Annotated in this window: 39 protein-coding genes and 3 pseudogenes; 22 read left to right on the top strand and 20 right to left on the bottom strand. The window is 71.5% G+C overall.

Features of this window, described 5'->3' with window-relative positions; all coding sequences use genetic code 11:
- The 3 genes from IE330_RS17110 to IE330_RS17100 form a co-directional block, all read right to left on the bottom strand.
- Positions 1-839: RICIN domain-containing protein (locus tag IE330_RS17110; protein ID WP_190136891.1), on the bottom strand; the 839-nt coding region annotated here is incomplete at its 3' end.
- 503 nt (positions 840-1,342) lie between these two features.
- The gene (locus IE330_RS17105) at positions 1,343-2,455 is read right to left on the bottom strand and encodes an FAD-dependent oxidoreductase (RefSeq protein ID WP_190136890.1); all 1,113 of its coding nucleotides are present in this window, start codon (positions 2,453-2,455) and stop codon (positions 1,343-1,345) included.
- Positions 2,456-2,975: 520 nt separating this feature from the next.
- On the bottom strand, positions 2,976-3,134 hold the full coding sequence (locus IE330_RS17100; protein WP_190136889.1) for a hypothetical protein: 159 nt from the start codon (positions 3,132-3,134) through the stop codon (positions 2,976-2,978).
- Here IE330_RS17100 and IE330_RS17095 point away from each other — a divergent pair.
- From IE330_RS17095 to pflA, 4 genes are all read left to right on the top strand, one after another.
- Entirely contained in the window at positions 3,127-4,050 is a 924-nt protein-coding gene (locus IE330_RS17095) for an amino acid kinase family protein (RefSeq protein ID WP_190136888.1), read from the top strand. The genes IE330_RS17100 and IE330_RS17095 overlap by 8 nt on opposite strands.
- Before the next feature lie 594 nt (positions 4,051-4,644).
- Positions 4,645-5,268 (top strand): DoxX family membrane protein, encoded by a 624-nt coding sequence (locus IE330_RS17090; RefSeq protein WP_190136887.1) that lies wholly within the window; start codon positions 4,645-4,647, stop codon positions 5,266-5,268.
- Positions 5,269-5,479: 211 nt separating this feature from the next.
- Entirely contained in the window at positions 5,480-7,741 is a 2,262-nt protein-coding gene (pflB, locus tag IE330_RS17085; RefSeq protein WP_190136886.1) for a formate C-acetyltransferase, read from the top strand.
- A complete protein-coding gene (pflA, locus tag IE330_RS17080; protein WP_190136885.1) occupies positions 7,738-8,484 on the top strand; it encodes a pyruvate formate-lyase-activating protein in 747 nt (248 codons plus the stop codon). The genes pflB and pflA overlap by 4 nt, the downstream gene beginning before the upstream one ends.
- Positions 8,485-8,601: 117 nt before the next feature.
- On the opposite strand, the gene IE330_RS17075 is transcribed toward pflA, so the two are convergent.
- From IE330_RS17075 to ppdK, 6 genes are all read right to left on the bottom strand, one after another.
- Entirely contained in the window at positions 8,602-9,039 is a 438-nt protein-coding gene (locus IE330_RS17075) for an acyl-CoA thioesterase (RefSeq protein WP_190136884.1), read from the bottom strand.
- Between the two features lie 130 nt (positions 9,040-9,169).
- Positions 9,170-10,303, bottom strand: coding sequence for a macrolide family glycosyltransferase (locus IE330_RS17070; protein ID WP_190136883.1), 1,134 nt, complete (start codon positions 10,301-10,303; stop codon positions 9,170-9,172).
- A 211-nt stretch (positions 10,304-10,514) separates the two neighbouring features.
- On the bottom strand, positions 10,515-11,951 hold the full coding sequence (locus IE330_RS17065) for a CocE/NonD family hydrolase (RefSeq protein WP_190136882.1): 1,437 nt from the start codon (positions 11,949-11,951) through the stop codon (positions 10,515-10,517).
- A gap of 304 nt (positions 11,952-12,255) precedes the next feature.
- Positions 12,256-14,967, bottom strand: a complete 2,712-nt coding sequence (gene adhE / locus IE330_RS17060) for a bifunctional acetaldehyde-CoA/alcohol dehydrogenase (RefSeq protein WP_190136881.1) — start codon at positions 14,965-14,967, stop codon at positions 12,256-12,258.
- Positions 14,968-15,406: 439 nt separating this feature from the next.
- The gene (locus tag IE330_RS17055) at positions 15,407-16,093 is read right to left on the bottom strand and encodes a CBS domain-containing protein (protein WP_190136880.1); all 687 of its coding nucleotides are present in this window, start codon (positions 16,091-16,093) and stop codon (positions 15,407-15,409) included.
- Between the two features lie 453 nt (positions 16,094-16,546).
- On the bottom strand, positions 16,547-19,231 hold the full coding sequence (gene ppdK / locus IE330_RS17050; RefSeq protein ID WP_190136879.1) for a pyruvate, phosphate dikinase: 2,685 nt from the start codon (positions 19,229-19,231) through the stop codon (positions 16,547-16,549).
- A 585-nt stretch (positions 19,232-19,816) separates the two neighbouring features.
- On the opposite strand from ppdK, the gene IE330_RS17045 reads away from it, so the two are divergent.
- Together IE330_RS17045 and gap are read left to right on the top strand one after the other, a co-directional pair.
- On the top strand, positions 19,817-20,509 hold the full coding sequence (locus IE330_RS17045; RefSeq protein ID WP_190136878.1) for a response regulator: 693 nt from the start codon (positions 19,817-19,819) through the stop codon (positions 20,507-20,509).
- 148 nt (positions 20,510-20,657) lie between these two features.
- On the top strand, positions 20,658-21,680 hold the full coding sequence (gap, locus tag IE330_RS17040; protein ID WP_190136877.1) for a type I glyceraldehyde-3-phosphate dehydrogenase: 1,023 nt from the start codon (positions 20,658-20,660) through the stop codon (positions 21,678-21,680).
- A gap of 133 nt (positions 21,681-21,813) precedes the next feature.
- Here the strand turns inward: gap and IE330_RS17035 are convergent, their stop codons facing one another.
- The 3 genes from IE330_RS17035 to IE330_RS17025 all read right to left on the bottom strand — a co-directional run bounded on the left by IE330_RS17035 (position 21,814) and on the right by IE330_RS17025 (position 23,986).
- Complete coding sequence (locus tag IE330_RS17035; protein ID WP_190136876.1) at positions 21,814-22,167, bottom strand: DoxX family protein; 354 nt, start codon at positions 22,165-22,167, stop codon at positions 21,814-21,816.
- A 388-nt stretch (positions 22,168-22,555) separates the two neighbouring features.
- On the bottom strand, positions 22,556-23,041 hold the full coding sequence (locus IE330_RS17030) for a carboxymuconolactone decarboxylase family protein (RefSeq protein ID WP_190136875.1): 486 nt from the start codon (positions 23,039-23,041) through the stop codon (positions 22,556-22,558).
- Positions 23,042-23,176: 135 nt separating this feature from the next.
- Positions 23,177-23,986 (bottom strand): universal stress protein, encoded by an 810-nt coding sequence (locus IE330_RS17025; RefSeq protein WP_190136874.1) that lies wholly within the window; start codon positions 23,984-23,986, stop codon positions 23,177-23,179.
- 125 nt (positions 23,987-24,111) lie between these two features.
- Between IE330_RS17025 and IE330_RS17020 the strand changes: the two genes are divergently transcribed.
- The 10 genes and pseudogenes from IE330_RS17020 (at position 24,112) to IE330_RS16980 (ending at position 33,314) form a co-directional block, all read left to right on the top strand.
- Positions 24,112-24,267 carry a hypothetical protein gene (locus IE330_RS17020; protein WP_190136873.1) on the top strand — a complete coding sequence of 52 codons (156 nt, stop codon included), beginning with the start codon at positions 24,112-24,114 and terminating at the stop codon, positions 24,265-24,267.
- A pseudogene (locus IE330_RS17015) lies at positions 24,239-24,679 on the top strand (acylphosphatase); the annotation flags it as partial. The gene IE330_RS17020 and the pseudogene IE330_RS17015, both read left to right, overlap by 29 nt.
- Before the next feature lie 106 nt (positions 24,680-24,785).
- Complete coding sequence (locus IE330_RS39890; RefSeq protein WP_308439019.1) at positions 24,786-24,896, top strand: hypothetical protein; 111 nt, start codon at positions 24,786-24,788, stop codon at positions 24,894-24,896.
- Between the two features lie 126 nt (positions 24,897-25,022).
- Positions 25,023-27,803: a bifunctional acetate--CoA ligase family protein/GNAT family N-acetyltransferase gene (locus IE330_RS17010; protein ID WP_190136872.1), complete on the top strand. Its 2,781-nt coding sequence runs from the start codon at positions 25,023-25,025 to the stop codon at positions 27,801-27,803.
- Positions 27,804-27,835: 32 nt separating this feature from the next.
- Complete coding sequence (locus tag IE330_RS17005; protein WP_190136871.1) at positions 27,836-28,570, top strand: CBS domain-containing protein; 735 nt, start codon at positions 27,836-27,838, stop codon at positions 28,568-28,570.
- Positions 28,571-28,583: 13 nt separating this feature from the next.
- On the top strand, positions 28,584-29,096 hold the full coding sequence (locus IE330_RS17000; protein ID WP_190136870.1) for a flavodoxin domain-containing protein: 513 nt from the start codon (positions 28,584-28,586) through the stop codon (positions 29,094-29,096).
- 429 nt (positions 29,097-29,525) lie between these two features.
- Positions 29,526-30,070, top strand: a pseudogene (locus IE330_RS16995) (Ni/Fe hydrogenase subunit alpha); the annotation flags it as partial.
- Between the two features lie 110 nt (positions 30,071-30,180).
- The gene (locus tag IE330_RS16990) at positions 30,181-32,061 is read left to right on the top strand and encodes a hypothetical protein (protein ID WP_190136869.1); all 1,881 of its coding nucleotides are present in this window, start codon (positions 30,181-30,183) and stop codon (positions 32,059-32,061) included.
- Entirely contained in the window at positions 32,058-33,002 is a 945-nt protein-coding gene (locus tag IE330_RS16985) for a TroA family protein (RefSeq protein ID WP_190136868.1), read from the top strand. The genes IE330_RS16990 and IE330_RS16985 overlap by 4 nt, the downstream gene beginning before the upstream one ends.
- Before the next feature lie 114 nt (positions 33,003-33,116).
- Positions 33,117-33,314, top strand: coding sequence for a hypothetical protein (locus IE330_RS16980; RefSeq protein WP_190136867.1), 198 nt, complete (start codon positions 33,117-33,119; stop codon positions 33,312-33,314).
- Positions 33,315-33,433: 119 nt separating this feature from the next.
- Here the strand turns inward: IE330_RS16980 and IE330_RS16975 are convergent, their stop codons facing one another.
- Positions 33,434-33,808, bottom strand: coding sequence for a hypothetical protein (locus IE330_RS16975; protein ID WP_190136866.1), 375 nt, complete (start codon positions 33,806-33,808; stop codon positions 33,434-33,436).
- A 444-nt stretch (positions 33,809-34,252) separates the two neighbouring features.
- On the opposite strand from IE330_RS16975, the gene IE330_RS16970 reads away from it, so the two are divergent.
- The 6 genes and pseudogenes from IE330_RS16970 to IE330_RS16945 all read left to right on the top strand — a co-directional run.
- Positions 34,253-34,390: a hypothetical protein gene (locus tag IE330_RS16970; protein ID WP_190136865.1), complete on the top strand. Its 138-nt coding sequence runs from the start codon at positions 34,253-34,255 to the stop codon at positions 34,388-34,390.
- Positions 34,391-34,765: 375 nt separating this feature from the next.
- Complete coding sequence (locus IE330_RS16965) at positions 34,766-35,872, top strand: hemopexin repeat-containing protein (protein WP_190136864.1); 1,107 nt, start codon at positions 34,766-34,768, stop codon at positions 35,870-35,872.
- Positions 35,873-36,327: 455 nt separating this feature from the next.
- Positions 36,328-36,558, top strand: coding sequence for a hypothetical protein (locus tag IE330_RS16960; RefSeq protein ID WP_190136863.1), 231 nt, complete (start codon positions 36,328-36,330; stop codon positions 36,556-36,558).
- Positions 36,555-37,262, top strand: coding sequence for an RNA polymerase sigma factor (locus IE330_RS16955; RefSeq protein ID WP_190136862.1), 708 nt, complete (start codon positions 36,555-36,557; stop codon positions 37,260-37,262). The genes IE330_RS16960 and IE330_RS16955 overlap by 4 nt, the downstream gene beginning before the upstream one ends.
- A complete protein-coding gene (locus IE330_RS16950; RefSeq protein WP_190136861.1) occupies positions 37,259-39,400 on the top strand; it encodes a M48 family metalloprotease in 2,142 nt (713 codons plus the stop codon). Before IE330_RS16955 ends, IE330_RS16950 begins: the two co-directional genes overlap by 4 nt.
- Positions 39,401-39,606: 206 nt before the next feature.
- Positions 39,607-40,194: pseudogene (locus IE330_RS16945) on the top strand (IS5 family transposase); the annotation flags it as partial.
- A 310-nt stretch (positions 40,195-40,504) separates the two neighbouring features.
- Here the strand turns inward: IE330_RS16945 and IE330_RS16940 are convergent.
- From IE330_RS16940 to IE330_RS16910, 7 genes are all read right to left on the bottom strand, one after another.
- Positions 40,505-40,657, bottom strand: a complete 153-nt coding sequence (locus IE330_RS16940) for a rubredoxin (protein ID WP_190136894.1) — start codon at positions 40,655-40,657, stop codon at positions 40,505-40,507.
- A 140-nt stretch (positions 40,658-40,797) separates the two neighbouring features.
- Entirely contained in the window at positions 40,798-41,781 is a 984-nt protein-coding gene (locus IE330_RS16935; protein ID WP_190136860.1) for an acyl-CoA desaturase, read from the bottom strand.
- Between the two features lie 119 nt (positions 41,782-41,900).
- Positions 41,901-43,127, bottom strand: coding sequence for a beta-ketoacyl-[acyl-carrier-protein] synthase family protein (locus IE330_RS16930; RefSeq protein ID WP_190136859.1), 1,227 nt, complete (start codon positions 43,125-43,127; stop codon positions 41,901-41,903).
- The gene (locus tag IE330_RS16925; protein WP_190136858.1) at positions 43,124-43,378 is read right to left on the bottom strand and encodes an acyl carrier protein; all 255 of its coding nucleotides are present in this window, start codon (positions 43,376-43,378) and stop codon (positions 43,124-43,126) included. The genes IE330_RS16930 and IE330_RS16925 overlap by 4 nt, the downstream gene beginning before the upstream one ends.
- A 256-nt stretch (positions 43,379-43,634) precedes the next feature.
- Positions 43,635-45,383, bottom strand: coding sequence for a fatty acyl-AMP ligase (locus tag IE330_RS16920; RefSeq protein WP_190136857.1), 1,749 nt, complete (start codon positions 45,381-45,383; stop codon positions 43,635-43,637).
- Between the two features lie 34 nt (positions 45,384-45,417).
- On the bottom strand, positions 45,418-45,585 hold the full coding sequence (locus IE330_RS16915; RefSeq protein WP_190136856.1) for a hypothetical protein: 168 nt from the start codon (positions 45,583-45,585) through the stop codon (positions 45,418-45,420).
- 403 nt (positions 45,586-45,988) lie between these two features.
- Positions 45,989-52,588 carry an SDR family NAD(P)-dependent oxidoreductase gene (locus IE330_RS16910; protein ID WP_268257301.1) on the bottom strand — a complete coding sequence of 2,200 codons (6,600 nt, stop codon included), beginning with the start codon at positions 52,586-52,588 and terminating at the stop codon, positions 45,989-45,991.
- Position 52,589 lies beyond the last annotated feature (1 nt).

Raw genomic sequence — 52,589 nt, 5'->3', positions numbered from 1 at the left:
CGGCTGATGTTGCCGTCGGTGTCGTGGACGATGAGGTCGGCTTTGGTGTCGCCGTTGATGTCGGCGAAGTGGAGGCGGCCTTGTCCGGGTTGGCCGAGGTAGTTGTGCCAGCCTTTGCTCCAGGGGGTGCCGCTGTCGAAGTGGGTGTTTTTGTTGGTGCGTACGCTGATGTTGCCGTCGGTGTCGTGGACGATGAGGTCGGCTTTGGTGTCGCCGTTGATGTCGGCGAAGTGGAGGCGGCCCTGCCCGGGCAGGCCCAGGAAGTTGCCCCACCCCTTGCTCCACGGAGCGCCGCTGTCAAAATGGTCGCCCACGTTCCTGTGGACGCTGACGACACCGTCGGCGCGCAGGACGACGAGGTCACCCTTCCCGTCGCTGTCGATGTCGGCAGGCGTCACCAGGGGCGCCTCCGGGGCCGTCGCCGGATCGTTGCCCTCGCGGGGCTGACGCTGGCGGAAGGCCGAACCCGGCTGCCCGAGGCAGTCCGCGAGTCCGAGCGGAGCGCCGTGGGCGTGGGAACCGCGGGGCACCTCCAGGCACCTGGACGAAGCAGCGGCCTGCGGCTTGATCCACGCGAACGTCTCCCGGTCCTCGAAGTGGAAGTCCGCCTCCTTCTGCCCGCCGCACTCGGCCTGCCGAGCCCGCGGCACCCCGGAAACCTCGGCGATCTCCACGCACCGGCCGCTGTGCGGGTTCACGATGTTCACCGCACCGCCGTCGGAGGCGGACTGGCGCAACGTCCACAGGGCACCGGGCTGTCCGGAACACTCCGCCTGGACCACCGGGGCGCCCGGAAGCTGCGACGAGCCGTCGACCGCCACGCACTTGCCGCTGTGCACGGCGATGATGTTGATCGCCGAGGCCGAAGTCCGGGCAGGGGCCGGGGCCGAAGTCCGGGCCGGCTCCGGAGCGGCGGCGGCACGTCCCGCCGGAACCGTCACCGTTCCGCCCAGCAACACGACGACCGCGGCCAGAAACCCCGACCCTCTTCCCCACCACCGTAACGATCCACGCACCGCCGACCTCCCATGCCCGTCGGAACCGGCCGCGCTCCGTCCGGCCCGGCCGCGGGTATTGGACCACCGGCGGACACGCGTACGACACCCCGGCCCGAGGAAGTCGAGCGCGCCTCGATCCGGCTTGCAGCCATCCGCGACGGAGGGGCCGCCGCGCTCTCCCGTTCCGGCTGTTCCACGCAGCGATCTGTTCCACGCAGCGATAGTTCATCGGGGCAACGGCATGGGTGGCGCTCCGCCGTCCCGGCCGCTTCTGCGGCGGGTGTGCGCGGCACTCGCCGATGCCCCACGAGCAGGGCGACGGCGGGACACCGGAGCCGTACGCCTCACCGGCTCTCCTCCCGCCCGGCGAACGCGGCGATCAGGTCGTGGACCGGATGGTCGCCGGAGTCCATGTCGTGGGCCTCGGCGCTACGCCGGAACATGGCCTGCTCGTACGAGGCCAGCGCGGCCTCGGCGTCGTCGCGGTGCGCGGCGAGGGCCCTGCCGAGTTCGGCGCCGTCGAGCATGGCCAGGTTGGCGCCTTCACCGTTCGGGGGCGCGAGATGGGCGGCGTCGCCGATCAGGGTCACACCCGGCGCCCGGTCCCAGCGGTGCCCGGACGGCAGGGCGTAGAGGGGACGCAGGACCGGCGCGGTGTCGCTGCCGGTGATCAGCGCGGTGAGCTCCGGCGCCCAGCCGTCGAACTCCGCCGCGACCCGGGCGGTGGCCGCGGCGGAGTCACCGAAGTCGATGGCGGCGAACCGGTCCCGCGGTCCGGGCAGCCCCACGTACGCGTGCAGGGTGTCGCCCCTCTCCCGGTGCGCGAAGATCTCCCTGTCCGGCGACGGCGCGATCATCGACCCGCCGCCGACGGCTTCCGCGGCGGCGGGGTGCCGGGTGTCCGCGTCGTACAGGTACGTCTCGACCACCGACTTGCCGACGTACTCCGGTACGGCGGTGGACAACAGCGGCCGCACCCGCGACCACGCGCCGTCCGCCCCGACCAGCAACCCGGCCACGAGGGTGCTGCCGTCGGCGAACGTCACCTCGTGGCGCCCCTCGCCGAGGGCACGGGCGCCGCTGACCTTGTGCCCCCACCGGACGGTGCCGGCCGGGAGGGAGCCGAGCAGCATCTGGCGCAGCTCACCTCGCTGCACCTCCGGGCGCCCGCCCGTGCCGTCGTCGGCCTGCTCGAACAGGACGCTCCCGTCCGGCGCGAGGATGCGCATGGCCTGGCGGCCCTCCAGGATGAGCTCACGGAACTCCTCCATCAACTCGGCTTCGCGCAGAGCGACTTGGCCGTTGTAGTCATGGATGTCGAGCATCCCGCCCTGCGAACGCGCATCCGGGGAGGCTTCCGCCTCGTACACCGTGGCCGGTATCCCGTGCACGTGCAGCACACGGGCGAGCACGAGGCCGCCGAGCCCGGCGCCGATGATCGTGACATGAGTGGTCATGGGGCTGTCTTCCTGATCGTGGACCGCTGGGCGACACCCCCGGCCCCGGCGGGTCATGCGGGAACCGGGAGGCAGCAGTGTCAGTGGGTCGGGATGGTGTAGCTGCTGATAGCCGATGCCGTTGATCCCCGGCGTCGACGCACTCCACTGTCCAGGCGATCACCGACAGAACACCGACAGGCCATGCACAAGCCACCGACAAGTACCGGCAAGCGCCGACAGGTCACCCGCCGACGCTCAGGTCGAGTACAGGCGGCGGCACGCTCGGCCGGGGGGGGGCGGTCGAACACGCCGCGTCCGGCGGGCCCTCGCGCCCTGAGCGCGGCGGCCGGAGGGCCACCCGCCCGTGGTCGGGCCGTCCGGCACCACGTGCGGGACGTTCGGCACGCTCCTCCGGAACGGTTCCTGGCGTTCATTGGAGACGGAAGACGACGCGATGAAGGGGGGATCCGTGACCTCCGTGACCACGCCAGTGTCCTGAAAGCCGTGGAAGCTGCTCGCGGTACTCCTGGCCTGCTCCTCAGCGGTCGCCTTCCTGCTCAGTGCGGCACTCGACGCACTGGCCGTCCTGATGCACCGGCGTCGTGCGCGCCATCGATCCGCCGTCCGGGAAGAGCCGGAGCCGCGCCGTCGGCCCGAGCGGCACCCGGGCCGCCCTGGAGGTACCGACCATGCGCATCGTCATCTCCCTCGGCGGCAACGCCTTGTCGCGTCGAAGTGGGCACCCTGACGGGGACGGTCAGGCGGTGGACACCGACCGGGTGACCACCACGCTCGTCGGCCTCGCTCTGCAACACGAGGTCGTCATCGTCCACGGCAACGGACCGCGGACCGGTCCGCTCGCCGAGGAGAGCGCCGCAGGTCCCGCGCCCGACGCCCCGTATCCCCCAGACCTGTCGGGCGCGCAGGCGCAGGGGGCGATCGGCTCGCTGCTGGTTCGCGCTCTGTACGACGTGCTGCCGGGGCACCGGGTCGCCGCGCTCGTCACGCACACCCTCGTACGGGCCGACGACCCGGCCTTCGACCGGCCCACGGAGTTCGTGGGCCCGGTGTACTCCCGCGAGATCGCCGACGTACTCGCCCGCAGGCACCACTGGCACATCGCACAGGACGGCGGGGGCTGGCGTCGCGTCGTCCCCTCGCCGCTGCCCGAACGCGTCCTGGAGACCGAGACCGTGCACGCACTCCTGGGCCACCGCGTCCTGGTCGTCTGCGCGGGCGGCGGAGGCATCGCCGTCACCGCCGACCACGACACCGGTGCGCTGACGAGCGTCGAAGCGGTCGTCGACAAGGATCTCGCGGCAGCCGTGCTCGCCGAGGACCTCAAAGCGGACTTCCTGCTCCTCCTCACCGATGTCCCGTGCGTGTACGCCGGGACCGGCACCCGCGGTGCGCAGCCCGTCCTCGACACGACCCCCGAGGACCTGCGCCGCCGGAGCTTCCCGGCCGCCTCCATGGGAACCAAGGCGGAGGCAGCCGCTCGGTTCGTCGAACGCACCGGGGCCTTGGCCGCCATCGGGGCCCTCGACGCGGCGTACGAGATCGTGCACGGGAGGTCGGGGACCCTGGTGTGCCGGGACCTGACCGCCGCCTGAGACGGCGGATCATCGGAGGGGGGAGGGTGGGAGGAGACGGGAACCGAACCTCGCGAGGAGGTACGCCGACAGGTCGACGACGACCCGCGTGCCCCCCCGGCTTTGCGGCCCCACCGCGGACCTGTCAGGTCCCACGCCTCGCCCCACTGCTGGACGCGACGCGGTGCCGGTCCAGCTTCCACCGCGCGAGGGCACCGGCGCCGTGGACGAGGCCGGTGCCGGCACGGCCGGGCCCCACGGCCCCTCATCTCCCGAGCCCACCCGGCCCAGGGTGGCAGGACGCAGCCATAGTGATCCGGCGAAGGGTGGGCAGTGCGATGTACTCCAACGACGGCTTCCGTGAACTCGCGCGGCACGAGTGCCTGCGGCTGCTGGCCAAGGCCAGCGCCTGCCCGGGCCGCCCCGCCACCGGGCACAGCACCTGCCCCGAGCCGCCCCGACACCGCAGCCGAGGGTCCCCGGGTATGAGGGCCGACCGGTCCGTCACCTGGGCCCCGCGGCCCCTCCGGCGGGTGCCGACGACGCGGGACATTGAAGGCGCAACAAGGGAACACGACACACTCGGGCGCAGCCCTCTCGGAAAGGACGAGCATCATGGCAGTCCACGACCACCCGCACCACCACCTCGGCTTCCGCTTCCCGTCGCGGCGCGGGGCCGGGGCGGCGCACGCCTCCGCGGACGGATCGACCGCCGCGGCCACGGCGACCCGCGCCCACGTGTTCGCCGCGCTCCGGCTGCTGACCGGGTTCGTGTTCCTGTGGGCGTTCCTGGACAAGACCTTCGGCTTCGGCTACGCCACCCGGTCCGGCACGGGCTGGGTCGACGGCGGTTCGCCGACCGAGGGCTTCCTCAGCGGTGTCGCCGTCGGACCGATGGAGTCCACGTTCCACGACTGGGCCGGGGCCGCCTGGGCGGACTGGCTGTTCATGCTGGGACTGCTCGGTGTCGGCCTGGCCCTGACCGCGGGCATCGGGCTGCGGCTCGCGGCGGTCGCCGGCACGGCGATGATGGCGCTGATGTGGATGGCGGAATGGCCACCGGCCAGGCACCTGTCCGACGGATCGGCGAGCATGTCGACCAACCCGTTCGCCGACTACCACCTCGTCTACGCCGCCGTGCTCATCACCCTCGCGGCCGTGGGCGCTGGCGCGACCTGGGGCCTCGGCAGGGCCTGGGCCCGACTGCCCTTCGTGCGCCGCAACCGCTGGCTGCTCTGAAGGCCGGGGCCCCGGCCCGTTCGCGACCGGCTCGGTGCGGCGGGGCCTCACCGGGCCCATCGGCCCGGGAAGCGAGGGACGACCGGCGCGCTGCCGGTACGCCGACAGTCCCTCCTCCCGGGCGGCACGCGCCACGAGGATCGAAGGTGCGGACAGGACACCGCGCAGTGAGACCGCGGAGTGAGACAGCGGACCGAGGGAGAGACCGGCGATGACAGCAACGGTGGAAGCTGGACCCCGGGCGGCGGCCGAGGCGTGGCGGGGCTTCGCCGGCACGTGCTGGCGGGACCGGGTCGACGTACGCGACTTCATCCAGGCCACGTACACGCCCTACGACGGCGACGCGTCCTTCCTGACCGGTCCCACGGACCGGACGCGCGCGGTCTGGCGGAAGGTCTGCGCGCTGTTCCCCGAGGAGCGCCGCAAGGGCGTCCTCGACGTCGACGCCGCCACCCCGTCCACCATCACCTCGCACCGCCCCGGCTACATCGACCGCGACCGCGAGCTGATCGTGGGCCTGCAGACCGACGCCCCGCTGCGGCGCGCCATCATGCCCAACGGCGGCCTGCGGATGGTGGAGAACGGGCTCAAGGCGTACGGCTACGACGTCGACCCCTTCGTCAGGCGCGTCTTCGGCACCTACCGCAAGACCCACAACGACGGGGTCTTCGACGCCTACACGCCGTCGATGCGCGCCGCCCGCAAGGCCGGGATCATCACCGGCCTCCCCGACGCCTACGGCCGCGGCCGGATCATCGGCGACTACCGGCGCGTGGCGCTGTACGGCACCGACCGGCTGATCGCGGCGAAGCGGGCCGAGCGCGCCCTGCTGGACGCGCGGCCCTCCACCCCGGACGTCATCCGCGACCGCGAGGAACTCGCCGAGCAGTTGCGCGCGCTGGACGAACTCGCCCGGATGGCGGCCTCGTACGGCTGCGACGTCACCCGCCCGGCCGCCACCGCGCACGAGGCTGTGCAATGGCTCTACCTGGGCTTCCTGGCGGCGGTGAAGGAGCAGAACGGCGCCGCGATGTCGCTGGGGCGGACCTCCACGTTCCTGGACGTCTACCTCCAGCGTGACCTGGACGAAGGGCTGATCGACGAGACCCGTGCCCAGGAGTTGATCGACGACTTCGTGATCAAGCTGCGGATCGTCCGCTTCCTGCGCACCCCGGAGTACGACGAGCTGTTCTCCGGTGACCCGACCTGGGTGACGGAGTCCATCGGCGGCATCGGCGGCGACGGCCGCCCCCTGGTCACCCGGACGTCCTTCCGGTACCTGCAGACCCTGTACAACCTGGGGCCCGCGCCCGAACCGAACCTGACCGTGCTGTGGTCGCCGCGGCTGCCCGAGGGCTTCAAGCGGTTCTGCGCCCAGGTATCCATCGACACCAGCGCGATCCAGTACGAGTCCGACGAACTGCTGCGCCCGCGCACCGGGGACGACACGGCGATCGCCTGCTGCGTATCGGCGATGGCGGTGGGCCGGCAGATGCAATTCTTCGGGGCGCGCGTCAACCTCGCCAAGGCGCTGCTGTACGCGATCAACGGTGGCCGCGACGAGATGACCGGCGAGCAGGTCGCGCCCGCGATGCCCGCGCTGGAGGGTGAGTACCTCGCGTACGAGGACCTGTCGGCGGCCTACGACCGGATGCTGGACTGGCTGGCCGAGACCTACGTGGAGACGCTCAACGTCATCCACTACATGCACGACAAGTACGCCTACGAGCGCGTCGAGATGGCGCTGCACGACCACCCGGTGCACCGGTTCATGGCGTGCGGCATCGCCGGGCTCTCGGTCGCCGCCGACAGCCTGTCGGCGATCAAGTACGCGCGGGTGAAGGTGGTCCGGGACGCGAGCGGACTCGCCGTCGACTACGAGGTCGAGGGGGAGTTCCCGGCGTACGGGAACAACGAAGACCGGGTGGACGCGCTCGCCGCCGGCCTGGTGCGGTCGTTCATGGCGAAGGCGCGCGAGCACCCCACCTACCGCGACGCCGAGCACACGCAGTCGGTGCTGACCATCACCTCGAACGTCGTCTACGGCAAGCACACGGGCAACACCCCGGACGGCCGCCGCGCGGGCGCCCCGTTCGCACCCGGTGCCAACCCGATGAACGGCCGCGACCGGCACGGTGTGGCGGCCTCCGCGCTGTCGGTGGCGAAGCTCCCGTACGACGCGGCCCGCGACGGCATCTCGCTGACCACGACGATCACGCCCGAAGGACTGGGGCACGACCCCGCCGAGCGCGCGGGCCACCTGGTCGGCATCCTGGACGCCTACATGGCCGCCGACGGCTTCCACATGAACGTCAACATCCTGGACCGTACGACGCTCGCGGACGCCATGGAGCACCCGGAGAAGTACCCCGAGCTGACGGTCCGCGTCTCCGGGTACGCCGTCAACTTCGTCCGCCTGACCCGCGAGCAGCAGCTCGACGTGATCAGCCGCACCTTCCACGGAGCACTGTGAACACCACCGTCGAACCGGTGACGGGCCGCGTCCACTCCTGGGACCTGTCCACGGGAGTGGACGGGCCCGGGACCCGGTTCGTCCTCTTCGTCAGCGGCTGCCCCCTGCGCTGCCTGTACTGCGCCAACCCCGACACCTGGCACCTGCGTGACGGCGAACGGGCCACCGTCGACGAGGTGATGGCCGAGATCGAGAAGTACCGGCCCTTCCTCACCACGGCCGGCGGGGGAGTGACCCTCACGGGAGGCGAGGCCCTGCTGCAGCCCGCCTTCACCGCCGCCCTCCTGCGCCGCTGCAAGGAGCTCGGCCTGCACACGGCCCTGGACACCTCCGGCTTCCTCGGTGCCCGGGCCACCGACGAACTCCTCACCGACACCGACCTGGTCCTGCTCGACATCAAGTCCTTCGACGTCGGCACCTACCGGAGGCTGACCGGAGGGGACCTCGCCCCGACCTTGTCCTTCGCCGCCCGCCTGGACCGCATCGGCCTCCCGGTGTGGATCCGCTACGTCCTCGTGCCCGGCTGGACCGACGACCCCGAGGCCGTCGACGGCCTCGGCGCGTTCCTGGCCGGTCTCGGCAACGTCGACCGCGTGGACGTCCTGCCGTTCCACAAGCTCGGCGCCCGCAAGTACGACGCCCTGGGCATCCCCTTCCCGCTGCGCGACACACCCACCCCGGGCCCGGGACTGACGGAGCGCGTGCGGGAGCAGTTCCGGGAGCACGGCCTGCGGGCGCTCTGAAACGGAGGTCATGCGGGTGAGCGAGGCGCGCACGCACCCGCCCTGCGTGGCCGGGCGACCGGCAGCACGCGATGCTCGCGGGCCCAGCCGCGCACCGATCCCGCGAGGCGGCGGTGTTCAGGCTCGGGACCGGGCCAGGACCCGGCCTGCGGGTTGGCTGCTGTCCGCCAGGTAGCGGGAGTACTGGGCGCGCTCCTCCGGGGTGATGGCGGCACGGTTGCCGGTGGAGTCGAAACGGATGACGCGTGTCTTCACCGTGGCGTGGGTGCCGTGTTCGGAGGTGATCCGGGTGAGGAGCGTCAGGCTGGCCCGGCCGACCTTCTCGGCGTGCAAGGACAGTTCGACTTCGGACGTCGTCCAGGGCAGTGGCATGGTGAAGCCGGCCTGGATGTCCGCGATACCCCAGTAGCTCTCGATGCCGTGCTCGTGCTGGAGCTTGCGAGCCAGTTCGACGGCGGTGTCCTCGGCGTACCGGATCATCGACAGGTTGTGCACGTTGCCGTAGATGTCGGCGTCGCTCATCCTGATGTGCCGACGGGTGGTGAAGGATTCCATGGTGTTCTGCTCCGGGAAGAAGTCTGCGGTCGGTTCGGGACGGTGGTGCGTGCGCCGTTGACCACGGCCGGGAGGAGGCGGCGTCCTCGGGCTGTCATGGAGGGCCGGCGCAGGTGTGACGGTGACCAGGTCAGCATGTGGTCAGGGGGGTGTCCGCCAGGGTCTTCTCGATGATGTCGGCCGCGGTTGCCGCGCCGCCGGCCGTGCTGATGTCGCGGCGCAACCGGGCCACCGCACCGGTGATCCGCGGGTCGTCCATGACCGCCTGGACCGCCTCGCGCAGGGCGTCGGCGGTGGCTTGCTCCCGGGGGAGGTGGCGTCCGACACCCAGTTCCTCGACCTGGGCGGCGTTGACCCTCTGCTCGGCCATCTGAGGCACCACGACGACGGGCACCCCGAGGGAGAAGGCTTCCATCAGGCTGCCCATGCCGCCGTGGGTGACGAACACCGACGCGGCGGCCAGGACGTCCAGTTGTGGCACCGTCGCGTGTACTTCGAAGCCGTCCGCCGACGGGCCGAGCCCGGTGGCGGCCACGTCGGCACCCACGCTCATCACCACATGCCACCCGCGGCCCTGGAATGCCTGCGTACACGACCGGTAGAACTCCGGGCGCTGGTTGAACTGGGAGCCCAGCGATACGTACAGCACCGGCTTGTCACCCTCGGGCCTGTGCCAGCGGCCCTGGAAGGACCGGTCGCCGATGGCCGGGCCCACCCAGTGCGCCTCGCCTGCCCTCACCGTCTGCGCACGACGCTGGAAGGAGCGGGGGAAGAACGCGATCGTCTTCGGCGGCGCCAGCGTCAACGCGTGGACTCCTCCCGGGACGCCGAATTCCTCCAGCGCCTGGGCGAGTTGAGGGAAGCCGGGGATCTGCGCGATGTCCTCAAGCCCGTAGAAGTCCCGCACCACACCGTCGTACGGGATGTGCGTGGGGGCCAACTGCACGGCGGGAACTCCCCAGCGGGCCGCCAGCAGCGGCCCCGCCCACGCGTACACGTCCGAGAGCACCACATCGGGCACGTCGGCACCGAACGCGGCTTCCAACTGCGGCAGGGCGGCAACGTTGACCCCGACCGCGCCGGTCACCCCGACGACCATGTCCTCAGGGGCCTCGCCGGGATCGGGTACCTCGTAGAGAACGGGTGTCGCGCCCGCTGCCCGGACCTCGTCGGCGAACTGCGCGGTCACCGCGTAACTCACCCGGTGACCGCGCTCAACCAGTTCACGTACGACGGCCAGCGTCGGGATCACGTGCCCTGACATGGGCACATTGAACACGGCCACATGGTGTACTCGCTCCGCACCGCCGGACGGACCACTCGGCATGACCACCACTTCCCAGCTCACGGCGCGGCGCGGGCCGCCACCGGAAATCGATACCGTCCCCTCCCCAACGCGGTGACTGTCGCCAGGACACCCCTTGGCCCGCAATATCATCCGTTTGTGATACGTGCTTCACGCCCGGCCACCGGTGTCACGCGGGGCGCAGTGGGGTGCTCAGGCGCGTATCGGCTGCTGAGAACGTCAGAGTCGAGGCGATCGGGCCGACGCCCGTGTAGCGGTGGTCGCTGCCGTCGAGGACCAGCGCCAGGCGGTGCCCGGGCGGGACGTTCCACGCAGCGGCGGGCATCGCCACCTCGGCCGCGAAACGGGTACCAGGTGTGGCGCCCCTGAAGCTGTAGGGGGCATGGCTGATCAGCCGCGCCACACCCAGCGGGTCCACGTCGTAGAGGTAGGACACGAAGGTGCCTTCGGGCGCCGTGGACGTCAGCCGGGAGCGCACGACGGGTGAGCCCCGCAATCTCCAGGGCCTCTCCAGCGGTTCGCTGCGCCAGACGGCCGCGAGCGGTGAGTCGAGCAGGGGGAGCACGGTGGTGGGTGCCAGGCCGGCCGAGTCGGCCAGACCGGCGACGGGGAAGGCGCCCGAGTCGGCAGGCGAGTGCAGGCCCGTGAGCAGGCGCACGTCGTCCCGTCCGGAGTTCCGCTGCGCCCGCAACGGCACGTGCGAGGGGGAGCGCTCCATGGCCGACCAGCTCGGATAGCTCTCCACCCGGTCGCCGTTGCGAGGGCGCACCAGCAACGGCGCATGGCGATCCGCGCCGTTGAGCCGGCCCAGGAGGAACCGGTCGAGCCAGTGCCGGGCATGCTCGCGAATGGCAGCGTTCGGCTGCAGCAGCGCTGCTTCACGCGAACTGGAATCCCCATGGCCCCCGGGGTTCATCCGTAGTTGCCTCGGACCGGTCAGTTGGTCCAGGAACCGGCCCGTCTGACCAGCCGGCACCAGAGGGTCATCCCACTCGCCGGCCATGAACACCGGCGTACGTCGCGCGTTGAGCCCCGCAGTGAAGGTGCGAGGGGATCGCTGCCGCGCCCAGACCCGCACGCCCGCTGTGTCCCGCTTGCTCGTCAACCTCGCGAAAGCCTGACGCGTCTGCGCACTCATCCGACCGTTGAGCGCGCCCAGCACGGCCTGATAGGTGGCGATGGTCCCCGCGTTGGTGCCATTGCGCACGAACGAATCGAACAGGTCGGTCCACGGGCACAGGGACGCGACGGCTGCCACCCGCGGATCACGAGCCGCCGTGTTCAAAGCCACCGCCGCCCCGTACGAGGAGGAGTACAGCCCCACACGCCGCTCGTCCGCAGGCGTGTGGCCGAGCGCCCACGTGATCATCTCCGAGGCGTCCGCCTGGTCCGACGGCCCCGCCATATCGATCTCCCCGCCCGAACTCCGCAAGCCTCGCGGGTCGTAGGAGACCACCACATAGCCGGCCCGTGCCAGTTCCTTCTTCTCGTCGAGCAGTACATCCTGCGGCATGGTCCACCACGCCCCCGGCACGACAATCAACGGGTGGGGTCCAGCCCCCGCCGGCGTGTGGACCGTGGCGGCGATGCGCGTGCCGTCACGCATGACGACCGTCGTACGTGATACCGACGCCGCACCGCCGTCCAACGAGGCGGTGCCCACCGCTCGTCCGCCACCGGACTCCGCCGCTGACACCACACTTCCCTGACCGGCCAGAACCGCGGCCAGCAACGCGACGGACACGGTGCCCCGCCACCCACCCGACTCCCGTACACCGCTCACAGCGTCACCACGGCGGTACCACCTCTCCTCTCGACGAAAGAGGTGACGTACGCGCAGGACGACATGCGCAAGCCCCCTCCCGGCACCATCACCAGCAGGCACTTCAACGACGTCCATCCCAGATCTGTCACGCCTCGCGCCCTCGGGGACAACGGTCCCGGCTGCGCTGAACAGGCGCGTCGGCCGTGCCGAAGTACGCCGCGCGCATGAGGTCCTGCATGTCGTCCAGCATGGGCATGCGCGGGTTGGCGGGCGCGCACTGGTCCTCGTAGGCGTTGAGCGCCTGTTGGGGGAGGGCGTCGAGGAAGGCCTGCTCGTCGACATCGAGCTGCTGGAACGAGCGTTCTATCCCCACCGCGTCGCGGAGGCGTTCCACGGCCGCGGCGAGGGCTTCCACGCCTTCGGCCGGGGTGGCGGCGGGCAGGCCGAGGGTGCGGGCGATGTCCTGGAAGCGTTCCGGCGCGCGGTAGTTCTCGTACTTGGGCCAGCCGGTGAGCTTGGTGGGGACGGTGCCGTTGTAGCGGATGACGTGGGGGAGCAGGACGGCGTTGGTGCGGCCGTGGGCGATGTGGAAGGTGGCGCCGAGGGTGTGGGACATGGCGTGGACGATGCCGAGGAAGGCGTTGCCGAAGGCCATGCCCGCGATGGTGCCGGCGTTGTGCATCTTCTCGCAGGCCTCGGGCGAGGCGTCGCGGTGGTTCACCGCCGCCTCGATGTTGTCGAAGATCAGGCGGAGGGCGTGCAGGGCGAGGCCGTCGGTGAAGTCGTTGGCGTAGACGGACACGTACGCCTCGATGGCGTGGGTGAGGGCGTCGAAGCCGCTGTCGGCGGCCAGCGTCGGGGGCAGGGAGGCGGTCAGGAGGGGGTCGACGATGGCGACGCTGGGGGTGAGGGCGTAGTCGGCCAGCGGGTACTTCTTGCCGGTGGCCGGGTCGGAGATGACGGCGAAGGGGGTGACCTCGGCGCCGGTGCCGGAGGTGGTGGGCACGCACACCAGACGGGCGAGCCTGCCCGGAGTCGGGAAGCGGAAGGCGCGCTTGCGGATGTCGGAGAACTTCTGCCGCATGTCCGCGAAGTCGATGTCCGGGTGTTCGTACAGCAGCCACATCACCTTGGCGGCGTCCATGGGCGAGCCGCCGCCGAGGGCGATGACGGTGTCCGGGCGGAAGTCCCGCATGAGGTGGGCGCCGCGCTGCACGGAGGCGATGCTCGGCTCGGGTTCCACGCTGTCGATGATCTGCAAGGTCACCGGCTGGGGCCGGTGCCGCAGGACGCGGGAGATCCGGTCGACGAAGCCGAGGCGGGTCATGGTGGTGTCGGTGACGACGGTGACGCGGTGGACGTCCGGCATGGCCTGCAGATAGCGGATGGCCTGCGGCTCGAAGTAGATCTTCGGCGGGACCTTGAACCACTGGAGGTTGTTGCGGCGGGCGGAGATCCGCTTGACGTTCAGCAGGTGGGCGGCGGAGACGTTGTTGGACACCGAGGTGCTGCCCCAGGAGCCGCAGCCGAGCGTAAGGGACGGCAGGAGGTGGTTGTAGACGCCGCCGATGGCGCCCTGCGAGGAGGGCGAGTTGACGATGACGCGGACGGTCTTCATGCGCTTGCCGTACGCCTCGGCCAGCTCCCGGTCCTCGGTGTGGATGACGGAGCTGTGGCCCTGGCCGTGGAAGGCGACCATGTCGGCGGCCAGGTCGAAGCCCCGCTGCTCGGAGTCGGCACGCAGGACGGCCAGGACCGGGCAGAGCTTCTCGCGGGTCAACGGCTCGTCCGGGCCGACCCGCTCGGTCTCGGCGAGGATGAGGGAGGTACCGTCGGGGACGGTGAAACCGGCCTGCTCGGCGATCCAGGCCGGGCTCTGCCCGACGGCCGCCGCGTTCACCTTGGGCTCGCAGCCTCCGCCCGAGCCGCCGGAGGCGGGGAAGAGGAACGCCTCCAGCTTCGCCTTCTCCTCGGGCGTGGCCAGGTGCGCGTGCAGCCGCCGGAACTCGGCCAGGGCGTCGTCATAGATCTCGTCGTCGAGGATGACGGCCTGCTCGGAGGCGCAGATCATGCCGTTGTCAAAGGACTTCGACAGCACCAGGTCGTTCACGGCCCGGCGCAGCTTCGCGCTCTGGTGCACGTAGGCGGGTACGTTGCCCGCGCCCACGCCCAGGGCGGGCTTACCGGCCGAGTAGGCCGCCTTGACCATGGCGTTGCCACCGGTGGCGAGGATCAAGGAGACACCGGAGTGGTGCATGAGCGTCCTGGTCGCCTCCAGGGACGGGGACTCGATCCACTGCACGCAATGCGCCGGTGCTCCCGCCGCGACGGCCGCGTCGCGCACGACCCGGGCGGCCTCGGCACTGCAGCGCTGGGCGGCGGGGTGGAAGGCGAAGACGACCGGGTTACGGGTCTTGAGCGCCATCAGCGCCTTGAAGACCGTGGTGGAGGTCGGGTTGGTGACCGGGGTGACCGCGGCCACCACGCCGACCGGCTCGGCGATCTCGACCATGTCCTCGGTGTCGTCGCGGGCGATCACACCGACGGTCTTCATCGGGCCCATGCTGTGCGTGACGTGCTCACACGCGAACATGTTCTTGGCCGCCTTGTCCTCGAAGACGCCCCGTCCGGTCTCCTCCACCGCGAGACGGGCCAGCGCGGTGTGCTGGTCGAGCGCGGCGACCGAGGCCTTCTTGACGATGTGGTCGACCTGCTCCTGGTCGAGGGCCTCGTAGTCCGCGAGCGCCTTGAGCCCGTTCGTGACCAGCCGGTCGACGGCCACGGCGATGTCGGACGGCGCCTCGGTCGGGGCCTTCGCCACGGTGGCGGTCTGGGTGCGGGCGTCGTGGCGGGTCATGGGGGTGCCTCCGGCGTCGAGGGTGCGGCCGCACGGTGGACGGCCCGTCGGGAGCGGGACCGCGGGGGCCGGTACCACTCCGTCATCAGCGTCTCTCCGACGCGCATGCGCCGTGCAGGTCCGCCCGGTCCCCGCACCGCTGTCTGACCGGCCCGGCATGTGGGGCCGGACGGCCCTGAAGGGGCAGGGACCGGAAGGCGTGCGTGAACGTCGCTGCACGCTCGTGCGCGAGCGGATGCGCGCCGCCCCGTGCCGGCCGCGTCCGCCATGGGAGCCGGTCGGCGGGGCGTCATCCGGCCCCTTGCCCGCGCCAGGGGAGGAGGCGGACGCTGCCTCCTCAGCAGGAAGGACGCCGAAGAGCCCTAACGGCCGAGGCCGCCTTCACCACCACCCTCGGCCGCACCCAGCCAGTCGTCGAACAGCAGGGGGTGTGCACGTCCTAGGCGTGGTGCTCGGGCGGACGGGTGTCGTCGACCCGGAACGTCAGGTCGTTCACCACCCCGACCACGCCGTCCACCCGCCACGTCAGCCGGATGGCGAGCGGGATGTCGCTGCGCCGTTCCAGCGGTCCCTCCAGCACGACCACGCCGTCCCTGACCGAGGCGGTCACGGTGCCGGGAGGCAGGCTCAGGGCCCGCGCGAGGACGTCGTCGGTCACGTCCTGGCGGATCTCGTCGTCGGTGCGCAGGAAGACCCGCAGGAGGTCCCGCCGGGTGGCGATGCCGATCAGCCGGTCCTCCTCGTCCACCACGGGCAGCCGGTCGACACGGTGGCGTTCCATGACGCGTGCGGCGTCCGCGACGCGCTGCTCGGGGTGCACGGTGACGGCGGGCGACGACATCAGCTCTTCCGCGGTCATGGCGTGGCCCGCCGCGGGCGCGTGAAGGGCGGAACGGGGCGGCGCGGGGGTACGGAGACGCCGTACGCGGACATGACCGGGCTGGGCTGCCTGGCGGCGTACGAGGTCGGTCTCGGAGACGACGCCCACCACCTTGTCGTCGTGGTCGACCACGGGCAGGCCGCTGATGCGGTGGCGGTCCAGGAGCCGTGCCAGGTCCTTGAACGAGGTCTCCCTGCGTGCTTCGACGACCTCGCTGGTCATCACCTCACCGACAGTGCGGGCCATCACCGACTCCTTTCCACGTCCACCGTCCGCGAAGGAAGCGGAACGGATACTGCTGTACAAGACACCCACCGGTATCTGGTTCTCCGGGGGTGCTGTCCGCGGGGCAACGGGACCGGAATGCGCGGACCCTGTCGGCCGAGCGGCTGTTCCTGTCCTCTTCGGACCGTCCGGAGACGAGTTCCCGGCGCCTTCCCAGCGTTCCGTACGCGGCGCGCCGAGGTGCAGGGGCCGACGGTCCCGGAGCGGGGGACCGAATGCCTGGGGTGGTGCCGGGCGGTCCGTCCCGCGGAGGGCCTTCGGCCCCGGTGCAAGCGCCCGGTGCGGACGTCACCTGAGGACACCGGGTGAGACGGACCGTTCCGGAGAAGCCGACCGGCCTCGGTGAGGACTGCTCGCGCCCACCGAGGCCGTCGCGGAGTGGCCCGGCCCCTCGCAGGGGCGCCGGGCCGTCCCTCATCTGCTGTCGCTGCCCTCCGCCCCGGAGAGAGCGGCGCGACCGGCCTCCAGGCGGGCGACCGGCACGCGGAACGGGGAGCAGGAAACGTAGTCGAGCCCGGCGGCGTGGAAGAAGTGCACCGACTCCGGGTCTCCGCCGTGCTCGCCGCATACGCCGATCTTCAGGTCGGGCCGGGCGGTACGGCCCTCGGCGACGGCGATCTCGACCAGCCGGCCCACGCCGTCGCGGTCGATCGTCTCGAGCGGGGACACCTTGAAGATGCCCTTGTCGAGGTAGGCGGAGAAGAACTCCGCCTCGACGTCGTCGCGGGAGAACCCCCACGTGGTCTGGGTCAGGTCGTTGGTGCCGAAGGAGAAGAACCGCGCCTCCTCGGCGATGCGGCCCGCGGTGAGGGCGGCCCTGGGCAGCTCGATCATCGTGCCGACCGGGCACGTGACGGGGACGCCGGACTCCTGGGAGACCTCGCCCAGGACCCGCTCCACCTCCTCGCGCACGAGGCGCAGTTCCTCGACCGTGTCGATCAGCGGCACCATGATCTCCGCCCGCGGGTCGCCGCCCGCCCGCCTGCGCGCGACGACCGCCTCGGCGATCGCCCGAACCTGCATCGCGACCAGGCCCGGCGCCACCAGGCCCAGGCGGACGCCGCGCAGGCCCAGCATCGGGTTCTCCTCGTGCATCCGGTTCACGGCGTCCAGCAGCTCGGCGTCGTGCGCGGCGGGCGGGGTGCCCTGTGCCTGGGCGGCGGCGAGGCGGACGGCGAGTTCGGTGCGGTCGGGCAGGAACTCGTGCAGCGGCGGATCGAGCAGGCGGATGGTGACCGGCAGACCGTCCATCGCCTCCAGGATGCCGACGAAGTCCTGCCGCTGCAGTGGCAGCAGCGCGTCGAGGGCACGTCGGCGTTCGGCGTCGGTGCGGGCCAGGATCATCGCCTCGACCAGTTGCCGGCGGTCGCCGAGGAACATGTGCTCGGTGCGGCACAGGCCGATGCCCTCGGCACCGAACCGGCGGGCCCGGGCGGCGTCCTCGGGGGTGTCGGCGTTCGCCCGCACCCCCAGCCGCCGTACCGCGTCGGCCCGCCGCATGGCCCGGGCCACGGCTTCGACAAGACCGCCTGATACGGTGCCGGTCTCGAAGTACCGCATTACCGCGGAGTCCACGAGCGGGGCCGCGCCCGGATGGACGGCGCCTTCGGAGCCGTCCACGGAGATGACCGTGCCCTCCTCGACGGTGGTGTCACCCACGGTGAAGCGGCGCCCCTGCGGGTCGACGGTGATCTCCTCGGCGCCGCACACGCACACCTTGCCCATGCCGCGGGCGACGACGGCCGCGTGGCTGGTCTTCCCGCCGCGGCTGGTGAGTACGGCCTGGGCGGCGACCATGCCGGGCAGGTCGTCGGGCGTGGTCTCCTGCCGTACGAGGACGACCTTCTGACCGGCGGCGGCGCGCCGGACCGCCTCGGCGGAGTCGAACACCGCGGCGCCCACGGCGGCCCCCGGCGAAGCAGGGAGCCCGTGCGCCAGCGCCTCGCCCACGGCCGAGGTGTCGAACCGGGGGAACATCAGCCGGGCGAGCCCCTCCCCGCTGACGCGCGCCAGGACCTCGTCCGGGGTGATGAGCCCCTCGTCGGCCAGCTCGGCGGCGATGGCGAACGCGGCCGCGGCGGTGCGCTTGCCCACCCGGGTCTGCAGCATCCACAGCCGGCCGCGCTCGATGGTGAACTCGATGTCGCACAGGTCCCGGTAGTGGGTCTCCAGGGTCCGCATGTGCTCCTGCAACTGCGTGTACGAGGCCGGGTCCAGGTGTTCAAGATCGGTGAGCGGGACGGTGTTGCGGATCCCGGCGACGACGTCCTCGCCCTGCGCGTGGGACAGGTAGTCGCCGTACAGGCCGGTGCGTCCGGTGGCCGGGTCGCGGGTGAAGGCGACGCCGCTGCCGGAGTCGGGGCCGAGGTTGCCGAAGACCATGGTCTGTACGTTCACCGCGGTGCCGAGGTCGTCGGGGATGTGCTCGCGGCGACGGTAGAGGTGGGCGCGTGCGCCGTTCCAGGACGCGAAGACGGCGAGCACCGCCCGACGCAACTGCTCGGCCGGGGACCGGGGGAAGCTCTCGCCCGTCTCCCGGCGGATCAGCTCCTTGTACGTCTCCACGAGCTGGGCCAGGTCGGGCGCGTCCAGACCGAGGTCGTCGCGCGCCCCGCGGGCGTCCTTGAGGCGCGCCATGGCGTCCTCGAACAGCGCGCTGTCGACGCCCATGACGGTGCTGCCGAACATCTGGACGAGGCGGCGGTAGGAGTCCCAGGCGAAGCGTTCGCTGCCGGAGACCTTGGCCAGGCCCAGGACGGAGTCGTCGTTGAGGCCGATGTCCAGGATCGTCTCCATCATGCCGGGCATGGAGAAGCGGGCGCCGGAGCGGACGGACAGCAGCAGCGGATCGTCCGCCTGCCCCAGCCGGCGCCCGGCCGCCTCCTCCAGGGCGGTCAGGTGGGTGGCGATCTCGCGGGCCAGACCGTCCGGCTCGTCCCCGGTGGTGAGGAAGGTCCGGCAGGCCTCGGTGGTGACGGTGAAACCGGCCGGGACCGGCAGGTCCATCCGGGTCATCTCGGCCAGGTTGGCTCCCTTGCCACCCAGCAGGCCGGCCATGTCACGGCCGCCCTCGGTGAACGCGTACACGTAACGGACCATGACGGTGGTCTTCCTTCCGAAGTCGGGGGAGAGGCGGGGGCCTCGGTCTCTCGCTCGCCTGTGCCCCCTCGGCGCGGTCGGCTGCGCGAGCTGGAGCACCTCCCGCAGCCCTGGCTGCTGCCGCCGGCCGAGCCGGTCGCTCCTCGGGTCACCAGTGGCTCGCCGGAGGACCGGACGGCTGCTGCCCGCAGGCCGTGCTCCGCGGTCGTGCCGATGCCGCGCGATTCCACAGTCGATCCTGTTCCGTGGCGGTGGCAGGTGCTGGACGTCCCGCGGGCCGGGCCGACCGGCCCCGAGTCGCGGGAGACGGCCTGCGCACCCGGAGGGACGCCTCCCTCGGCAGCCGACCGCTGTGGTCGGACGGGGCCGGGAGGCTCGGCTCACGTGCCCCTGTTCGGCAGCACCCGACCGGGGGCAGGCGCTCCGACGAGGCCCCGTGCGTGGAGGGCACCGGGACCAGTAGGGCCGACCGGCCCTGGTCCTCCGGCCCGGGATCGCACAAGATCTGAAGGAGACGGGGACCGGAGCCCGCAGTGGCCGGAGCCCGGGCGGAGACCAGACAGCGCGGACAACGAGGAGTATCCGATGGCGGACGGCGAGCAGCCCGGCCCCGACAACCCGATCCGGGTCTTCCTGCTGGACGACCACGAGGTGGTACGGCGCGGGGTGCACGACCTCCTGAACGACGAACCGGACATCACCGTCGTCGGGGAAGCCGCCAACGCTGAGCAGGCACTGGTGCGCGTGCCCGCGCTGCGCCCACAGGTGGCGGTGCTCGACGTCCGGCTGCCGGACGGCGACGGCGTCACCGTGTGCCGGGAGCTGCGCTCCCGCGTGCCCGACCTGGCCTGCCTGATGCTGACTTCGTTCGACGACGAGGAGGCCCTGCTCGACTCGATCATGGCGGGCGCCTCGGGGTACGTGCTGAAGCAGATCCAGGGCTCGGACCTGGTCTCGGCCGTGCGTACGGTCGCCGCGGGCCAGTCCCTGCTCGATCCCAGCGCCACGGCCAAGCTGATGGCCCGGTTGCGCCAGGGCCAGGAACCGGAGCGGGAAGCCGACGCCCTGCCGGGCCTGACCGAGCGGGAGCGGGAGATCCTGGCGCTGATCGGGGAAGGGCTGACCAACCGCCAGATCGGCCAGCGGCTCTACCTCGCCGAGAAGACGGTCAAGAACCACATCTCCCGACTGCTCGCCAAGCTCGGCGTGGAGCGCCGTGTCCAGGCCGCCGTCATCGCCACGCAGGCCCAGGACCGGCTCAGGCAAGAAGGCCGCTGACGCCACCGGGCGAGCCACGGGGGCCGAACGTCCCCCGGCTCGCCCCCGTAGGGCCCGAGCCCGCCCCCGGCACCGTCCAGAACGCTGGCAGCGACACAAGAGACAGCGACGCAGCGACGCAGCGACACCGACCGGGAGGACGACGGACATGAGCGTGCGTGTGGGGATCAACGGCTTCGGCCGCATCGGACGCAACTACCTGCGCCTGGTACTGGAGCGCGCGGAGACCGGGACCGGTACGCCGGTGGAGGTCGTGGCGGTCAACGACATCACCTCGCCGGCCGCACTGGCCCACCTGCTGGCCTACGACTCGACGTACGGCCGCCTCGGCCGCCCCGTCGAGCACGACGACGACTCGATCACCGTGGACGGGCACCGCGTCGCCGTGACCGCCGAACGCGACCCGGCCGCCCTGGCCTGGGGCGACCTCGGCGTGGACGTGGTGATCGAGTCCACCGGCCGCTTCCGCACCCGTGAGCAGGCCGGACAGCACCTGAAGGCGGGCGCCCGCAAGGTGCTGCTGTCCGTGCCGGGCAAGGACGTCGACGCCACGATCGTGATGGGCGTCAACGAGAGCACCTACGACCCGGAGAACCACCAGGTCGTCTCCAACGCCTCCTGCACCACCAACTGCGTCGCACCCATGGTGAAGGTCCTCGACGAGCACTTCGGCCTCGTCAAGGGACTCATGACGACGATCCACGGCTACACCAACGACCAAGTGGTCCTCGACGGCCCCCACAAGGACCCGCGCCGCGGCCGCAGCGCCGCCGTCAACATCATCCCCACCAGCACCGGCGCCGCCCGCGCGGTCGGCCTCGTCCTGCCGGAACTGTCCGGCACCCTGGACGGCATCGCCGTACGCGTCCCCGTCGAGGACGGCTCGCTCACCGACCTCGGCGTGATCCTCGACCGTCCCGTGACGGCGGACGAGGTCAACGCCGCCTTCCGGGAGGCCGCCGCCGGACCGCTGAAGGGCGTCCTGCGGGTCTCCGACGCCCCGATCGTCTCCCGGGACGTCGTCGGCGACCCCGCCTCCTGCGTCCTGGACGCCCCGCTGACCCAGGCGCACGGCGAACTGGTCAAGGTCTTCGGCTGGTACGACAACGAGTGGGGGTACACCAACCGGCTGCTCGACCTGACGGAGTACGTCGCCGCCTGGCTTCCGTAGGGCTCGACGGGAAGTCGCCACACATGAGCGCGTGCGTACGTCCACGCGCGGCGAGGCCGTATCCGGGACCGGGTACGGCCGACCGTACGTCGTCAGGTGGGCACGCGAGCGAGCCCGCCGGGCGCGGCGTGAGTCATAGTGCGCCCATGAAGAAGCTGGTGCCGGCGACTGCGAGGAGCAAGTAGGCGCCGGGGAAGGCGATGTTGTGGAAGACACGTGCGCGGACGTGGAACAGGACCGCGCCGATGAAGAATGCGGTCAAGCCGACTCCGGCCGCCAGGCCCAGCCAGTGGACCCCGAGAAGGCCGAGGAGAAGGCCGGCAGCCCCCGCGAGTTTGAGGGTTGCCAGGTACGGCAACGCGGCTGGCTTGAGCCGGACCTCTGCGGAGTTCGCCAGCACGAACGGCGCTCGCGCGTAGTCCGCGATCGCCATGAACCCGTTCGCGACGACGCACCCGACAGTGGCGATGATCAGCACGGAGTTCACGAGCTGCACCACCCCACGACGACGAACGGCCCTGGCGGCACCGGCGCCCCCGCGGCTGGGCTGATCCGGTCGCGCCTCTGAGCGGCTTCCGGCAGTCCCACCAGTGGATTCGCTTCGGCCGCCTCCCTCTCGACGGGGGCCAGGGGATGCAGTCCGTTCCCGGCTCACTGGAGTACGCCGTGGAGACCGGGCCCTGGGGTGATGCCGTCTGGAGGGCGGCGAACACCTCCGCCGGTTGCGACCGGACCTCGGCAGATGTGCCGCTGTCGGTGCGGAACCGCACCATCTCTAGGCTCATGACGTCGTCATCTCCTCGGGATGCGAACAGAAACGGGTTGCACCGATCGAGACCGGCCCCGATCCTTCGACCGGGGCCGGTCTCGGTGCGTCAACCAGCGACAGTGGCCAGGTTGCCGGGCACGTAGGACCCACCCTGATTGTTGAGGATCACGCCGAGCCGGTTGGTCGCGTTGATCATGGCGACGAGGGAGACGAGAGCGATGGCCTGCTCCTCGTCGTAGTGCTCGCGCACCTGGGCCCAGGTCTCGTCGGTGACCCCCGTGTGTCCGTCGATGATGCGGGTGCCTTCCTCGGTGAGGGCCAGCGCGGCCTGCTCGGCGTCGGTGAACACGGTGGAGTGCCGCCAGGTGGCGACGAGGCTGAGCCGGGCTGTGTCCTCGCCGGCTGCGGCGGCGTCCTTGCTGTGGATGTCGACGCAGAAGCCGCAGCCGTTGATCTGGCTGGCTCGCAACTGCACCAACTCCTGGGTGGATTTCGGCAGCGGCGACTCGTGGATGACCTGGCTGACGGCGTAGATGCGCTTGCCGATCTTCGTGCCGATCGCGGTGTCGAACAGGTTCATACGGGTTTCCATCGGAGCTTCCTCACTCGCGGAATCGTGTGGCTGATGCCCATAAGGCGCCGATCGCCGCGCTCCTGTGACACGGGGCGGATGTGATGTGGGCCACGGGCGGCGGGGCTGCCACAGAACTGGGGTTGTCGGCGTGGACTACGACGAGATCGCGTAGGCCGTCGACAAGACCCCGTCCGCCAGATCGCACACCGCGCCCGCACCCATCAGGAGGAACAGATCACGCACGCGGCACTGGCGGCGACAACCTGCGAGCTGGGGCTGGGGCTGGGGCTGTGGGGGAAGCTGTTGGGCTGCGCCCTGGTGGTCCATGAGCGGCGTGCAGCGGGGGCCTGAAGTGGTGTTGGGCAGCCGCCAGGCGTGGACGACGTGCAGCGGTGCCGCGCGATGGCGGGCCGCTTCGAAGGCGAAGGCGAGCAGGGGGTCGCAGGCGTGACGCAGGTCGACAGCGGCCACCACCGGCCGGTACGGGGCCCGGGCCGAGGTCTCGCCGTCGCCGTTGCGCACATGCTCGTCCACGGCGCCGAACCCGGCCCGCACGAGCACGACGGGGGTGCGCGTGTGGGCGACCACCGCCATGGCCACCGACCCTGCCAGGAGTCCGCCGAGTCCTCCGAAACCCTGGTTGCCGAGCACCAGCAGCTCCGCGGGCTCGGCCTCGGCGAGCAGCGCGGGGACGGTCGGCCTCCGGATCTGCTCCGTGGTCAACGGCACCTGCGGGTACTCCTCGTGGAGCCGGTCCGCGGTGCCACGCAGGATCCGCCGCGCCCAGGAGCGCGGAGCCGCCAACTCCGGCAGCGTGACGGGTTCGTCATCCCTGGGCAGCCCCTCCCCGGCGTGCACCAAGCGCAGCGGAAGTCCCCGGCGCAGCGCTTCCCTGGCCGCCCAATGCGCGGCGGCGACACTCTCACGTGAGCCGTCGAGGCCCACCACGATCGGCCGGAGCATCGTCCTCACCTCCCTGTGCCACCAGCGTCCCGCGGTGTCGCCGTGGGGGGTACGGGTGCACCGGCCCTTCGACAAGGGCCGGTCGGCCCCTGTGCACACCGGGCCCGCGGGCCGACGGTGGGGCCATGAGGGAACGGACACGGATCGCGGTCGAGGGCACCGACACCTCCTTGGGCACGGGCCTGTCGCCCGCGGTCGCGGACGTCGTCGGGCCGCTGGCCGCCTCGGTCGAGCAGGAGATCGTGCGGCACCGTGACGCCGCCGCCCGGGGCGAACCGTGACGCACGTGACGCGTGGCTTCGTGGTCCACGGGATCGCCAGGGCGTCGGCTTCTGGCTGTTCGTGCACCGGCTGGCCGGTGAGCTCGGGCTGACCGGCTGGGTCGCGAACGTCGACGGTCACGTCGAGGGGCAGGCGACAGGGTCGGCGGACGCCCTCGCGAAGTTCGGGCCGCGGCTGTACGAGCGGGCGCCGGTGCTGGCGCGCGTACGGGAGGTCGCGTGGACACCGGCGGACGAGCCGCCGGGAACCGGGGACCGCCGCGGGCGAGGCCGCGTCCCCGACCCGGACCTTCCAGGTCCGCCACAGCGACCCGGCGGACCCGCTGCCGCCGCGCCGCGCGAAATCCCCCCGGACGCGGCGATCTGCGCCGCCTGCCTGCGGGAGTTGTTCGCGCCGGAGGACCGCCGCTACCGGTATCCGTTCGCCAACTGCACGGACCGCCGGCCACGCGCCACCATCAACGAGGACCTGCCCTACGACCGGCTCCGTACCACGATGCACGACGCGCCGGTTCCCGATGTGCGCGGACTGCGCCGCCGAGTACGCCGCCCCCCGCGACCGGCGCTTCCACGCCGAACCCGTGGCCTGCCCCGCGTGCGGGAGCGAACTCGGCGCACCACTGCCATGAGGGCCGTTCGGCCCAGGGGGCGCTGCCGCCCGGCCCCGACTCGTGCCCACCCGGCCTCTGCGCGGAGCGAACGCCGGGCCGGACGCTGAAGGCGTCCACCCACCGAACCGCATCGCGAGGTACGTGATGACCGGCAGCGCCGCTCCCAGCCCTTCCGCACCCCGCACGACGGCCGACGGCCCCACGCACGCCCTGCTGGCCGACGGCACCACCGTACGCATCCGGCACGCGAAGCCGGACGACCACGACGCGGTGCTGCGCCTGTACGAGGCGATGTCGCCGGAGCACCTGCGCTACCGGTTCTTCGTGGCGAGCCCCCGCTCGGCGGCCCGGGCCGCGGCCCGTGTGCGCAGGTGTGCCGCGCCGGGTGGGACGACGTCCTGCGCGGGCGCCGGTTCCGGCTACCGCGGGCTCCTCGCCGAGCACGAGGGGCACCTCATCGGGATCACCGAGTACGAGATCACCGGGACGGACACTGCGGCGCCGGGCCAGGTCACCGCCGACATCGCTGTGGCCGTCGCGGACGGCTGGCACCACCGGGGTGTCGGCACCCTCCTGCTGGAACACCTGGTCTCGGTGGCCCGCGCGGACGGGATCAGCGCGTTCACCGCCGACGCGCTCGCCGAGAACCACGAGATGCTCAAGGTCTTCGCGGACCTCGGACTGCGCACGGTGCGCCACTTCGACGGCACCGAAGTGCACTGCGTCGTCCGCCTCGACCAGACCGACGCCTACTTGACGTCCCTCGAGACCCGCGGCCGCATCGCCGGGGTGGCGAGCCTGCGTCCCCTGCTGCGTCCGCGCTCCGTCGCCGTGATCGGTGTCGGCCGCAGGCCCGGTTCGGTGGGCCGGGCCGTACTCCGCAACGTGGGGACCGGCGGGTTCAGCGGCCGGTCGTTCGCCGTCAACCCGCACGCCGCGACGGTCGTCGGCGTGCACTCCGTCCCCGACGTCGCCTCCCTGCCGGAGGTCCCCGACCTCGCGGTCCTGGCCGTGCCCGCGGCGCAGGTCCCCACGGTGGCCGAGGAGTGCGGCAAGCACGGCGTCAGGGCTCTGCTCGTCGTCTCGGCCGGACTCGACGCGACGCAGGCGCGGGCCCTGCTGGACACCTGCCGCGCTCACGACATGCGCCTGGTGGGCCCCAACTGCATGGGCCTGGCCAACACCGAGCGGGACATCTGCCTGGACGCCACGTTCGCCGCCGCACATCCGAGGCCCGGCACGGCCGGGGTGGCGGTGCAGTCCGGCGGCGTGGGCATCGCGCTGCTCAGCGGGCTGGCCCGGCTCGACATCGGAGTCTCGAGCTTCGTCTCGTTGGGCGACAAGTACGACGTGAGCGGCAACGACCTGCTCCAGTGGTGGGAGAGTGACGGCGTCACCGACCTGGCGCTGCTGCACCTGGAGTCGTTCGGCAACCCCCGTGCCTTCTCCCGTACCGCGCGGCGCGTCAGCCGGCGGATGCCCGTGCTGACCCTCGACGCGGGCCGCACCGAGGCGGGCCGTGCCGCGGCCGCCTCGCACACGGCGGCCGCCGCGACCCGGACCATGACCCGCCGGGCGCTGTTCACCCAGGCCGGCATCACGGCGACCGACTCCGTCACCGAACTCCTCCAAGCGGCAGCCCTGTTGCACGCCCAGCCGCTTCCCACGGGCGCTCGGGTGGCCGTGGTCACCAACGCGGGCGGCGCCGGCGTGCTGGCCGCCGACGCCTGCGCGGAGGCCGGGCTGAGCCTGCCGCTGCTGGGCGACCAGCTCATCGAGGGCGTGCTCGACGTGCTCCCCGAGGGCGCGAGCGCCGCCAACCCGGTGGACGCCACCGCCGCCGTCAGCGAGGAGCAACTGCGCGCCTGCGTCGACCGCGTCGCGGCGAGCGGGGGAGTGGACGCGGTCCTGGTCGTGCTCGTGCCCACCGCGGTCGCCGCGGCGACCGGCGACGTCCTCGTCCGGTCCCTCACCCACGCCCCGGACCGGCATCACGACACACCGGTCGCCGCGGTGCTCATCGACCAGGACCAGCCGGTACGCCTGCTGCCCGCCGACACGGGCCACCTGCCCGCCTACGCCGAACCGCAGGCCGCCGCCCGCGCCCTGGCCCACGCCGTCGAGCGCGCCCGGTGGCTGGCCCGCCCGCCCGGCACCACCCCGGCGCTCACCGACGTGGACACGCCGCGTGCCCGTGCGGCGGTGGAGGCCTACCTCGACCAGCACCCCGAAGGCGGCTGGCTCGGCCCCCACGAGCGCGCCGAACTCCTCGACTGCTACGGCATCCCCCAACTGCCCTGGGCCTGGGCGGAGACCGAGGACGAGGCGGTGCTGGCCGCCGACCGCCTCAAGGGACCCGACGGCCTGGTCGTCCTCAAGGCCCACTGGCCCGGCCTGCTCCACAAGACCCACCACCACGCCCTCCACCTCGACCTGCGCGGCGACGCCCAGGTACGGGCCGCCCACCGGGACCTGGAGACCCGCTTCGGCGACCTGATGACCGGCGTGGTCGTCCAGCCGCTCGCCGCGCGCGGTACCGAACTGTTCGCCGGTGTGGTCCAGGACGAGGTCTTCGGCCCCCTGGTGCTCTTCGGTCTGGGCGGCACCGCCACCGAGGTCCTCGCCGACCACGCCGCCCGCCTCGCCCCGCTCACCGACCACGACGTCCACGACCTGATCACCGCACCGCGCTGCGCGCCGCTGCTCTTCGGCCACGGCGGCAACGGGTCCGTCGACCTGGAAGGCCTGGAACAGCTCCTGCTGCGCCTCTCCCGCCTCGCGGTCGACCTGCCGCAGCTCGCCGAGGCCGACCTGAACCCGGTCCTGGCCCGCCCCGGCCAGATCACCGCCCTGGACGCCCACATCCGGCTCCTGCCGCGCGTGTCCCAGGACCCGTACCTGCGGCAACTACGACGACTCCGCTGAAGCCGAGCCGTGTGACAAGGAGGCGAACGAAGATGAAGCACCGCAAGGTCGGCGCGGTCATGACGCGCGACGTCGTGACAGCCACCTACGACACCCCCTTCAAGGACGTGGCGCAGCTTCTGCACCGCAACGACATCAGCGGTATGCCGGTGGTGGACGACGAACGGCACGTCATCGGCGTGCTCTCCGAGACCGACCTCGTGATGCGGCAGGCCGAGGCGGACGACCCCTACGCGCCCGCGCCCACCGGGCGCCGCCGGCGCAGGCTGCTGCCGGGCGCGCGCGAGCGCACGGCCAAGGCCCGCGCCCGTACGGCCGGACAACTGATGTCGCACCCGCCCGTCACCGTGTACGCCGAGGACACCGTCGCCGGGGCCGCGCGCACCATGGCCAGGCACCGTGTCGAGCGCCTGCCCGTCCTCGACGACGAGGAGAGGCTGGTCGGCATCGTCACCCGCCGCGACCTGCTCCAGATCTTCCTGCGGCCCGACGCCGACATCCGCCGGGACGTCGTCCAAGGGGTTCTGGTGGACACGCTGTGGCCGGCTCCGCAGACCCTGGCGGTGGACGTGCTGGACGGGATGGTGACCCTGCGCGGGCAGGTGGAGCGCAGCAGTGAGGTGCCCGTGGCCGTGCGGATGACCCGGCAGATCGACGGTGTCGTCGACGTGGTCGACAAACTCACCTACCGCTTCGACGACTCCCACCTGCGGCCCACCGACCAAGCACGCAAAGGCGTCGCCGACGACTGGCTGCGCAAGCTGTGAAGGAGGTGCGGCGATGGCACGCACGGTCCTCGTCGCCTACGGATCGACCTACGGCTCGACCGCCGAACTGGCCCGCACCGTCGGGGACGTGCTCCGCGAGGCGGGCCTCGACACCGAGGTGCGCCCGGCCGCCGACGTACCGGACCTGGCGCCGTACGAGGCCGTGGTCCTCGGCGGCGCCCTGTACGCCGGCCGCTGGCAGCGCGACGCCCGCCGCTTCTCCCGCCGCCACCGGTGGGAGCTGGCCCGGCGCCCGCTGTGGCTGTTGAGCAGCGGCCCGCTGGACGCCTCGGCCACACGGCGCGACCTGTCGGCCCCGGCGGCGGTACGGCGCCTGGCCCACCGACTGGGCGCCCGTGCGCACGTGGCCTTCGGCGGGCGGCTCGACGAGCGGGCCAAGGGGCGAGCGGCGCGCATGATCGTGCGCTCCGGGGAGGGCGGCGACTTCCGCGACTTCGCGGCGGTGACGGCGTGGGCGGAGTCCGTCGCGCGCGAGCTGACGCCCCAGGACGTCCACGGCGGCTGACACGCAGGCAGAGGGCGAGGCAGCACGGCGGGGCCCCACGCGTGGGCGCAGACGCCGTACGCCGGTCCGTAGCCCACGCGCAACGCTCCCGGCATGCGGACGGATACCCACCGGCCCCGGGCACAGGGCCGAACCACTCCTTCCACCGGTGCTTCGCCCCCCGACGCCGGTCGTGGAAGAGGCACCTCGCGGATCACAGCGGAGCACCGCGAGCCACGAGGAGGATCCCAATGACCGCCACCCGAGCAACCGCAGTGATCGACCGGGAAGGCCTTGCCGCCCCGGCCACTGCTCTGGCGGCGGAGGGACGCACCGTGGTCGGCCCCACAGTCCGTGACGGGGCGATCGCCCTCGACGTACTCGACTCCGCCGAGCAGCTTCCGTCCGACTGGGGCGTCGATCGCAGCCAACGGCTACCGGTTGGTCCGCGTGCGCGAGGAGCAGGTGCCGCACTCCACTGCCCTGCACTCCCGCCTCGACGGCCGCCGCCACCTCACCGGCTCACTCGCCCGCTTCGCGATCAGCGGCCGCTGGCTGTCCCGTCCGGCGGTGGAGGCGACCCGTACGACGGCGCGGTGTGCCGCAACCCCTACCGCTCGATCCTCGTAGGGGCCGTAGAGGTCGTGTACGCGGTCACCGAGGCCCTACGGATTATCGAGACGTACGAGCCGCCCTCGCCCCCCTGCGTGGAGGTCCCGCCCGCGGCGGACACCGGCCACGGCGCCACGGAGGCACCGCGCGAACTGCTCAACCACCGCTACGCGCTGACCGCGGACGGCACCGCCACCGACGCCCTGCTCGTGCCGCCGACCGTGAAGAACCAGGGGGCGATCGAGGAGGACCTACGCCGTACGGTCACCCTCGCGATCACCACAGGGGACCCGACCGACGCGGAACGGACCTACCTGTGCGAGCGGACGATCCGCTACCACGACCCGTGCCGGCGAGATACAGCGATCAAGATCGCCCCTTAATCGGACAAATTATCTATCAGGGTTTTATTGCGATTCGTGTGAGCCGGGGTGTCTCATGGGGGCGGGCGCCTCGTCGTCCGGGGAGCCGACTTCGACTCGGGAGGCTGTCGATGGGTGAACCGATCAGCAAGTTCGATCCGGCCGGCAAGGCATCGATCCTCAGTTACAACGTTCCGGAGCCCACCTCGTACACCGGCCGGAACATCATCGCGTTCGACTTGGCAGGCCCGCTCACCGACTGGTTCGTGGGCGCCGCGTTCAAGGCCCCGGAGCGCAACTCCTCGTTTGCGGCTGTCACTCCGGAGCAGGTAGCGGAGGCGTTACGCACCGGTGACCTGAAGATGTTCCCCGGCATCAAGAACCCGGCCGCCACCAGTGCCGGATTGTTCGCTACGCACACCGCTGTCTTCCAGAGTTCGGGTGCTCTGGACACGGCGACGACGAGCGTGCTGGCCCAAGGGCTCCGCAAGGGGACGGTGGCCCCCAGCCTGCTGCCGTTGGTCGGCCTGAGCCGTTCGTCCTCCGAGATTCATGAGGGGGCCGCGGCAGGGCGGGCGGCGGAACAGGACGGGGAGGGCCTGGCCGAGACGGAGGTTACGCACCTGCCGAAGGCGGCGGCGGGTTCGGTGCTGACCGAGGCGGCACTGGGCGACCACCGGGTCCGACCGCGGGTCACGGACATCGACGTGCCGCTCATCACGAGCATGCTTCAGGCGGGCAAGCGGTTGAGTGTGCACCGGACCCTGTGGGGCGACTACACCCACACGTTCCTGCCGGAACCCTTTCCGCAGTCGGCGGCCGACGCATTGCCCGAAGGGCAACCGCAGATCGCACTGGTGGAGACCTACCGGCTCTCCACGTTCCTCGGCCAATACGGCGCGGGCCGCACGCTGAAGACGTTCAGCCTGCTCCCGGGCGAGAAGACCAGTATCAGCATCAAGACGTGGCGGAAGACGGAGACCGACAGCAAGTCGGCCTCCAGCATCCTCGACTCCTTCTCCAAGGAGAGCGCCGACGACTTCGAGACCACGGTGACGCGCGAGCAGTCGGACAAGCAGGCCGAGCAGAAAAGCCTGGAGTGGCATGTGGAGGCCGAAGCGTCCGGCTCCTGGGGTTTCGCCAGCGCCAAGGTCAGCGGCGGCGTCAAGGGATCCACCGCCTCCCAGCGTGAGCAGTTCGCCAGGAACACCAGCAGCGCAGTCAACAAGCACGCCGCCAAGGCATCCGCCAAGCGCGATGTGCAAGTCAACACCTCCAATGAGGTCAAGACCGAGAGCGGCGAGGAAACCGCGATCACCCGTCAGCTGGAGAACATCAACGTCGGCCGGACCCTGAACTTCGTGTTCCGACAGATCAACCAGGAGCACATCACGATCCTGCACCTGGTCGACGTCCGCGTCGGGTTCTGGAACGGCTACGGTGAAAGTGTGGTCGAAGTACCGCTGTCCGGACTGGACGGCCTGCTGGCGACGTACGTCCAGCCCGCCAAACGGGCCGAGGTGCGCAAAATGGTGATCGAGCAGCTCTCCACGCTCTTCGACTACAAGGACAACCTGGTCCAGCCCCCCATGGTGGAGGAGCGCCAGCTCGGCCCCAACGACACCTATCTGCGCTGGCGCAAGACCACCTCCACCTACAGCGACGAGACCAACAACGCAATCACCGTCCCCGGCGTCATCATCAACGTCGACAAGGTCGTCATGCGTACCGACGGCGTCATCGTCGACGCCCTCCTCGGCCAAGGCAACGCCCTCGACGACTACTCGGCCGCCCTGCAGGCCAACGCCGTCCGCCGCCGTACGCTGGCCAACGACCGCGAGGCCCTGGGCCAGGACCTCGTCAAGGCCTCCGACAGCATCAAGGCCCGCATCTACCGCGACCTCTTCCCGCTCTCGGTCGGGCTGCCCGGCAAGATCTCCGTCTCCGCTTCCGACGCCGGCACCACCGTGTCCACCACCCAAACCGCCGCCGACGAGGGTGATGCCCAGTGACCGACCCCGTCCCGGGCGGGAACGCTGCACTGACGGACGGCACGGCGGCGAAGACCCCGCAGATCCTTGCTCCAGCGGCTCTCGCCCAGGCCGCCACCGCGGCGCCCAACGCGTCGGCCCCGGTCATCGCCATCGACCGGCCCAAGCCGGGCGAGACCTTCTTCATCAGCCCGGATCCGGCTATGCCCGCTATCCCCTGCGAAGCGCGGATCGTGGGAGTGCAGCCTGACCCCACACCGGTCACCCGGTTCCAGTGGACCCTGACCATCGATGACACGACCGCGAGGCTGGTGCGCTGCCACGCTGTCGAGCAGGGCATCGACCTGGTCGGCGGGCACTGGGACCCGCCGCTGACGGACTTCCTGGGCGGCGAGGTGACCATCAAGGTCACCGCGACAGGCTTCAGCGGCGTCCCGGCCACCGCCTTCACCATCCACAACGAGGTGAAGGTGAGGATACGCGGAAAGAACCCGGATAAAGCAGATATCCGAGCCCTGTGCCTGGCAGAACAGGAACCCGACGCTTTCCTGATCGCCGCCCACGAGACAGCCAACACCTTTCAGCAGTTCACCCAGGACGGTATCCCGTTGCTGAACAGGGACAGTGGCGCGACCGGCCTTATGCAGATATTAGATCCACGGCCCACCTGCGCCCAGCGATGGAACTGGCAAGAGAACATCAAAGCAGGAGCGAAACTCCTCAAGGCGCATCGAAACATCGCAAGAAGCATCCTCGGCCGATACCGGACCAACGGAAAGTTCCCCAACACCGAAGGTCTCGACGACGTCCAGGTCCTGCGTCTCGAGACACTCATGCTGTATGCGGGCGGCCGCTACTGGGACTGGGACAAAAAGAACTTCCAGCTCTTCCCCAACCCAAGAGGAAACAACAAGAACTTCATCAACGAACTCAAGAACAGCTTCGGCCTCAAGATTCCCTGACCTTGCCTTCCCCAAGAGGGTTCGGCGACTGGACCGCACGACCACGTCCGGCCCCGGGCACCCGCCCTCCGACGGACAGACGGCATAGGTCAGGAGGCAACGATGATGTGCGCCGTGGAAGCCATTGACGGCCTGTTCGGGATCCTGGACCAAGGAAACCTCCCCGCCGACACCGCGGGCTGGTCCAACGGCCTGGCGGTCGTGATGACCGCCGGCGCGCTCATCGCCACGGGTGTCGCCTTCGGCCCTGTCCGCGTGCAGACCCTCACCAGCCTGGAATTCCCGCCCACTGCCGACGACCAGGACGAGTAGGACGAGATCATCGACGTCACCGTCCAGGCTCCCACCGGCCAACTGCGAGCACACTTCCTTGAGGTCACGGCCCAGGGGGCACTGCTCCGGCCCGTCGTGGGATGGGCGGCCCCTACCAGTTAATGGTGTGGCGCTTGATCATGGCCTGTTGGCCGGCCTGCTGGTTGTCGCCGGGGCCGGTGCCAGGGGCCTGGTGGTGGGTGCGGGGGCCAGGGCAGGAGGGAGGTGAGGGATTCGACCTTTGCGTAGTCGACCAGGGCCGAGTTCGGCGTGTTCTGCTTGGTCATGTTCTGGCCGCTTACCTGGATGTGCGAGCAGCCGTCCATGTCCGCGCCGGGGGAGAGGAGCACGATGTTGCACAGCATCGTGGACTTCTCCGTGGAGGTGTTGGTGTCGGCCGAAGCCGCCGGTGCTCCGGCCAGCGCGGCCAGCCCGGACATGCCGGTCAGTGCGGCCAGCGGGCCCAGCCGGGACAGCCGACGGTTGGTGGTCACGGACATGCGACAACGGCCCCCGCCCTCGCCGGATTACGTCGGAGCAGGTGTCGTACCTGACCACGCGGCACCGGCGTCGCACTTTGGCGGTGGGGCTGGAAGGTGCAGGCAATCGGTCTGGCCGTCGGCGGCCGGGTTGGCGCCCGGCCCGCCGGCTACCTGCCGGTGCGAGCGGGTCGAGGCGTGCGCGTGCGGGAAGTCCGCCCGCTCCCGGACCCGCCGTCTGGCCAGGTACCGTCACGCTCGCCCGCACCACCAAGGATGGCCATGCCGAGCAGGTCGACGTCTAAGACCACCTCTCGCCCGGATCCTTCATCCTCGGCCCGCCCCAGCTCCAGGTGATCCTCGACCATCTCACCGCGAGCGGCCGGTACGACAGAATTGACGGCACCGACCGCGTCCTCACCGTCCGCGGCGAGCAGCCCGTGAAGGTGGTGGCCGATCGTGCCGACGTGTCCGACAGCCACCCAGTTGCCGCAGGCGCCCCTGCGCGGCACAGGGTCGGCGAAGGAGACGACCCAGCGCACGGCGAGCACCAAGAGCTCGTCGAAGCAGCGGGCCAGGAACCAGCTCTCCTGGTGACGGGCAGTATCAATCGGAGACGACCTGTCGGGTGTCCGTTACGGCAGAGGCGTGCCTGCGCGGTTGCGAAAGATGCAGTATCGGCTGGTATCGGACAAACCCGCTGCGCAGGCTGTCGGTACACCAGGTTTCCGCTTCATACGGAAACCTTCGCGTGACCTGGAATGTCGCGTGGCGGGCATCGGCAGTTCCACCCCGAAGCGGTGGCCACATCCCGCCGCGGAAGGCCCGCAGCCGACGGTCCGGGCACGATCGGCACCCGGCACCCCTGGACTCGGTCTGTCGTCGCTCCTAGGTTCCGCCGTGATGGGCGACAGCGCGGTACGGCAGCCAGGCCGTGCCGGAGGCCCGCCCCGAGCTCCGAAGGAGGGATCCATGACGATCCAGGCAGCCTTCAACCGCTCACAGCTCAAATGGGACACGTACATGTTCCTGGGCGACCAGTACCTGTCCTACGGTCTCGCCTCCAACACCGTCTTCGTCGGCCCGCGCTCCATCGCCGCCGGGTGGCCGGGCCTCGCCGACACGCAGTTCGCCGAGGGCATCGACGCGATGGTCCCCTTCTCCTACCCGCCGGTCATCTCGACCGTGCCGGTGATCCCGACCGAGAAGGACTACGTCTACATCTTCCGCGGCGACCAGTACGTCCGGTACGACTTCGCCAACGAGAAGATCATCTACGGTCCGCTCGACATCGCCCACTACTGGCCGGGCATGAAGGACGTCGGGTTCGACCGGGACATCGACGCCGCGTTCCTCGACCACCGGGGTGACTTCGCGCAGGTCTTCGTGGACACGTACATCTTCTTCAAGGGCGACAAGTACATCACCTACGATCCCCGCGCCGACAAGGTGAGCGGCGGCCCTTACCCGATCGCCGACCGGTGGCCGGGGCTGAAGGAAGCCGGCTTCGACCGGGGCATCGACGCGGTGGTCTACAACGTCGTCGAGCCCTCGGCCCTGGGCGGCAACAGCAGGCGGGAGTGCTACTTCGTCAAGGCCGACAAGGTTCTGCACTTCGACATCGAGAACTGGAAGCCGCTGACCGGCGCCCGCAACATCTCCGACGTCTGGCCCGGCCTCAAGGGCACCGAGTACGCCGCCGCCATCCCCGCGCCGCCCTACCCACCGGTCAAAGCGCATGCCGAGCTGAGGATCACCTTCAACAACCCGGGCGAGGACAACCCCAACCCCTACGGGTGGATCGAACTGAAGACCAAGAGCGGCCGGCCCTTCCGGGTCTGGACCCAGCAGAACCAGGGCAACTCCACCCCGGCCCGCGCCAGCGCCGCGCCGTCCATGAACCTGCCGTTCACCTCGTCCGACATCGCGAGCGTGGGCGCCTACGTCGACGAGTACGACGCACTCAGCGGCGACGACTTCCTCGCCCGCGGCACCAAGAACTTCGTCGGCAACGGCAGGTACACCCTGTCCTCCGACGACGGCAGCGTGGACATCGACATCACCGTCACCGACCGCTGACCCCGGGCCGGCCACGTGCCACACCATGTGCGGACCTCTTCACTGAAGGCAGTGACGGGCTTGCCGACGCGCCGGACGTCACGCGCGTCGGGCACGGACACGGTGCGAGGACCGGCGCTAGCACTGGGGTGGAGCCGGGACAGCGGAACTGTCAGCCGGAGGGGACGTGCCGGGACCGGTTTGGCGAGGTACTGAGGACGGGAAGCTCGTGATTCAGAGGGTCGGCATGATCGAGAAGTTCGCACGACGCAGACAGCCTCCCTGCTCAGCCGAACCCTCAATGCGCTCCGCGTAGAACGGGCCGGTGAAGCCTCGGGCGCGGGTCCCATGTTCTGGGGCTGTTCGTCATGCGGCCGGTTCGTCCAGGGCGAGGAAGTCCAGTACAGAGTAAACCAGTTGGACCCTGACGGCTGTATCAGAGTGTCGCTGCTGTGCTTCTGTGGAGGGACCCTCAAATGGCCGTCGAACCTGTGGTGGTGGTCGTGGTACTGGCTTGCGCAAGGCTGGTGTATGTGCTGGCCGCGCTGTGGACGCGGCCGGCCAGGGAGCGCGCGTGGGCACACGCGCTGGCCATGGTCGTGCGGGCGGCCGGGCCCGGCGGCACGGTCGAGATCACGCGCGCCGACGGCGACGTGCTGACCGCACGTTCGGCGGCAGTGGAGCCAGCCGGAAAGGACCGACGGTGAGCGCGGAGCAGGCTGTTCCGCAACGGGACTTCGAGGCCTTCTTCTCGCACACGTACGAACGCGTTCTGGCACAGGTGATCATGCTCTCCGGTCACCGCGAGGACGCCGAAGACGCCACACAGGAAGCGTTTCTGGAGGCCTACCGGGCCTGGGACCGCATCGCTGGGTACGACCTGCCTGAGGCGTGGGTGTACCGCGTCTCGGTACAGCGACTGTGGAAGACACACCGCAGGCGCAGAACGGGCCAGGACCGGCTGCCGGACATTCCAGTGCCGGTCCAGGCCGGCCCCGAACAGAGCGCGGACGCTCGCGAGGTGTTGCGGCTACTGGCGACCCTGCCGCCACGGCAGCGGGTCACCATGGTGCTGTTCTGCCTGCACGGCTGGTCCCAGAGAGAGATCGCCAAAACGTTGCGGATGACACGCGGCGGCGTCGCCGCGAACGTGTCCAAGGCGCGCCTGACGCTCAAGGAGGCGCTGGACATGGCCGCGGACGACACGAGCCGACACGACCCCTTCATGTCCGGCCCGAAGTCGGCGGGTGCGGGTCGACTGAACGCCGGCCAGGTCGGCCTCAGCCGTGATCCCGTCGTCATGGCCCTGCGCAACGTACAGGCATGGCTGCGGGCGGCCGTCCAGGCGGACCCAGAAGGTCTCGGCCGGGCACGGACGGCTCTCGCCCGCAGACTGGAGGAGGGGCGATGACCGCTGCCCTGGGGTGGGTGCGCGGGCTGTTCGCCGTGGGACTGCTCGCCGGGTTCTACGCCGTGACCGTGACTCTCCTCGCGATCGACACGGCATGGGCGGTCATGTTGCTGTATGGGGTGCTAGCCCGCCCCCTGCAGGTCGGCCACCTGCTTATCACTCTGCTGGGCTGCATCGCTTCGGCCTCCGCCCTGCTGTACGGAATAGCCACGGCGAGCTGCGCGGAGGGGCACCCGCCGAACCCGGTCCTCCTTCGCCGCGCCCACGCTCCCGGCCTGTGGCGCCTGGTCGATGACCTGGCGGGGCAATTGCGGACCCGGCCACCCAGCCGGATCTATCTGACACCGGAGGCCAACGCGTCGGTGGTGGAGAACGCGCGGCTGCTCGGCTTCGCCACCGGGAAGCGGACCCTGCACCTGGGCGCGCCTCTGCTCCTCTGGCTCAAGCCCCTGGAACTGCGGGCCGTGCTCTGCCATGAACTCGGCCACTACGCGGGCCGCCACACCCGGTTCGGCGCGATCTCCTACCGGGGAGCCGCGTCACTGCGCTCCACCCTGTTCCGGCTGCGAATGACCGCGCGGTCGGACGAGGAGCGATCCGGAATCACCATGATGTTCCAGGCGGCGATCGGGGCCTACGCCTGGGCCTACCTGCGCCTGTCACTGGCGGTGCGCCGACGCCAGGAGCTGGAGGCGGACGCGGAGGCAGCCGCCGTGGTCGGCCCGGAGGTGACCGCCCAGGCGCTGCGCGCCGTCCACGCGCTCGACGTCACCTGGACAGAGTTCGAGAGCCGACATCTGCGGCCCGCGCAGCAGCTCGGGTTCGTACCCAAGGACATCTTCGAGGCGTTCGCCGCCATGGTGGGTGACCCGCTCGTGCGCCGGCAAATGGCCGAGCTGCGCGCGCACCCGGTCGAGGCGGGCCGCTCCCCGCTGGACTCCCATCCACCGCTGGCCCGACGGCTGGCCCTGATCGAGGCGCGGCCCGCCAGGCCCTCCACGACCGCCGTCGAGGAGGGGCCGCTCGTCGCCGATCCGTCGCCGCTGGCCCTGGTGCAGCGCAGGCTGCTCGGCGAAGCCGGGCACTCGGCGACCGCGTTGCCCTGGACGGCGTGGGCCGACCTGGCCGCCGAGGCCTCCGCCAGTGAACCCGCGCGCCTCCTGCTGGAGGCGGCGAGCGACACCCTCAAGACCGCGCGCCCCACCCTCGCCACCGTTCTGGACCTGCTGGAACGCGGAGAGCGGACACGGCTGACACACCGTCTCACCGACGCGCCCGAGCCCGAGAAGCGGCTCACCGCGGGCCTCCTCGCGCTGACCGGGCAGACGCTGGTCGCTGCGGGCCGCGCGCGCTGGGTGCTCAGCTGGACCCAGGGCCACCTCCTTGACTGCCCCCAGGACCCGCACCGGCGCCTGGACGGGCTCGTTGCCGCCGCCGCACGCGATTGCGCGGCGGTGCCGGCCTTGCGCGGCGAACTCGCGCGCCTCGGCGCGGAGATCGAGGCGCCGACCGCACTCGCCGCGCCAGCCACACAGTCAACAGCACAGCGGAACACCAGGAGTGCGCCGGACCTGGTCGTTGCAGAACTCGCGCGGCAACGCAAGGTCATCAACGCGGCCGCCTGTGTCGTGATCATCGTGGGGGTGGTGTATGTGGGCTCGCGTTTCGCCCACGGCATTACAGAGCTCCCAGAGCCCCGCCCAGAGCATCCGACGCACACATCGTGGCCCGACGGCGGCGATCCCCTGCCTGAGCCGGGCCTCGACCTGGGTCCTGACCCTGGCCTCGGCCCGGGCCTGCTTGAGCCGACCACCCCCCAGTGGATGCTCCCGCCCCTGCCGCCCGACTCCCGCATCCACAACGTCGTACCCGGTGACACGCTGTCCCGCAGCGGCTGCGCGTACGGCCGCGACGTTGCGGACTTGCAGGAACTCAATGACATGGGACAGGGAACTGGCCTCGCGGCGGGACAGACGCTGCTGCTACCGGCTCCAAGACACCGCCCCGACCCCGGGGCTGCGGACTGCTGGCGACCACAGCCGGTCAGCGCCGTGCCACTCGGGCCGTGGTTGATCGACGGGGCGCCATCTGGCGAACAGATCAACCCGCCGCCGCGAGCGACCCGGGTTGTGCGCTAACTGAGCGTTTCGCCCTGTCTGAATCCGTTACGTGACGGTTCGAGGAGGCTGACAGGGCGGCACTGAAGTGAGAGGCGGGCCGCCCGTTCGCCGTGAGGCGCCGGAGGGCTGTTTGATCCCGATGCCTCCTGTCTGATCCCATTCCGGGCCCGTCCGGTGGGCTCTGACCGCTGGCCGGGGCGGCCACCGCGCAGTACATCTGCAACATGACCGCCCACAGCGGCTACCCCAGCGACCTGTCCGACGAACGCTGGCAGCTGATCGAGCCGGTGCTCACCGCCTGGCGGGCCGAGCGCCGCGGCCGCGGCCTGGACATCGGCCGCCCGCCCGAACACGACCTGCGCGCGCTGATGAACGCGATCCTGTACGTGGACCGCACCGGCGTCCCCTGGCGCTACCTGCCGCACGACTTCCCGCCCTGGCCCACGACCTACCACTACTTCGCCTGCTGGCAGCAGGACGGCGTCTTCACCCAGCTCACCGGGCTGCTGCGGCACCTGGTCCGGGAGGCCGAAGGACGCGACGGCGAACCATCGGCCAGCGTGCTGGACTCCCAGACCATCAAGACCTCCGCCAACGTACCCCTGGCCGACCAGGGCACCGACGCGGGCAAGCGGATCATCGGCCGCAAACGCCACCTCGGCTGCGACACCCTGGGCCTGCTGCTGACCGTGCTGGTCACCGCCGCCAGCGTGTCCGACACCGCGGCCGGCGTGACCCTGCTGTCCCGCATCGCCGCGGCTCATCCGCGCATCCGCAAGGCCTGGGTGGACGCCGGCTACCGCACCACCGCGCGTCACCGGCCAAGCCACCCGAACTGGCGCGGCACCTGACCCGGGATCAAACCCACCTCACAGGGCGAAACGCAGGTAGCGGCCAGCCGCCGGACACGGCAGAGGAACAGCCATGCCCACCGAAGGCGTGATGGCCCGGCAATCGCGCTTGGGCACGAGCTGGGCGCGGTCTGCGCTTGTAGCGACCACCCCGCGCCTGAGGTGCGGCGGCCCCGAGCGGCGGGTCTGCTTCAGGCGCGTCCTCGTCGCCCTGGCCGTCGACTCGGGGTGCACGGCGAGCGGGGCGGAGGCTGCTGGGTCGTACGGTCGTTCAGAGTGGCTCCATGGTGAAGTCGGCTTTGGACGTGCCGCAGTCAGGACAGACCCAGTCGTCGGGGATGGCATCCCACGGGGTCCCGGGCGCGATGCCCTCCTCGGGTCGGCCCAGTGCCTCGTGGTAGACCCATCCGCATACCAGGCACATCCAGGACCGGGTGGCCTCGTGAGTTGGTGTGTGCACTCTTTTCCTTCTTTGTGCTGTCGGGCGTTGAGGCGGATGTCTGTGGACCGCGGTGCTGTGCCGGGTGGGGTGCGTGCGAGAGGGCTGTGCCTGCGAGGGCTTGGTCAGCCCTTGCCGGCGGTCGGCGGGATGGGCGGCGCCTCGAGTGTCTGCCTGCGTTTCTTCTCGATCTCTTCTTTGGTGGGCTCGCGCAGGTCTGTCACGATGCCGAGCTTGCCGAGTACGGCCAGGAGCCATCCGCTCAGGTCAGGCTCCAGCCATGTCACGCCGTGACGGTAGGAGCCGGGGAAGGCGTGGTGGTTGTTCTGCAGTCCCTCGCCGAAGGTGAGGAGGGCGACGGGCCAGTTGTTGGCGCTGCGGTCGCCGTTGCGGAACGGCCGGCTGCCCACCGCGTGGCTGAGCGATGCGACCAGCCACGTGGCGTGGTTGGCCACGAAGATCCGCGTCAGGCCGCCGAAGAGGACTCCGGTCAGTGCTGCCTTGAGCGTGCCCCCGGCGGCAAAACCGATCAGTGCGGGAAGGGCGAGACCGATGCACACCCACTGCGCATAGGTGCGGTGGTAGTACATCAGGCGGCGGTTGCTCAGCAGGTCCGGTGCGAACACCGACCACCTGGACTCCTGGTCGCTGAGCATCCAGGGCATGTGCGCGTACCACAGGCCACGCAGCCGTTGAGTGAGACTGCGGCCGTGCAGGTTCGGCGAATGCGGGTCACCTTCACGGTCGCTGTAGCGGTGGTGGCGGCGGTGTGTGGCGACCCACCACACCAGCGGTCCCTGAGCCCCCATGGATCCGGCGATCATGATGAAGGCCTCGAATGCGGGGCCGGACTTGAAGGCCTTGTGGGAGGCGTAGCGGTGATAGCCCACAGTGATGCCGATCCCGTGGACGACGTACATGCCGGCGAAGAGCCCCAAGTCGGCCCTGGTGTAATTCCCGGTGGCCAGGAGGTAGGCCGTCGCGGTGGTCCCAAGCAGCGGCAGGGTGGTGGTGGTGAGCATGGCGAAGCGTTTGGCGCGCAGGCTGACTGGATCGAGCCGGATGATGCCGCCGGGGCGGCCCAGTGCTTGCGCAGTGGGTGTGGACATCGCTTCCCCTCCTTCTTCTGTCTGGACTCGTCTGGTGATGGTGCTTCGGGGCCGGCCGAGCGAGCCGGCTGCACAGCGGTGGGCTGTGTCGTGTGCGCACCGCTCGGGGCTTTCGTCGTTCAAGGGGCGCTTGTCAGCACGAGGACCGCGTTGTGGCCGCCGAAGCCGAAGGAATGGCTGGCGGCGGTGCGGACCTGTTGGCGGCGCGGTTCCTTGGTGACGCAGTCGATGTCGAACTCGGGCGCAGGTGCGTCCAGGTTGGCGATGGGGGGCACGGTGTGATGCTGGATGGTGAGCGTGGTGAGCACTGCTTCGACGGCGCCGGCCGCGCCGCAGCTGTGGCCGAGCACGCCCTTGGAGGCGGTGACGCTGGGGCGATGGGGTAGGACGCGGGCGATGAGGGCGGCTTCGCCGGCGTCGTTGAGCTCGGTGGACGTACCGTGGGCGTTGACGTGGTCGAGCTCATGGGGCGCAAGGTCCGCCTCGGCCAGGGCGGTGCGGAGGGCCGCTTCGGCGCCGCGGGCATTCGGGTCCGGTGCGGTGGGGTGGTGTGCGTCCGTGGTGTTGCCGCAGCCCGCGAGCAGGGCGCGGGGCCGGGCTCCGCGGGCCGCGGCATCCGGCGCGCGTTCCAGGACGAGGACGCCGGCGCCCTCGGCGCCGACGAAGCCGTCGCGGTCGGGGGCGAAGGGCCGGGACGCCTTGGCGGGCGCGTGGCTCCGGGTGGACAGAGCGCCCATGCGCCAGAAGCCGGTGGCGGTCAGGCGGGTGAGAGCGGCTTCCGCGCCGCCTGCGACGGCGATGTCGCACTGCCCGGAGAGCAGCAGGTCCCGCGCCACCGTGATGGCGGTGGCTCCGGAGGCGCAGGCCGTGGCCGGGGCCAGGCTGGGGCCACGGGCCTTGAGGTCGATGGCTACCTCCCCCGCGCCTGTGTTCGGCAGGATCAAGGGGATGGTGAGGGGGGAGACCATGTCCGGCCCGAGATCGCGCAGCCGCCGGTCCTGCTCCGTACGCACTGCGTCGGCTCCCAGTGCGCAGCCGATGACGACCGCTACCCGTTGGCTGTCCCACGTCGCGGGATCCAGGCCGGCGTCGCTCACTGCCTCCCGGGCAGCCAGCACCGCCAATTCGGTGCAGCGCGACATGCGCCAGGAGGTACGGCCGACACGATCACCCAGCTCCTGTGAGGAAAGCGGAACGCGGCAGGAGAAGTCGGCGGGCAGGCCGGCGAGTTGTGGGTCGTGAGCCGCGGTGCTCACGCCGTCGCAGACGGCCTTCCACGTGGCGGCCGTTCCCTGCCCGGCCGGGGTGATCAGGCCGATACCGGTGATGGCGACGGGGTCTGTCACGAGGCGGCCCCTGCCCGGGTGCGCAAGGTGTTGTCAAGGTAGTCGACGATCTCGGCGACGGTCGACCGGCGGGTGAACTGTTCGCGGTCGGCCTTCACATGGAGTCGTTCGTGAACGATGAGGGCCAGCTCCGCCAGAGCCAAGGAGTCCAAGTCCAGTTGCTCCATGGTCGATTGAGGCTTGATCTCGTTTCTCGGAACACGGAATGATTCCGTCACAATGGAACAGAACAGCTCGTGAGTGTTCGGCATGACGACTCCTTCATCGGGAGTGAGACCGTTTGAGGCGGTGCCGCGTAGCAGGGCTGTGGTGAGTGCCCGACGGCGTGGACGAGGGATCGTGTGCACTGCTTGCGACTGGGCCTCTTGAGCCGTGACCAGTTGCGGGTACAGCGAGCGCGCGCCGCGGTTGCCGTGCTGGGCTGTTGCGGGCATGGGACGTGCAGGGTCTGATGGGCGGCAGGGGCGACCCTCCTCTACTCGGCTTGCCGTGGGGGTGGTGCCCCGGTCAGGCCGGGGCGGGCAGGTCGGAGTGCAGGGGTGTGAGGAGGGCGGAGCGGAGTGCTTCGCGGGTGCGTGCGCGCTGCACCTTGCCGCTGGTGGTGCGGGGCACGCTCATCGGGCCGACGATGACGACGTCGGCGTGGAGCCGCAGTTCACGGGCCAGGCGCTGCTTGATGACGTCGGCGAGGGCGGCGGGGGTGCGGCCGTCGAGGTGCAGGGGGCGGATCTCCTGGACCAGGACGACGCGCTCGGTGCCGGAGGCGTCGGGCAGGGCGAAGGCGGCGCAGGGGCCGGTGGCGGGGTCGGCGGACTCGCTGAGGCGTTCCAGGTCCTGGGGGTGGATGTTGCGGCCGTTGACGATGATGAGGTCCTTGGCGCGGCCGGTGACGTACAGCTCGCCGTGGTGGAGGAAGCCGAGGTCGCCGGTGCGCAGGAAGGGGCCCTGGCCGTCGGTCGTGCGGGCGGCGAAGTGCGCGGCGGTGGCCTTTGGCTCGCCCAGGTAGCCATCGGCGACGCTGTCGCCGCGGACCCAGATCTCGCCGACGTGCCCGTCGGGCAGCGGGCAGGACGTGGTGGCGTCGACGATACGGACGTCGCAGCCCACCGGTTGCCCGCAGCCGACGAGGGCGGCGCCGTCGGGGGAGGGCTCGGCGCGGCCGCCCTCCAGGGCCTCGCGGTCGAAGCGCTCCACGGTGGGTCCGCGCCCGCATGGCGTGCCGGTCACCAGGGCGGTGGCTTCGGCCAGGCCGTATCCGGGTGCCCAGATGTTCGGGCGGAAGCCGATGGGGGCGAGGCGGCGGGCGACCGCGTCCAGGGTCTCGGGGCGCACGGGCTCGGCGCCGCTGAACGCGAAGCGCAGGCACTCCACGTCCAGGTCCGGCTCCGCCTCCGTGAGGCGGCCGTGGGGGAGGTTGCGCAGCAGCCAGTCGTAGCCGAAGTTCGGGGCGAAGGTGTAGAACGCCCGGTAGCGGCTGATCATCCGCAGCCAGACGAGCGGGTGGGCGATGAAGGTGACGGGGGAGCAGAAGACGAGGTTGCCGTAGGCCGCGAGCGGGCTGAGCAGCATCCCGACCAGACCCATGTCGTGGTGGGGCGGCAGCCACCCGGCGCCGGCCCGTGCGGGGTCGTGGCGCAGCTCGTCCCGGACCTCTTCGGTCAGGATCGTCTCCCTGATGGAGAGGAGGTTGTGCAGGAGGTTGCGGTGGGTGAGGACGACGCCGCGGGGCTCGCTGGTCGATCCGGAGGTGTACTGGACGTAGGCGGTCGCCGAGAGATCCTGCGCGAGCGGGCTCCAGGCATCCGGATCCGGCAGTGCGGCGGTGTCGGTGGCGACGCACTGCGTTCGGCGCCCGGTGTCCAGGCCCCCGAGCCAGGCCTCCAGCGCGGGCCGGTGCGCGGTGTCGGTGAGGACCAGCGCGACCTCGGCGGCGGTAATGATGCCCTCGGCGCGGTGCAGGGCCCGCCGGTCGGTGTCCGGCAGCGGGGCGGGGACGGCGATACGTCCGGCGTACAGGCAGCCGAGGAAGACCGCCAGGAACTCCAGGCTCGCCGGGTACATCAGCAGGATGCGCGCACTGGGCGGTGTCCGCTCCGTCAGCCAGGCGCCCACCGCGCGGGCACGGGCGTCGAGCTGGGCGTAGCCGAGGCGCTCCACCTCCACGAGTTCACCGCGGACGCTGTCCACGCGCGCGTACCAGCGGGTGTCGCCGAGGATCCACGCTTTCTCGCGCAGGAACCGGACGAGTTCACTCATGGTCGGCCTCCATGCGCCAAAATCTCGGCGCGGTTCATCGGGTGGAACCCTTCTGCTTCACGTTCCGGGTGACCGGCAGGGCGCTGAGGCCGCGCTCGACCATGCTGGGCCGCCACCGCGGCGTGCCGTCCAGGCGCGGGCCGGTGGCGATGGCGGGTGGCGTCGTTGCCTGCCGGAACGCGTTGGAAGCCGGGCTGCCCATTCCCGACGGTGTCGCCGGAGTGCCGCACACGGTCCGCTCCGGTCAGCTCGTCGACGTGGCGAGGTCGACGCCTCCGTACTCGGCAAGGAGTGCCCTCACCGCGTTCGACGCTGACCTCGCCTTCAACTTTCTCGTCCTGGTCCGCATGGCGGTCCTGGCCGGGGAACGCTGGAGTGGGGCGACGCTGAGCGCCGGAACGTTCAGCGGTGGCCGGACGCACACCACACCGGCCGGGGCCCGGCGCAGGAGTACCGTCCGGCCGCCCGAGCTGCCGCAGGCACCAGCAGGCGTACGCACCGTGGTCGGGGGCGGTTACGCCGCCGATGAGGGGGCCGAGCACGCACTCGGCGTCGCACGCCGCTGGGCTGTCCGAGGCCTGACAGGCTGTCACGAGGTTGTCCTTTCAGCCGGTGCTGGCCGCGGTAGTTGGAGCGCTGGTGTCGGCGGGGCGGACGCCGAGGCGCAGCAGGACGTGGCGGGCGAGGTCGTTGAGGGTGATGCCGCCCTGGAGGAGTTCCATGGGCGGGATCTCGACGTCCAGGCGCCGGTGCAGCGTGGCGAGGAGTTCGGCGGCCATGAGGGAGTCGACGCCGTAGTCCTGGATCGGCTGGCCGGGGTCGAGGCGGTCGGGGTCGGTCTGCAGGATCCGGGCCAGCATTTCGGCGAGGGCCCGGCTGGCGGTCCGCAGGGCCTCGTCGGCGTTGAGGCCTGTCAGGGCGGCCACGAGGTCCTGGCGGCTGTGTCCGGCGAGTCCGTCGTCGGCGGGCAGCAGGGCCGCGAAGCGCGGCGCGGTCAGGGCGGGCAGCACGGTGCGCAGCCGGGCCCAGTCGAAGCGGCCGATCCCCGCGACGGCGGTACCGGACGCCGCCAGGCCCTCCAGGGCGGCCAGCGCCTCGGCGGAGCCGAGGGCCCGGGCGCCGAGCGCCTCCATGGCCGGGAGCAGGCCCGCGCGGGCCACGTGGCCTGTCTCGCCGAGTGCGCCCCACTGGACGGCGAGCGCCGGGCGCGTGCCGCCGCGGCGCCGGGCCAGGGCCTCGGTGTAGAGGTTCCCGCCGACGTAGGCGGCCTGCTTGATGTTGCCGACGGCTGTGGTGAAGGAGGAGTACAGCATGAAGAACCGCAGGTCGTGCCGCTGGGTCAGCGCGTCGAGGATGGCCGCCCCGGTCATCTTGGGGGCCAGGACGGTGCGGGCTCGTTCGTCGGTGAGCTCGGTGAGGGGGCAGTCGTCGAGGGCCATGGCCGCGTGGACGATCCCCGCGAGCCGGTGCCCGGTGGCGTCGACGGCGTCGATCACCTCGGCCATGGCGGCGGCGTCGGTGACGTCGGCGGCGTACGGCGTCGCCGTCACGCCCCGCTCGGCCAGGTCGGCCAGGACGGCGCCCGCCTCGGGTCCTTCGGCACCCCGCCGGGAGAGCAGGGCCAGGTGGCGGGCCCCGCGCTCGGCCAGCCAACGGGCGGTGGCGGCGCCGAAGCCGCTCAGCCCGCCGGTGATCAGATAGCTGCCGTCGGGGTCGAGCCGGAGGGGCTCGGGCCGGACACGGACAGGTACCGGGCCGTCCTGGGGAGCAAGGCTCATCACGACCTTGCCGATGTGCCGCGAGTGCTGGAGCAGTGCGAACGCCTCCTTGACGCGGGCGGCGGGGTACACGGTGTGCGGTAGTGGCCTGTAGCGGCCGTCGGCCATGCGTTGGGCGATCTCGGCCTGCACTCGTCGGCCGGTCACGAGGGCGGCTTCGTCGGCCATCAGGGCGGTGGCGTCGACGCCGAAGAAGGCGATGTTGCGGCTGAAGGGCCGCATCAGCAGCGGTTTGTTGGCGTAGATGTCGCGCTTGCCGAGCTCGACGAATCTGCCGCCCGGCCGCAGGATCTCCAGGCCCCGGTCGATGGCCTGACCCGCGAGCGAGTTGACCACCACGTCGACCCCGCGGCCGCGGGTGAGGCGCAGGGCCTGGTCGGCGAAGTCCAGGGTGCGGGAGTCCAGGACGTGTTCGACGCCCAGCGCGCGCAGCAGGTCCCGCTTGGCCGGGCTGCCCGCCGTGGCGATCACCGTGGCGCCCACGAGGCGGGCGTACTGCAGGGCGGCGAGGCCCACCCCGCCGGCGGCGCCGTGGACGAGTACGGTCTCCCCGGCCGTCAATCGTGCGAGGTCGTGCAGGGCGTAGTGGACGGTCAGGAACGCGACCGGCAGGGTGGCGGCCTCGGCGAACCCGAGACGGTCGGGGATCTTCATCACGGACGGCACCGGCGCTACCACATGGGATGCCAGGCAGGCCGGACCCGCCGCGCACACTCGGTCTCCCACGGCCAGGTGGTGGACGCCTTCGCCCACGGCCGTGATGACCCCTGCGCATTCCAGGCCCGGTCCCTGTTCGGCGCCCGTTTCCTCGGTCGCCTCCGGCGGCAGCAGGCCGGTGGCCTGCATGATGTCGCGGTAGTTGAGCGCCGCGGCGCGTACCGCGATCACCACTTCACCGGCCGCGGGGGCACGGTGCGGTCTGCGCGCCCAGACGGTCTCGTACGACAGGCCTGGCGCGCGGATCTCCAGGGCGAAGGGCGCCTCGCCGCTCGGCTCGACGTGCTCGTCGGCCGGGAGCTGCCGCTCGCGCGGGGCGAAGCGGCCGTTCGCGGTGAGCACGATCTCGTCCTCGCGCGCCGTTCCGCTGTCCGTGTCGGCCGACGCGGAGGGCTCCAGCAGTTCGCGGACCAGGCGCCGTGCGTCGGTGGCCGGGTCGCCGAGGCGTTCCAGCGAGACCCGGGTCACGCGCACACCGGGCTGCTCGTTGGCCAGGGTGCGGGCCATGCCCCAGGCGGCGGCGTCCTGCGGGTGGTCGGGGCGTTCCGGGGCGGGCAGCGCGCCGCTGGGGCGGGTCACCAGCCACACGGCCGGGCGGGCCTGCTCCGGCAGGGCCTGGCAGGCCGAGGCCACGGCGCCCAGCGCAGCCGCCCGGCGCACGGCCTGGTCCAGCATCGCCCCCGGGTCGCCGGGGGCCTCGCCCAGGAGCAGCACGACCGCCGGGTGGCCCGCCCCGGTCAGTGGCGCCGTCCAGGCCGCCGGGTCGCGGGGCAGGTCGAGTACGGGGACGGGCGCCGAGCCGTCGCCGCCGAGCAGGGTCGCGAGGTGCTCGGCCAGCGGCGCCTCCCCGGGGCTCTCGGTGGCGACGACCCACCGGGTGCCGCCCTCGGCGCGGGGCAGCGCGGGCTCGGCGACCACCTGGTCCGCGGGCGCCGAGGCCAGCAGCACCGAGGCGACGACCCTGCTGGACTCCAGGGCGTTATCGACACAGACGACGTCGGTGAAGCCGCCGGCGCCCAGCACCTCCAGCCACTGGTCACGGCTCAGCAGCGGTGCGTCGGGGCGCAGGTCGTCCTGGTGTCCCCAGAAGCTGCCCAGCGCGCCGAAGAAGGGCAGCAGGTAGTCCGTGTCGTGGGTCTCGGCGGCCACCAGCCGGCCACCGGGCGCCAGCAAGGTGCGTACCCGGCGCAGGGCCGCCCGCAGGTCGGCTGCGGTGTGCAGGGAGTTGGCCGCGACGATCAGGTCGTAGGTGCCGTCGGCGTACCCCTGACCGGCGGGGTCGGCGTTCAGGTCGAACAGCCGGTAGTCGACGAAGGGGTGGTCGTCGAAGCGGTGCCGGGCCGCGGCGAAGAAGCCGGCGGACACGTCGGTGAAGTGGTAGACCGTGCGCTCCGCGGGCAGCAGCGGCAGCAGCGCGGCCGTTGTGCCGCCCGTGCCCGCGCCGATCTCCAGGACCCGCAGCGGCCGGTCCTGGGGCCAATGCCGCACCATCTCCGCCAGGCCCGTGGCAATGCCCGCATTGGCTCCCCGGCAGGTCGGCGCGAGATCGTAGAACTGCTCCAGGGCGACGCGTGAGCCCTGGTCGGTGAGCAAGTGCAGGGCGTTCAGCTCACCGACCAGCATCTGCGGAAGGTGTGCGAGCTGACGCACCGCGAGCTGCACCTCGGCGGTGCAGGCGGGGAAGTCCAGCGGCAGCCGGGCCGCGAGGGACTGCGGGCCTGGAGTGCCGGTCAGCCGCCACCGCTCGTCTTGACCGCACTCGGCCAGACCGTGCCGGGCCATCAGGCGCAGCAGCGCCCGGGCGAACCGCTCGTGCCCGGGCAGCATTCCCTGCCGGACCAGATCGGCGGGAGTGAACCCGTCCGCTTCCGCTTCTGCGGTCAGCAGGTCTGCGAACGCGGCGGCGGCCGTATGCGCGGTGAGCAGATCGAGCCGCGCCATGAAGTCCCCGAAGCGCGCGGTGCGCGCCTCGGCCCGCGCCGCGTCGGCCCGTGCCTTGGTGACCCTGGCGAAGTCCTGGTTGCCGGGCAGCGGCGAGGGCGCGGCGGGCAGGTGGGCGTACGGCACCGCGCGCAATACGGTCTCGTACCGCTGCGGCACCCGCGCGGCCGGACCGGCTACCCGCCGCAGGCGCACCCCTTCCAGTTCGACGCTGACGCTGCCGTCCGGGTCGGCGATGGTGACGTCGAAGCAGAGTTCAGTGCTGGTGCTTGTACGGTCGCGGACGTGTACCACTCCCGTCGCGGCCGGGCTGCGCCACACCCGGGCGGCCCCGACCGAGGCCGGGAGCCAGCTCTGCGCGTCGCCCGCGCGCGCGGCCACGAGGGGCGCGCAGGCCTGCAACGCGCCGTCGAGCAGTGCCGGATGCGCCACGTACCGCGCGGCGTCGGCCGCGTCCGTGGTGTGCCGGTAGGCGGCCAGCGCCTCGCCCTGCCCGGTGTGCAGCCGTACGAGCTGGCGGAACGCGGGACCGTAGTCCAGACCGCTCGCGGCCAGGGCGCGGTACTGGGCGTCCGGGTCGCCCCGGTGCGGGCAGCGGGCGCGCACCTCCGTCAGGTCGACCCGCGCGGGGGAGCGGCCGATCAGCTCGCGGACGCGGCACCGGGCGTGCGGCCGGGGCGGCGGATCGCTGTCATCTGTGCTCTCACTTGCCGCACTCGTCTCGGTGCTGGTGATGGTCACCATGCCGTCGTCGGGTGAGTAGGCGAGCTGGACGCGGATGTCCCCGGCCCGGTCCCAGGGGACGACCAGCGGGCGGCTGATCTCCAGCCAGGCCAGTTCCACCGGGCCGTCGAGGACCCGCTTGGCCGCGGCCAGGGCCATCTCGACGTACCCCGCCGCGGGGAACACCACGGATCCGGCCACCTTGTGGTCGGCCAGCCACGGCACCAGCGCGGGTTCGACCGGCCCCTGCCAGGAGGGTTCCGCACTCGGCAGCCGCTCACCCAGCAGCGGGTGGTCCAAATGCCCCGACCCGCTGCTGAAGAACCAGTGCCGCGGGGAGCCGCTCCAGTGCCGCTCGCGCTGCCAGGGGTAGGCGGGCAGCTCCGCCACGCGCGCGGGGCGGGGGAACAGGCGCGCCCAGTCCGTCTCCGCCCCCGCCGCGAGCAGCCCTTCCACCGACCTGCGCAGCGCGGCCGGGCCGTCGGTGTCGCGGCTGAGTGTGCCGAGCACGGCCACCCGCTCGCGGTTGGCGGCGATCCGGCGCAGATACGTTCCCAGGACGGGGTGTGGGCCGACCTCCAGGAGCACGTCGACGCCCGTGTCCAGGGCGTGCCCGACGGCGTCCGCGAACCGCACAGGCTCGCGCACGTTGCGCCACCAGTAGCCGGCGTCCAACCCGCCTGAGAGCACCGGCCCGCCGGTCACCGTGGAGATGAACGCCGTGGTGCACCCCTGCGGAGTGAGCCCGGCGAGACCGGTGGCCAGCGGTGCCCGGGCCGCCTCCATGGCCGGGCTGTGGAAGGCGTAGTCGAGGTCCATGAGCCGGAAGAACACCTCCCGTACGGCCAGTTCCTCTCCCAGGGCTTTCAACCGGGTCTCCGGTCCGGCGATCGTCACATCTCGGGCGCTGTTCACCGCGGCCACGACGAGGCCCGGGTGCGCCTCGAGAACCTGTCGCGCCTCGGCCGGCGACAGTCCCACCGCGGCCATCCGGCCACACCCGGCCGTGCCTGCTTGGGCCTGGCTGCGCACGGCGACCACCCAGGCGGCCTCGTGCAGGGTGAGCGCGCCTGCGGCGTAGGCGGCGGCCACCTCCCCGACGCTGGACCCGAGCGCGACCTTCCACTGCATGTTGTGCTCGCGCAGAACCGCTGTGATGCCCGCCTGCACCGTGAACAGCAGCGGCTGCGCGACCTCGGTGGCGTCCAGCGCCCACTCGTCCGCAGGGCGGCGCAACTGCTCGGCGACCGACCAGCCGAGGCGGGGTGCTAGTGCGGCGTCGACCGCCTCCACCTCGGCGCGGAACACCGTGTCACCATCGAGCAGGTCGGCCCCCATGCCCGCCCACTGCGCGCCGTTGCCCGTGAACACCAGCCCGACGCGGCCGTGCTTGACCACCTCAACTGAAGTCCCCGCACCGGACAGGAGCCGCGCGGCCTCCTGGGGGTGGCGTGCCAGTGCCAGCCGACGGTAGCGGTGCCGGGCCCGGCGCAGGCTGGTGGTGGCCGCGATGTCGTAGAACTCCCGCGGCCCGGCGTCCGCAAGCCGGGCGGCCAGCCGCCGCGCCGCCTCCTCGGCCGCCCGCGGGGTACGCCCCGTAGCGATCACCGGCAGCTCGCCCGTTGCCTCCGGCTCCGGGCCGGGCTCCGGGGTGGCGGGCTGTGGAATGACAGGCGGCGGCGTGATGACGACGTGCGCGTTGGCCCCGCCGAAGCCGAAGGAGTTGACGCCCACGAAGCGCCGGCCCTTACCCAGGCCCGGTGCCAGCGGACGCGTCCCGGCGACTGGCTCCAACTGCAACCCCGTGAAGTCGATGTCAGGGTTGAGCGGGTCCAGGTGCAGCGAGGGCGGGATGCTGCCGTACCGCAGCACGGCGAGGGCCTTGAAAAGGCCCGCCATGCCCGACGCGGGCTCCAGGTGCCCGAGGTTGGACTTCACCGACCCGATGGGCAGCGGGCCCACCGTGCGGGCCGCGCCCAGGGCCCGGCCCAGCGCCACGCACTCGGCCGGGTCGCCCGTCTGCGTACCGGTTCCGTGCGCCTCCACG

This window comes from Streptomyces longispororuber, from assembly GCF_014656095.1.
Taxonomy (GTDB): domain Bacteria; phylum Actinomycetota; class Actinomycetes; order Streptomycetales; family Streptomycetaceae; genus Streptomyces; species Streptomyces longispororuber.
The sequence above is the reverse complement of the archived record's forward strand: the minus strand, read 5'-3'. Positions and strand labels throughout refer to the sequence as shown.

What these genes read in the sequence shown, in the direction of transcription:
- IE330_RS17105 (WP_190136890.1), bottom strand. Translation starts at nt 2,455, where the DNA reads ATGACCACTCATGTCACGATCATCGGCGCCGGGCTCGGCGGCCTCGTG.
- IE330_RS17095 (WP_190136888.1), top strand. Translation starts at nt 3,127, where the DNA reads ATGCGCATCGTCATCTCCCTCGGCGGCAACGCCTTGTCGCGTCGAAGT.
- IE330_RS17100 (WP_190136889.1), bottom strand. Translation starts at nt 3,134, where the DNA reads ATGCGCATGGTCGGTACCTCCAGGGCGGCCCGGGTGCCGCTCGGGCCG.
- IE330_RS17090 (WP_190136887.1), top strand. Translation starts at nt 4,645, where the DNA reads ATGGCAGTCCACGACCACCCGCACCACCACCTCGGCTTCCGCTTCCCG.
- pflB (WP_190136886.1), top strand. Translation starts at nt 5,480, where the DNA reads ATGACAGCAACGGTGGAAGCTGGACCCCGGGCGGCGGCCGAGGCGTGG.
- IE330_RS17075 (WP_190136884.1), bottom strand. Translation starts at nt 9,039, where the DNA reads ATGGAATCCTTCACCACCCGTCGGCACATCAGGATGAGCGACGCCGAC.
- IE330_RS17070 (WP_190136883.1), bottom strand. Translation starts at nt 10,303, where the DNA reads ATGTCAGGGCACGTGATCCCGACGCTGGCCGTCGTACGTGAACTGGTT.
- IE330_RS17065 (WP_190136882.1), bottom strand. Translation starts at nt 11,951, where the DNA reads ATGCGTGACGGCACGCGCATCGCCGCCACGGTCCACACGCCGGCGGGG.
- adhE (WP_190136881.1), bottom strand. Translation starts at nt 14,967, where the DNA reads ATGACCCGCCACGACGCCCGCACCCAGACCGCCACCGTGGCGAAGGCC.
- IE330_RS17055 (WP_190136880.1), bottom strand. Translation starts at nt 16,093, where the DNA reads ATGGCCCGCACTGTCGGTGAGGTGATGACCAGCGAGGTCGTCGAAGCA.
- ppdK (WP_190136879.1), bottom strand. Translation starts at nt 19,231, where the DNA reads ATGGTCCGTTACGTGTACGCGTTCACCGAGGGCGGCCGTGACATGGCC.
- IE330_RS17045 (WP_190136878.1), top strand. Translation starts at nt 19,817, where the DNA reads ATGGCGGACGGCGAGCAGCCCGGCCCCGACAACCCGATCCGGGTCTTC.
- gap (WP_190136877.1), top strand. Translation starts at nt 20,658, where the DNA reads ATGAGCGTGCGTGTGGGGATCAACGGCTTCGGCCGCATCGGACGCAAC.
- IE330_RS17030 (WP_190136875.1), bottom strand. Translation starts at nt 23,041, where the DNA reads ATGGAAACCCGTATGAACCTGTTCGACACCGCGATCGGCACGAAGATC.
- IE330_RS17025 (WP_190136874.1), bottom strand. Translation starts at nt 23,986, where the DNA reads ATGCTCCGGCCGATCGTGGTGGGCCTCGACGGCTCACGTGAGAGTGTC.
- IE330_RS17020 (WP_190136873.1), top strand. Translation starts at nt 24,112, where the DNA reads ATGAGGGAACGGACACGGATCGCGGTCGAGGGCACCGACACCTCCTTG.
- IE330_RS39890 (WP_308439019.1), top strand. Translation starts at nt 24,786, where the DNA reads ATGTGCGCGGACTGCGCCGCCGAGTACGCCGCCCCCCGCGACCGGCGC.
- IE330_RS17010 (WP_190136872.1), top strand. Translation starts at nt 25,023, where the DNA reads ATGACCGGCAGCGCCGCTCCCAGCCCTTCCGCACCCCGCACGACGGCC.
- IE330_RS17005 (WP_190136871.1), top strand. Translation starts at nt 27,836, where the DNA reads ATGAAGCACCGCAAGGTCGGCGCGGTCATGACGCGCGACGTCGTGACA.
- IE330_RS17000 (WP_190136870.1), top strand. Translation starts at nt 28,584, where the DNA reads ATGGCACGCACGGTCCTCGTCGCCTACGGATCGACCTACGGCTCGACC.
- IE330_RS16990 (WP_190136869.1), top strand. Translation starts at nt 30,181, where the DNA reads ATGGGTGAACCGATCAGCAAGTTCGATCCGGCCGGCAAGGCATCGATC.
- IE330_RS16965 (WP_190136864.1), top strand. Translation starts at nt 34,766, where the DNA reads ATGACGATCCAGGCAGCCTTCAACCGCTCACAGCTCAAATGGGACACG.
- IE330_RS16960 (WP_190136863.1), top strand. Translation starts at nt 36,328, where the DNA reads ATGGCCGTCGAACCTGTGGTGGTGGTCGTGGTACTGGCTTGCGCAAGG.
- IE330_RS16950 (WP_190136861.1), top strand. Translation starts at nt 37,259, where the DNA reads ATGACCGCTGCCCTGGGGTGGGTGCGCGGGCTGTTCGCCGTGGGACTG.
- IE330_RS16940 (WP_190136894.1), bottom strand. Translation starts at nt 40,657, where the DNA reads ATGTGCCTGGTATGCGGATGGGTCTACCACGAGGCACTGGGCCGACCC.
- IE330_RS16935 (WP_190136860.1), bottom strand. Translation starts at nt 41,781, where the DNA reads ATGTCCACACCCACTGCGCAAGCACTGGGCCGCCCCGGCGGCATCATC.
- IE330_RS16925 (WP_190136858.1), bottom strand. Translation starts at nt 43,378, where the DNA reads ATGCCGAACACTCACGAGCTGTTCTGTTCCATTGTGACGGAATCATTC.
- IE330_RS16920 (WP_190136857.1), bottom strand. Translation starts at nt 45,383, where the DNA reads ATGAGTGAACTCGTCCGGTTCCTGCGCGAGAAAGCGTGGATCCTCGGC.
- IE330_RS16915 (WP_190136856.1), bottom strand. Translation starts at nt 45,585, where the DNA reads ATGGGCAGCCCGGCTTCCAACGCGTTCCGGCAGGCAACGACGCCACCC.